We start from the raw sequence: 49,813 nt of genomic DNA, 5'->3' as shown, positions 1-49,813 counted from the left end.
GGGTGGGGGGCTGCCACAACCGGGGGGCGAGGTCGTCTTCGTACAGGGGTTTTTGACCCGAAGTCCCTGCTGGGAGCGCGTACATGGGCACCGCTCGGCAGTGCTGTCCCCGGTTCGCGGGCGGCGACGACCGGGTCGGACGTTTCGAGCGGCCTTCAAGGTGGCCACAACGAGGGCCTTAGCGGGCGTCGAGCCCGGTCGTTCACGGCCGGGCAGACGCCTGCGGCGCCGCCACCGGCTTGTTCTGCCAGGGACGGCACAGGACGAGGAGCGCGGTGATCGCGGCCAGTGCGCTGCCCGTCTGCACCGCGGCCATGGGCACCGCCGTGCCCTTGCCGGCGATGCCGACGACCAGGGTGGCGATCGCCCCCATGGCGAAGCACGACGTGCCGATCAGCGCGGAGGCCGAACCCGCCGCGTGCGGAGTACGCATCAGGGCGAGGGCGTTGGTGTTGGGCACGACCAGGCCCATCGCGGAGATCATGACGAACAGGCAGCACCCGACAGGAAGGGTGCCCACGTGGCCGAACGCCCCGGCCGCCACCAGCAGCAGCACCGTCCCGGCGACGGCGATCGCGCCGAGCCCCACCCCCAGTGCCTTGTCCAGGCGGACCCGGCCGACGAGGATCTTGCCGTTGATCTGGCCGACGATCATCAGGCCGAGCGAGTTGAGGCCGAAGAGCAGGGAGAAGGTCTGCGGGGACGCCCCGTAGATCTCCTGGATGACGAACGGCGATGCGGCGATGTACGAGAACAGCGCACCGTAGGCGAAGCCGTTGGCCAGCGCGTATCCGCCGAAGACCCGGTCGGCGACCAGGCCGCGCATGACGAACAGCGCCCCGAGCACGCCGCCGCCCCGGCGCTGCTCGACGGGCAGGGTCTCGGGCAGCCGGCGCCAGACGAGCACGGTGAGCCCCACGCCGATCGCGGCGAGGACGAGGAAGACGCCCCGCCAGGCGGTGAACCTCAGCATCTGTCCGCCGAGTATCGGCGCGATGATCGGCGCGAGGCTGGATATCAGCAGCAGCGTCGAGAAGAACCGGGCCATCTCCAGGCCGTCGTAGAGATCGCGTACGACGGCGCGGGCGATGACGATGCCGGCCGCACCCGCGAGGCCCTGCAGCAGCCTGGAGCCGATCAGCAGCTCGATGTTGGGCGCGACGGCGCAGCTCACGGAGGCGAAGACATAGACGACAAGGCCGATCAGGAGCGGCCTGCGCCGCCCCCAGCGGTCACTGGTCGGGCCGACCACGAGCTGTCCAAGGGCCATGCCGGTGAGGCATGCGGTGAGGGTCAACTGGCCCATCGTGGCGGACGAGCCCATGGCGTGGGTGACGTCCGGCAGGGCCGGGAGGTACATGTCCATCGACAGCGGGGGCACCGCCGACAGGGCGCCGAGCATGAAGATGACCAGGAACCCGGTGCGGCGCAGACCGCTCAGGTCGTCGTCGGAAGCGCCGCTGCCCCGCGCCGATGGCTTGGGGAACCGCTTACTTGCGACGGTGGCTTCCTCGGCGCGAGACATTCGCCCTCCGTGTGCAGTCGTATGGGTCTGATCCAGATGGTGGCAGCAGGCCGCTACAGAACGAGTGGTGTACGACTGGCGCGATCCGCACGGTGAACTCCGGTGCACGCGGCCACAGTTGGCGTGACCTACGTCACCTGGGCGCGCTCTTGGTGTCAAGGCGCGGACCGTGTCACTATTCCGGCACGCCTAGCCTGCCCAAAAACTGGTCCATGGCAGTGGATTGAGCGTCACGCTCCCCGCCTGTACCGGCAAGGCCGAACTCCGTGTCAGGCCATGTGGCTTTCGCCCGCCCAGATTCGGGGTCACCCCGGACCGCGGGCCCGGCTCTTCACCCCCCCTGTCGGCCCGTCCCGCCGATCGGCGGCCCTCGGGCTATCCGGCTCCGGACACCGGCCACAAGTTCGCCATCAGGAGCCTCCATGGAGCACCTCGTCCAGCATGCCGTCACCACGATTCGCGAACGCTTCTGGGAACCGCTGAGCCTCGATGAGCTGGCACGCAGCTCGATGGTCAGCAAGTACCACTTCCTGCGAGTCTTCACGCGGGTCACCGGTGTCACTCCGGGACGGTTCCTGTGCGCGGTGCGGCTCCATGAGGCCAAGCGTCTGCTGCTGAACACCTCGATCAATGTCGCCGACATCTCGGCGCAGGTCGGATACAGCAGCACGGGCAGTTTCACCCGCCGGTTCACCGAGCTGGTGGGAATGTCGCCCACCCAATACCGCAAGTCGTCCGGGGCCGCCGCGGCCGCCCCGGCGTCGCAGGCCCCGTGCACCGGCTCGGTGACCGGGATGCTGCACACCGCGGGGTCCCTGCTCCCGCCCGTCTACGTCGGCGTCTTCGACAGCGCCATGCTCCAGGGCACTCCCGTCTCCTGGAGCAACGCGTCCGCGTCGGGACGCTTCACGCTGGCCCGCATCCCCGCAGGTGTCTGGTACATCCACGCGGTGGCCCAGGGCAGCCATCCCGACCGCGCCGTCGACGCGGAACTCACCCCGCTGACGGCCACCGTGGGCCCGGTGCGCGTCAAGGACGACATGGCGCACCGCCTCGACATCACCCTGACCCCGCCGGACTGGACCTCACCACCGATCCTGTCCGCCCTGATGGACCTCGACCCACAGCCGATGGCGGCGTGATCCCGACCTGACGCTGTGCACACAACACGTACCCCAGGCAGACTCTAGAGAAAGTGGATCCAGATATGCCCAGGCTATGCAAGCCAGCGGTACAGGCTCCGGAAAACGTCATCACGATGGAAGAGACCCTGGATTTCGCCGCCAAGGTCCACGCGGGAAAGCCTCAGCTGCCGCTGGCGCTCCGTCTGATCCGCAACACCGGAGTGCAGAAACGGCATATCGTCCAGCCCATCGAGCAGACGCTCAAGCACCCGGGCCTGACGGAACGCAACCGCATCTACGAGGCCGAGTCGAAGAGGTTCACTCCCCCGGTCATCGAAGAGGCCCTGAAGAACGCCGACGTGGCGGCCCGTGACATCGACGCCATCATCTACGTGTCGTGCACCGGGTTCCTGATGCCCTCGCTGACCGCGTGGCTCATCAACAAGATGGGCTTCCGCCCGGACACCCGGCAGATACCCATCGCGCAGCTCGGCTGCGCGGCGGGCGGCGCGGCGATCAACCGCGCCCACGACTTCTGCACGGCCCACCCCGGCAGCAACGTCCTGATCGTCGCGGCCGAGTTCTGCTCGCTGTGCTACCAGCCCGACATGGACGACATCGGTTCGCTGCTGTCCGACGGCCTGTTCGGCGACGCGGTCGCCGCGGCCGTGGTGCGCGGCAACGGCGGCGTCGGCATCCAGCTGGAGCGCAACGCCTCCTACCTCATCCCGCACACCGAGGACTGGATCTCCTACGAGGTGCGCGACACCGGCTTCCACTTCCAGCTCGACCGCCGGGTGCCCGGCACGATGGAGCCGCTGGCCCCGGTCCTCCGGGAGTTCGCCAAGGACCACAGCTGGGACGCCGGGAAGCTCGACTTCTACATCGTGCACGCCGGCGGTCCGCGCATCCTCGACGACCTCGCCAAGTTCCTCGACGTCGACCGCAGCGTCTTCCGGCACAGCTGGTCGACCCTGAACGAGTACGGGAACATCGCGAGCGCCGTCGTACTCGAAGCCGCCCGCAGGCTGTTCGAGGAGGACACCCCGGCGGCCGGCGCGTCCGGCCTGATCGCGGGATTCGGCCCCGGCATCACCGCCGAGATGGCCCTGGGCACCTGGACCGACGCCGCCCCGCAGACCATCGACTGAACCGGCGTCCGGACAAAGGAAACAAGCGTATGACTGACCTCATCCTCCCGGCGGGAGCGGGGCGGAAGCTGATCACTCCGGCGCAGCAGGTGACCTTCAAGGCCACGCAGGCCATGGGATCCTCCGTATCGATCTTCGAGGTGATCGTTCCGCCCGGCTTCGACGTCGGGGCGCATGTGCACGACCATGCCCAGGAGTTCTTCTACGTCCTCGAGGGCGAGCTTGACCTGCTGTGCTTCGAGCCGACCGAGCGCACGTCGGACAGCTGGCACAACTGGCAGTCCCCCAAGGGCGACCGGGTCATCCGCGCGGCCGAGGGCGGCTGCATGTTCGTGCCCTCCGGCATCCCGCACGCGTTCCGCAACGCCACGGACAAGCCGGTGAAGATGCTCTTCCAGAGCCTGCCGTCGCCCGAGCACGAGGACTACTTCGAGGAGATCGCGGAGATCTGGTCGCGCGGTACCGCGGTGGACCCCGAGGCCGTGGAGGCCATGCGCAAGCGCTACGACGTCAACCAGATCACGCCGCTGCGCTTCGAACCCACCACCGGTGTTCCCGGCAAGACGGCGACCGAGCGCGGAGCGTGACACAGATGAGCACGAAGGATTCCATACCCCTGGTGTACGCCAGCCTGGGCGAGCGGGAACTGGCCGCCGTAGCCGAGGTGTTCGCCTCCGGCTGGCCGGCAGGGCAGGGCCCCAAGGGCAAGGCGCTCGAGGCCCAGCTGGCCGAGAAGTACGGCGTCGGCGACGCGGTCGCGGTGAGCAACTGCGGCGCCGCGCTGCACCTGGCCATGCTCGCCTTCGGGGTCAAGCCGGGTGACGAGGTCATCGTCGCCGACTACGGCTTCCCGGCGCCCGCACAGGCCGCGCTCTATGTCGGAGCGACCCCGGTCTTCGCCGACGTACGCCCCGACACCTACACCGTCGACCCGCAGGTGGTGGCCGATCTGGTCACCCCGCGCACCGTCGGCATCATCGCGGTGGACACCGTCGGCCTGCCCGCCGACTACACGGAACTGCAGGCGATCGCCGACCGGCACGGACTGTTCCTCATCGAGGACGCCGCCTGCGCGGTCGGCGCCACCTACCAGGGCCGGCAGGCCGGTGCGCTCGCCGAGGTGGGCTGCCTGTCCTTCCACGGACGCAAGGGCGCGAGCAGCGGTGAGGGCGGCGCCCTGCTCGCCACCGACCCGAAGATCGGGAAGGACGCGCGGCTGCGCTCCTCCTTCGGCATCGGCAGCATCTTCGACATGGGCGAGGTCGTCGGCCTGCCCATCCCGACGTTCACGGAGATCGGCTACAACTTCAAGCTCTCCGACATCGCCGCGGCGATCCTCCAGTTGCAGCTCGGCCGCATCGACGAACTGCTCGAGCGCCGCAGCGCGGTCGCCGCGCAGTACGCCGAACTGCTCGGCGGCGACGAGCTGTTGACGCTGCCGTTCGTCCCCGGCGACCGCACCCACGCCTGGCAGACCTACATGGTCACGCTGGACGCGGGCGTGGACCGGGGCGCGGTCGCCACCGAGCTGCGCGGCCAGGGCATCGGCTGCGGCCACGGCACGTTCGCCGGCCACATCCAGCCGGTGTTCGACGCGCAGCAGAAGTGCCCGGTCTCGGCGGATCTCGCCGCGCGCCAGCTCTCCATTCCCATGCACGCCGAGCTGACCGAGGACCAGGTCGTGCGGGTCGCGCAGGCCCTGCGCGGCGCCGTGCGCACCCACGCGGGCACCGGCCGGCCCACCAAGTAGCCCAACCCTGCGGCCGCACCGGCCGTGGCGCCCGCACGGCGCGTCGCTCACCCTGCAGCGTGCACCGAAGGAGACAACTCCCCATGAAGGGCTCAACAGCCTACGCATCAATACAGAAACGCGGCCTGCACATCGGTCTCCTGCCGGAGATGGCCGCGGCCGTCAACCCGTCGACGCCGATCGTCCTGGACCACGATCTGGGCGTCCTGCCCGAGGCGGGCCGGCGTCTGACGGTCGCCAAGTACGCCGAGTACGTGGACGACCTGGCCGCCCGTCTGTCGGCGGCCGGTGTCGTGCCCGACGAGCGGGTCGTGATCTACAAGACGGCCAACGCCGACCACTGGATGCTGGCCGCCGCGGTGTCCCGCGTCGGCGCGGTCGTCGTGAACCTGTCGCCGGCCCTGGACGCGGCGACCGTGGGCGTCCTGATCGAGCGGGTCGACCGGCCGACCCTGCTCACCGACGGGGACAAGCTCGACCTCCTCGCCGATGTGCCGCTCGCGGACCTCACCCGGCGGGTGATCACCTCGGCCGGTGACCGGCCCGACGCGATCTCGCTCGCCTCGCTCGCCGGTTCGCCGCGGGTCAAGCCGGTGGTCAGGCCGATCGACGAGGCCGCCGTCATCACCCACACCTCCGGCACCACCGGCATCCCCAAGCTCGTGGTGCACACGCCCCGCACCCAGGGCCTGCGCCTCGTGCCGCAGTGGCGGCTGCTGTCCCTGATGCGCAAGAAGGAGACCGTGGCCATCCACGTGCCCTTCGTGCACTCGCGGATGGTCGCGGCGATGTCCCTCGCGCTGCTGAAGGAGTACCCGGTCCTGCTGCTTCGCGAGCCCGACCCCGCGGTCGTCGCCGAGCACTTCCTCGAGCACCGCCCGGCCTTCATCGAGGCGCTGCCCAACTCGCTGATGGAGTGGGAGGGCCTGGCCGACGACCCGCGGATGCCCTTCGCGTCGGTGAAGGTGTTCAGCAGCACCTTCGACGCGATCCACCCGGGCACGATGAGCAAGCTGCTCAAGTCCTCCGCCCGGCGCGGGGCGCTGTTCTTCCAGATCTACGGCCAGAGCGAGGTCGGCCCCGCCGTCGGGCGCGCCTACTTCCGCCACTCCGCCCACAAGGCGAACGGCCGCTGCGTGGGCTGGGCCATGCCGATGGGCGCGGCGCGGGTACGCGTCGTCAGCCGCGACGGCCGGCGCCCGACGGAACAGAACCCCGGCCGCATCGAGGTCGCCTGGCCCGGCATCGCCAAGACGTACTACGGCGAGCAGGAGCGCTACGACAGCAACCGCAAGGGCGAGTGGTGGGGGACCGGCGACGTCGGCTACTTCACCAAGTTCGGCTGTCTGCACATGCTCGACCGGGAGGTCGACATGATCCCCGGGGTGCGCAGCTCCCTGGAGATCGAGGACGTGGTCCTGAGCAAGCTGAGCGAGCTCAGCGAGCTGGTCGTCGTACAGGGCCCGAACTCCGAGCCGGTCCCGGTGATCTGCACCAGCGACGACAAGCCGCTGGACCTCGAGCGCTGGCGCGCCGCGGTCGCCGACTTCCCGCAGCTCGCCGACCCCGTCCAGATCCCGCAGGCCGAACTGCCCAGGACGGCCACGTTGAAGGTGCAGCGGCTCGAACTGGCCCGCCGGTTCGAGAAGCAGCTTCAGGAGCGGGCGTGACCCGCGAAATCCCCGGCGCCACGGCGCTGGATCCACACGACTCGAAAGGGGCCACTGCCATGACACCCGAGGCCACGCTCGCCCGATTCCGTGAGTACATGGTCGGACCTTCGCGGTTCATGAGCCTGGTGTCGAGTTTCGAACTCGGCATCATCGACCAGCTGCGGGACACCCCGGACCTGACCCCGAGTCAGCTCGGCGAGGCCGTCGGCGTCAAGCCGGACGCCGTGGAGCAGCTGCTGTTCCTGCTGGTCAAGGAGGGCTTCGTCGCCCACGACGAGGCCGCGGACAGCTACCGCCTCGACGCGCTCGCGCACGTTCCCGTCGGCGACCTCAACCGGGCGCTCGCCTACATGAACCTGATCAAGGTCACGGCGCTGCGTCAGCTGTACTACCTCACCGAGAGCGCCAGGACCGGCACGATCGTGGGTCTGAAGGAGCTGTACAACGCCGAGGGCACTCTGTACGACGCGGTGGCCGACCACCAGGACCTGAACGACGCCTGGCTGAAGCTGATGAACAACGTCACGGCCAACATCGACCCCTGGTTCTTCGACAACGTCGACATCCCGGCCGGCTCCCAGGTGCTCGACGTCGCCGGCAACACCGGCCTCGGCGCGATCCACACCTACCGCCACAAGGCCTCACCCGGGCTGAAGGTCACCACCTTCGACCTGCCGGACAAGGAGACCGAGGCGCTGGCCAACTTCAAGGCCGAGGGCCTCGAGGAGCACCTGTCGTTCATCGGCGGCAACGTCTTCGACGAGATTCCCCAGGGCTACGACGTCGCGCTGATCAAGCACTTCCTTGACATGTTCGACAAGAGCGACGTGGTCAAGATCCTCTCGGGCGTCAACAAGTCGCTGAACGTCGGCGGCACGGTCCACATCCTGGTGCCGGTCTACCCCGAGAACGTCAAGGACACCGACAACTACAACGTCGACTTCTTCCCGGCCTTCTTCATCGGCTGCGCCATGGGCCAGGGCGGTCCGCAGAAGCTGTCGACCTATGTGCGCTGGCTCGAGGAGTGCGGCTTCGAGGTGACGAAGGCGATCACCAAGAACGCCGCGGAGATCCCGCCGGACGTCATTCCCGTCCAGGCTCTGCTGACCGCGACGAAGGTCGCGTGACCGGGGCAGCCCGTACTTCCTGCGCACCCCGTTTGTGATCACCGCCGTATGAGGCAGTGCCTTGTGGCAGGCAAAGCACTGCCTCGGAGCTGGAGAAACCCATGAAGATATCCGTGTCCGGGACTTACTCCTCGGGCAAGACCTCGACGGTGATGGCACTGTCGCACTACACCGGTGTCCCGCGCTCGCTCGCCCGGACCATCCGGGAGATCATGCCGGAGGCCCTGCCGGGCGTGAAGCTCGCGGATGTGACGCCGGCTCAGTTCCTCCAGCTCACCATGCGCCGCCACACCGGCCGCGCGGTGCAGGAGGCGCTGCTCGGGGACAACCTGATCTCCGACGGGTCCTCCCTGCAGGAGTGGCTGTACGGGGAGGCCCGGCTGAGGCACGGCATGAACCCCAACTCCACCGCCGTGGGCGGGAACGGTCTGGAGACCACGTCACCGGAGGAGATGGTCTTCTTCGGCAAGGTCGTCGAGCAGTACGGGAGCGCCTTCAAACAGCACGTCAAGGCCACCTTCGACGCCTACGTCCACCTGCGGCACGAACTGCCGATCGCGTCGGACGGACACCGGCCGATGAACAACGAGTTCCGAGCGACCATCGACTCGATGCTGCTCGCCACGCTGGACGAACTCGAGATCCCTTATCACGTGGTCGGCGGCTCCATGGCGGAGCGCCTCGAGACCATCGCCGGGATCTTCGAGTGGAAGCCGGTCATGAGCGCGGATGAGGCCATCGAGCTGGCCCGCGAGGAGTACGGCAGCCAGGACTTCCGCATGGAGCACGAGCGGGTCCCGGCGCACACGTGAGTTGCCCTTACATTCCGAGGAGAACAACCGATGGAAAAGCCGCCCACCATCGCCATTGCCCACCACTCCGGCAGGGGCCACACCGACGTGCTCGCGCAGTCCGTCCGAGCCGGTGCCTTGGCCGCGGGCGCCGAGGTGACCATGGTGGCCGTCGAGACGATGGATGACGCCAAGTGGGAGGCGCTCGACAACGCCGACGCGATCATCTTCGGGGCGCCCACCTACATGGGATCGGCGTCGGGGAAGTTCCACATGTTCGCCGAGACGACCAACAAGCGCTGGGGGCGCCAGGCCTGGAAGGACAAGCTCGGGTCGGGGTTCACCATCGGCGCCTGCAAGGCGGGCGACAAGGACTCCACTCTGGGCTACTTCGCGACCCTGGGCGCCCAGCACGGGATGATCTGGGTCAGCCTCGGCCTGCTCCCCGGCTGGCACCTCAGCCATGAGAGCGAGAACGACCTCAACCGGCTCGGGTACTTCAACGGCGCCGCCGGCACCCTGGCCGGCGACCTGCCCGCCGAAGAGGTCCACAAGGCGGACATCGCCACGGCCGAGCACCTCGGTGAGCGCGTCGCCCAGATGACGGCGATCCACCTCGCGGGGCGTGCCGCCCTGGTAGCCAAGTAGCGGACGACGGGAGAGAGCTGACATGACGACCGCGCAGCAGCGGACCACCGGGGCGACCGTGGACTCGTTCTTCGAGAGGTTCGCGTCCGGCGATCTGCCCGGCCTGCTCGGGCTGTTCGCCGACCAGGTGGACTTCCGGGTGGCGGGAAGCGCCGACGTGCCCTGGACGGGCACCCGTTCCACCAAGGACGAGATCGCGGAGTTCTTCGCGATCTTCCCGAAGGTGCTGACGGCCCCGCAGGGCTTCAACCTGGGCACCCGCCTCGTCGACGGGCAGCACGCGGTGGTCACGGCCGAGTCCGTCTTCGGCGTCCTGGCCACCGGAAAGACCTTCACCAACGCCTACGCCCTGCACTTCTCCGTCGTCGACGGAGAGATCACTCGCTACCACATGTACGAAGACAGCCACGCCATCGCCGAAGCCTTCACCGCATGACGCGGTGAGCGTGCTGGAAAGGAGCGATTGTGCCTTCCCTGGAACTCGCGTCCATCGACGATTTCCTCGGCCCGCGTGACAGCCGATTCCTCGGCGAGGGATTCAAACGGGTCGAACACTCGCTGACCGATCTCACGATATCGCCGGGAGCCGACGGCTCCGGGGGCATCGAGGCCACGGCCCATCTCGCCATCCCCGGCCTCTGGTCCCGCAAGGGCGAGAACCAACAGAAACCCCATCTCAGCTCCATCGACGTGATGCTCTTCGCCGCCCGGCTCACCGGCCTGTACGCGGCCCACACCTTCGGGCTCGACCCGGACGCGCCCTTCGAGGTGCGGTCGATCGACATGAAGGCCGGCTCGAGTCCGGACGAGGAGAGCCTGGAGAAGTTCCCGGTCAGCGGCCGGCTCGTCGCCGCCGAGACCACGGGCGACCAGTGGTCGACCACCCTGGACTGCCGTGTCGGCTCGCTGTCGGCCCGGCTGCACGCGGCGCACGGCGCGGGCCGTCGCCAAAGCGGCGACTCCCAGGCGTACTACGTGGCCGAGGAGTTACCAGGACCCTGGAACGACCGGCCCTACGGCGTCCCGCACGATGCGCGGCAGCAGCTGCTCACCGGGGTGCACGTCACGGGCGACGGCGGCGAGGAAGGTCTGCGGGCGTCGGCTCAGGCCATGCTGGTCCCGGACGGTGCGGAGGCCGCCCGGGACAAGGCTCAGGCCACCATGATCGACGCCTTTGTCGCCGCCATGCAGCTCGGCCAGGTGCTGCTCTACACGCTGGACGGCATCGACCGGGCCGGCAGCAACAACCTCTGGATGCGGCGCACCCGCATCACGGCCGCCGCCGGCGCACCGGACCCGGGCGACGACGAGTTGACGGCGCGGCTCGGCCAGGCCCGGCTGCTGCCCTCCCCGTCCGGCACCTGGCGGTCGGCCGAGCTGAGCGGCGCCCTGCACGGCGTACAGGCCCGGGCGTCCGTCGTGCATCTGCTCAACCCATCGTCAGAGAACGACAGTCGGGGAGGTGAGGGCCGATGAGCGCGCCCGCCGCCGTACTCGCGGGGCTCGGCTCCTATGTGCCGCCTCGCACGGTGACCAACGACGAGCTGTCCCAGCACCTCGACACCAACGACGAATGGATCGTGCAGCGCACCGGCATCCGGCAGCGGCACTGGTCCGATCCCGGCGTGGCCACCAGCGACCTTGCGGTCGAGGCGGGCCACCGGGCGCTGAAGTCGGCGGGGGCCCAGGCGCCGGGTGACATCGGCATGGTGATCGTGGCCACTACGACGCCCGACCAGCAGTGCCCCACCACCTCGCCGGACGTCGCCGCACGGCTCGGTCTCGGCAATGTCGCCGCGCTGGACCTGGCGGCCGGCTGCTCGGGCTTCATCTACGCGCTCGCCACCGCGTCCGCGACCCTGATGGCCGGGTACGCCGAGCGCGTTCTGGTCATCGGCGCCGAGACCTTCCGTCCGTTCCTCAACCCCACCGACCGCGGCACGTCGGTGATCTTCGGCGACGGTGCCGGTGCGGTGGTGCTGCGCCGCGGCACCATCGACGAGCCCGGCGCGGTCCTGACGGTGGACCTGGGCTCGGACGGCAGCCTCAGGGAACTGGTCGGCATCCCGGGCAACGGCTCGCGGCACCGGTCCACCGACCGTCCGCCGCACCCGGACGACCAGTACCTCTACATGAACGGCAAGGAGATCTTCCCGCACGCGGTCCGCCGGATGGCACAGTCCTCGTCGGCCGCGCTCGAGAACGTCGGCTGGAACGTCGACGACGTCGACCATGTGGTGGGCCATCAGGCGAATCTGCGCATCCTGCAGGCCCTGGCGCAGCTCCTGGGCGTGGACAAGCAGCGCGTGGTCACCCATCTCGATCAGGTGGGCAACACCTCGGCCGCCTCCATCCCGCTGGCACTGGCCGACGCCGCGGCCAAGGGCCGTTTCCAGCGCCATGACCGGCTGCTGCTCACCGCCTTCGGGGCCGGCCTGACGTGGGGTTCGGCCGCCCTCACCTGGCCGGGGGTCACCCTCGCCTGAAAACCTTCGTTCGTTTGGAGAGAAAGCGCTATGACGAGCCGAATATCCCTTGAGCCCGAGGCCGTGCTCGACGTTCTCAAGACCCACTTCGACGTCCCCGCCGACACGGCCGTCGACACCGAATTCCAGCTCCTCGACCTGGATTCCCTGGTCCTGATCGAGCTGGGCGTCATCTTGTCGAAGCAGTACGGCGTCGACGTGACCGGCGACGAACTGGCCTCCGCGGGAACCGCCGTCCAGGCCGCCGAGCTGGTCTCCGAGAAGGCCGCGAACAGCTGATCATCACCGCGTATTCGACCGCTCTCACCCGCAATAAAAGGAGAACACGGTGACCACCCTGATGCTACTTCCGGACGGAATGCGCCGCTGGTCCAAGGCGCACGAGGTATCCCTCGACGAGGGATACACGGCGATGGCGGACAAGCTGATCGAGTTCATGGGCTGGGCCAAGGAGGCGGGCGTCAAGACGCTCTACGTCACGTCCTCCTCGGCCGCCAACCACAGCCGCCCCGAGGCCGCGGTGACCACGTTCATGAACGCGTTCACGGACGTGGTGCGGCGCATCCACGACACGTACAACTTCGATTTCTCCGGGTCGCTCGACCTGGTCGCCGACCCCTACGTCTCCGAACTGGAGTCGCTGCGGGACAAGTCGGCCAAGGACGCGGACTTCACGCTGCACTACATCCTCGGCATGTCTCTCCAGCACGAGGTCCTCGGCATCTTCAACAAGCTCAACGGGAAGATCCCGGAGCTGACCCCGGAGATCCTCGCCGAGAACGCGTACATCCCGACGCAGGTCGATTACCTCATCCGCACCGGCGGTGCGATACGGATGTCGTCCTTCTTCCCGCTGATGTCGCCGTACGCGGAGCTTTATTTCTCTCCGATCCTGTTCCCCGACATGACGCGAGCCGAATTCGACGCCGCTCTGCAGGACCTTCAGGGCCGGGACCGGCGCTTCGGCGGCTATCCCGCGTGAGCCACCTCTGAACCGCACCACGCACACAAGCGTCAAGGCAGAAACTGGGAGGATGCATGTCGAGGACCGCCGAAGTGGAACGGGTGTATTCGGCGATCGAGGAAGCGGCTGGACTGTTGAGCGCGGTCTGCTCACGTGACAATGTCTGGCCGGTTCTGGACGCGTTCGGGGACGAACTCGCGGAGGCCATGATTGTTTTCGGCGGGCAGGCCGGCGATCGCCACGCGGGAGAGCTCGACTACAGCTTCACCGTCCCTTCGTCGATCGGAAATCCGTATCCCCACGCGCTGTCGCGTGGGCTTGTCACCGAGACGGACCATCCCGTCGGCTCCGTGCTCTCGGACATCCAGGGGCGATGGCCCATCAAGGAGCACTTTGTCGACGCCGGAGTCGTCGGCGGATTCAAGAAGCTCTACGCGCACTTCCCCGACAACATGCAGAAGGTGTCGGACATCGCCGACATCCCGTCGATGCCGCGTGCCGTGGCCGAGAACGCGGCGCTCTTCGCCCGCTACGGCCTGGACCAGGTGGCGATGATCGGGGTCGACTACCGGCACAAGACGGTCAGTGTGTACTTCCACTTCGGGCCGGACGGCCGCCCCGAGCCGAGCACCATCCGTGCGCTGCTCAGCGACCTCGGGATGCCGGAGCCGGACGAGCCGACGCTGGAGTTCGCCCACAAGTCGCTGCGGGTCAATATCACGCTCGGCTGGGAAACCGGGGACGTCATCCGGGTCGCCTTCGCCCCGCCGCCGGTCCGCGGTCTGGATCCGTCGGCGCTTCCCGGCCAATTGACGCCGCGCATGGAGGAGTTCGCACGCGTCTCTCCGCGCGCGTACGCCGGTGGCCGCGTGAACATGTACGCCGTCAAGTGGATGCGCGGCGAGGAATTCCACGAGGTCTGTACGTACTACCAGCTCACGCCCTGGTACGAGAAGATCCTGACGGACGCTCCCAAGGAACAACAGGGGTAACGCGAGCAAGACCGTTCTCAACCGTGCCGCACTCGACTAGTCCTCTGGTCGAGTGCGGCACCTTGAACAAGCGCTGCACCCAAAACCCCCTGGAGCACACATGTCCGGAGCAACCGAGACGGCGAACGCAGGAGCGGAGAATCTGGCCGCGTACGCGAACGCCCGCTTCCAGGAGGCCATCGCCGGGCCGCGCGAGCAACTCGGCGAGCGCCTCTTCCGTATGTCCCTGACGGCCTGGGAGAACCCTGAGCTGAGGCCGACGCTCCTCGAGAAGATCCGGTCCGCGGCCACCAGCGACGCCGGCGCGGCTCAGTTGCGCGACCACTTCTCCTCCATGCTCGTCGACCGGGTGGGAGAGGTGGTCGACGCGCCGCGGCTGAACCTCAACGCGGTGGTGACGCAGGTCGTGGGCGTCATCATGCTGCGCTACGTGATGCGGATGGAGCCGCTCGCGTCGGCATCGGTGGATGAGCTCGTCGACACCTTCGCTCCCACGATCCAGCGCTATCTGGACGCGTAGCCCGAGTTCACCGCCCTTCAAGAACAGAGCCCAGAATGATGTATGGAGGACGAATGTCCGGGACCGCCGTAGAAAAGCTCTACTCGGCCATCGAGGAAACAGCCGGCCTGCTGGACGTGACGTGTTCGCGTGACAAGGTCTGGCCTGTGCTGGCCTCGTTCGAGGACGCGATCCCGCAGGCCGCGATTCTTTTCCGGGTGGCGACCGACAAGCGCCATGCCGGAGAGCTCAACCTGCACTTCATGATGCTTCCCGGCGACGTTGATCCCTATGCCCTCGCCCTGTCGAACGACCTCATGGCGAAGACGGAGCACCCCGTCGGCAGCCTGCTCTCGGACATCGCGGAACGCTTCCCGGTCGAAAGCTACGGCATCGACTTCGGAGTGGTGAAGGGCTTCCAGAAGACCTGGTCGTGCTTCCCCGGCAACAGCATGCAGAGCCTGTCGAAGCTCGCCGAAGTCCCGTCCGTGCCGAGCAGCCTGGCCGGAAACCTCGACTTCTTCTCCCGGTACGGCCTGGACGAGAATGTGACCCTCGTCGGGATCGACTTCGAGCACCGGACGATGAACGTGTACTTCGGCGAGGTGGCCGAACTCCTCGAGCCGGATGCCGTCAAGTCGATGCTCCGCGATCTCGAAATGCCGGAGCCGAGCGAGCAGTTGCTCAACTTCGCCAAGCAGTCGTTCGGCTTCTACGCCACTTTGAGCTGGGACTCGCCGCGGATCGAGCGTTTCTGCTATGCCGCGATCGCTCCGGATCCGATGGCACTCCTCGACCAGGTCGAGCCGAAGATCGAGCACTTCCTGAAGACCGTTCCGTACGGCGTCGACGACCCCAAGGCCGTCTATGCGGCGACGTCTCCGAACGACGGGGAGTTCTACAAGATCCAGTCGTACTACCAGTGGCGGCCGCGACTGGTGAACCACATGCACACGAGCGTGTCCGACTCCGGCGAGTAGTGTTCGCGGATTTCTCACGAGCCACTGCGAAGTGGGGCCATTGACCGGGTGACGGCGGCAGGGACCCCGCCGTATCCCTGCCGGCCAGAAGACCACTGTTTCGGATATTTACCCGCTGAGGAGTCGCTATGGGCCTTCTTGAGGAGATTCACCGTCCAGAAGACGTGCGGAGCCTGGGCTCTTCGCAGTTGCCGGAACTCGCAGCCGATATACGTGAATTCCTGGTGGCCGCGGTATCCAAGACGGGAGGGCACATCGGCCCGAACCTCGGAGTCGTCGAGCTGACGCTCGCTCTGCACCGGGTGTTTGAATCTCCACGGGACCTGCTGCTCTTCGACACCGGCCACCAGGCCTACGTACACAAGCTGCTGACCGGGCGCCGTGCGGGATTCGACCGGCTGCGCCAGCGTGGCGGCACCTCCGGCTATCCGAGTCAGGCCGAATCCGAGCACGACGTCATCGAGAACTCCCATGCCTCGACCGCGCTCTCCTACGCCGACGGGCTCGCGAAGGCCAGGCAACTGCTCGGCGACGACGGCCGAGTCGTCGCCGTCGTCGGGGACGGCGCGATGACCGGCGGCATGTCCTGGGAGGCCCTGAACAACATCGCCGCGGGCGAGGACCGCCCGGTGGTGATCGTGCTCAACGACAACGGCCGGTCCTACTCGCCGACCATCGGCGGCTTCGCCAGCCATCTGGCCGCGCTGCGGCCCGGCGCCGACGCCGGCGAGACAGCGGCGACGGCCCCGCAGACGCTGTTCGAGAACCTCGGACTCGCGTACATCGGACCGGTGGACGGACACGACCTGACCGCCCTCGAGGAGACCCTGAAAACGGCGCGCTCCCTCGAACGCCCGGTGGTCGTGCACTGCGTCACGAAGAAGGGCCAGGGCTTCGCTCCGGCGGAGAACCACGCGGAGGACTGCTTCCACGGCCCCGGCGCCTTCGACCCGGTGACCGGCGAGTCGAAGGCCTCCGCCACCTCCTGGACCGAGGTGTTCGGGTCCGAGCTGGTGAAGATCGGCGCCGAGCGCTCCGATGTCGTGGCCCTCACGGCGGCCATGCTGCACCCGACCGGCCTCGCCGAATTCGCCGAGGCCCACCCCGACCGCGTCTTCGACGTCGGCATCGCCGAGCAGCACGCGGTCACGTCCGCGGCGGGCCTCGCGCTCGGCGGCCTCCACCCGGTGGTGGCGGTGTACGCCACCTTCCTCAACCGCGCCTTCGACCAGGTCCTGATGGACGTCGCGCTGCACCGTCTTCCGGTCACCTTCGCCCTGGACCGCTCCGGCGTCACCGGCAGCGACGGGCCCAGCCACAACGGCATGTGGGACCTGTCGATGCTCCAGCTGGTGCCCGGCCTGCGCATCGCCGCCCCGCGCGACGGGGCCCGGCTGCGCGAACTGCTGCGCGAAGCGGTGGACGTGTCCGACGCGCCCACGGCCATCCGGTACCCCAAGGGCCCGGTGGCCGCGGACCTCGACGCCGTCGGCAAGTGCGGCGCCATGGACGTACTGTCCCGTCACCGCGGCCTGGGGAACACCGGTTATGACGCCGAGGACGTCCTGCTGATCGGCGTCGGCTCCATGGCCGGTGTGTGCGTGGAAGCCGGGCGCCTGATCGCAGCTCAGGGCCTGGGCGTCACGGTCGTCGACCCCCGGTGGGTCAAACCCCTGGACTCCGCCATCGCCGACCTGGCCCGTCAGCACCGCCTGGTGGTCGTGGTCGAGGACAACGGCCGGGTGGGCGCCGTCGGCGACGCGGTCGTCAGGCTGCTGCGCGATGCCGACATCGACATGCCCGTACGCACCTTCGGCGTCCCCCAGGAGTTCCTCGAGCACGCCAGCCGGTCCGAGATCCTCGCCGACATCGGGCTCAACGCCCAGAGCCTCGCCCGCACCATCACCCCCCTCGTACAGCGGAGTTCCGCTGCTGACCGTGACGACGACCGGTCCATGCCCTTGCACGTATGACAGGAGACTCGCTCGTGCCGAACGTCGATCTAGGCATCCCGCAGTTCCCGCAACAGCCGATCCTCAAGCGACGGCACTCCCGTTCGTTCTCGGTGGGGGCCGTCGGAGTGGGCGGGGACCATCCCATTTCGGTGCAGTCGATGACCACCACGCTGACGTCCGACGTCAACGCGACCTTGCAGCAGATCGCCCAGCTCACCGCTGCCGGATGCCAGATCGTCCGCGTCGCCGTGCCCTCGCAGGACGACGCCGACGCCCTGCCCGAGATAGCCCGCAAGTCGATGATCCCGGTCATCGCCGACATCCACTTCCAGCCCAAGTACGTCTTCGCGGCGATCGACGCCGGCTGTGCGGCCGTGCGGGTCAACCCGGGCAACATCAAGAAGTTCGACGACCGGGTCAAGGACATCGCCCAGGCCGCGTCCGCCGCCGACGTTCCCATCCGGATCGGTGTCAACGCCGGCTCTCTCGACAAGCGCCTGCTCGAGAAGTACGGCAAGGCCACCCCGGAGGCGCTGGTCGAGTCCGCGCTGTGGGAGGCGTCCCTCTTCGAGGAGCACGACTTCCACGACGTCAAGATCTCGGTCAAGCACAACGACCCGGTCGTGATGATCGAGGCCTACCGGCAGCTGGCCGCCCGGTGCGACTATCCCCTGCACCTCGGCGTCACCGAGGCCGGGCCCGCCTTCCAGGGCACCATCAAGTCCGCCGTGGCCTTCGGCGCGCTGCTCAGCGAGGGCATCGGCGACACCCTGCGGGTCTCCCTCTCCGCCGATCCGGTGGAAGAGGTCAAGGTCGGCCTGAAGATCCTGGAGTCGCTCGGCCTGCGTGAGCGAGGGCTCGAGATTGTCTCCTGCCCCTCGTGCGGGCGCGCCCAGGTGGATGTGTACAAGCTGGCCGACGAGGTCAACGCCGCCCTGGAGGGCTTCCCCGCTCCCCTGCGGGTGGCGGTCATGGGCTGTGTGGTCAACGGCCCCGGCGAGGCCCGCGAGGCCGACCTGGGCGTGGCCTCCGGCAACGGGAAGGGCCAGATCTTCGTCAAGGGAGAGGTCGTCAAGACCGTGCCCGAGTCGCAGATCGTCGAGACGCTCATCGAGGAGGCCATGCGCCTCGCCGAGGAGATGGGCATCGATCCGCTCGGCGAAGAGACCGCCCGGTGAAGAGCAAACGAGTTGGTCGGTTTAGTGGCCGCTTCTGGCGGCTCAACTAGACCTCCAGCCTCTCGAGACTTTACACAGGATCACCCTTGATCCCCTCGAACTGCGCTTGAAATCAAGGGTTGTTGCTGGTGAGAGGCCCCATGGAACCCTTGCTCCGGGCAGGATGTACACGGGCGTGCGGTTTTCTATTGACAGACCGGTTGCGCGGTTTTTAGCGTGGGCGCCGCTGGATACGGGGTCGGGGCCGCGTGAGGTCACTTCAGATGTGCAGCCCCGCTAAAAATAAGGACACTTCACATGGCGACGTCCGAACATTCTTCTGTCTCAGGTTTCTCACCGAAGCGCAGATCGCTGCTGATCGGCACGGCCTCAACTGCCGTGCTGACCACCCTGGGTGGCATCGGAACGGCCTCCGCCAAGGAGTCCCGCGCGGCGGCGGCCGATTTCGACTTCGACAAGGGCAACTTCCACCGGGACCTGCTCAGCACCCCGGTCGCCCCGCTCAAGGAGCCCATCGGCCCCATGGACGCCACCGTCCTCGTCTATCTCACCCACCTCACGATGACGGCGTGGTTCGACGCGCTGGCGCCCTACCACCCGACCGCGGTCGGCGTGCACTCCCGGATCAAGCGCCGCCCCTCCAGCGAGGCCGCCACCAACAAGAACAAGAACATCGCCGCGCTGTACGCCGGGTACCAGGTGATGAAGGCCACGTTCACCGACCAGGTGCCGGGCTACGTGAAGCTCTTCACCTCGCTGGGCCTGGACCCCGAGGACACGTCGGAGGACCCGACCACCGCCGTCGGCATCGGCAACATAGCCGGCAAGGCCGTCGTCAAGGCCCGCAAGCGCGATGGCATGAACTTCGCGGGCGACGAGGGCCGCAAGTACAACGGCCAGCCCTACGAGGACTACACCGGCTATGTCCCGGTGAACACCGCCTACAAGGTGGTCAACCCCTCGAAGTGGCAGCCGGTTCCCGGACCGCACCGCCGCCGTGTCGGCGGTGGCCCCGGCGACAAGGGCATCTTCACCGACCAGCGGTTCGTCACCCCGCAGATGGGCCGGGTCAAGGCCCACACCTTCAAGGACCCGAGCAAGTTCAAGCTCGCCCCGGCCAACCACACCGACCACACCGACCCGCGCAGGTACAAGCGCTCGGTGGACGAGATCCTGGCGGCGTCGGCCGGACTCACCGACGAGCAGAAGTCGAAGGCGGAGTTCTTCGACAACAAGTTCCTGGGCATCGGCCAGTCGACGAAGTACGCGGCCCTGGCCCACGACCTGGACCTCGACGACTGGATCCACCTGCACTTCACGAGCTCCACGGCGCAGTGCGACGACCTGATCGCCGCCTGGTACCAGAAGCGCGAGAAGGAAGCCGTCCGGCCGTACACCGCGGTCCGCCACGCGTACGCCGGCCGCAAGGTGAGCGCCTGGGGCGGGCCCGGCAAGGGCACGGTCCACGACATGCCCGCCGAAGAGTGGACCAGCTACCTGCCGGTGGGCGACCACCCCGACTACCCGTCGGGCTCGACCACGCTCTGTGCCGCGGAGGCGCAGGCGGCGCGCCGCTTCCTCGGCGACGACATCCTCGATCTGACGTGGGACATCCCCGCGGGATCCTCGCTGACGGAGCCCGGGATCACGCCCGCCAAGGACCTGAAGGTGCACTACGCCACCTGGAGCGAGTTCGAGAAGGACTGCGCCATGAGCCGGGTGTGGGCGGGTGTGCACTTCAAGGCGACGGTCGAGAGGTCCCTCGTCTTCGGCAAGCAGTTCGGTGACCTGGCCTACGAGCACGTGCAGCGACTCATCAAGGGTGACGTCAAGGACTGACCCCTCCCTCAACTGCGGTGGCGGGCCCTCCCCCGAGCCCGCCACCGTGGTCAGCCTCATCCCCCTGGACAAGCAGAGAACAAGGGCCGCTGTTCTCAAGGCACCGGGAACAACAACCCAGGCGAAGAGCGGCCGCCATAGATCGCCCGTTACGCATCCGTCTCGGAGACAAGGAACGCAACCATGGCGTCAAGCCGCTCTTCCCTCCCCGACTTCTCGCCCCGCCGCAGATCGCTGCTGCTCGGCACGGCCTCGGCCGCGACGCTGGCCACCCTGGGGGCCACCGGCAGGGCCGCCGCCGCCGACGCGGCGCCCCAGCCCCAACTCGACCTCGACACCGGCAACTTCCTCGACTGGTTCCAGCCCCAGGACGACGGCGCCGGCGTGTCACCCTCGTCGGAGATTTTCGGCCCGATGGACGTGACCGTCTTCCTCTGGATCAACGTCTTGACGGGGCTCGCGTGGTACGACGCGGTGGCGCCCTACACCGAGACCGCGGTCGGTGTGCACTCCCGGATCAAGCGCCGCCCCTCCAGCGAGTCCGCCACCAACCGGAACATGAACACCGCCGCCATCCATGCGCAGTACCGGTTGTACAAGGGCACGCTGCCGTCAAGGCTGGAGCCCATGCGGAAGCTGATGACCTCGCTGGGCCTGAACCCCGACGACGATTCGACGGACCCGACCAGTCCGGTCGGCATCGGCAACATCGCCGGCAAGGCCGTCTTCGAGGCCCGCAAGGAAGACGGCATGAACTACCTCGGCTACGAGGGCGGCCGCCGGTACAACCCCATGCCCTGGGCGGACTACACCGGCTACAAGCCCGTGAACACCGCCTTCGAACTCGTCGACCCCACACGCTGGCAGCCGCTGCTCCACCCCCACAACGGCCGCCGCGTCGGCGGAGGCCCGGGCGACCTTGGCATCTACGTCACCCAGCATTTCGTCACTCCGCAGATAGCGCGGGTCAAGCCCCACCTCTTCCCGGGCCCGGACAAGTTCTCGATCGCCCCGCCGGACTTCAGCAACGACGCCGGCAGCCGCAAGTACAGGCGTGCGGTGGACGAGATCCTGGAGGCCTCGGCCGGGCTCACCGATGAGCAGAAGGCCATCACGGAGGTCATGGACAACAAGATCTGGGGCATCGGCCACTCGGCGCTTGTCATGGCCCGCAGCCACGACAAGAACGGCGAAATGGGCGTAGAGGGCTGGGCCAAGTTCATCCTCACGCACCTCCTTGCGACGTTCGAGCCGCTGATCGTCACCTGGCACCACAAGCGCAAGTACGACGCCGTACGGCCGGTCAGCGCGGTCCGGCACCTGTACCGCCGCGACGAGGTGACCTCCTGGGGCGGCCCCGGCAAGGGCACGGTCAAGGACATGCCCGGCCGCGAGTGGTCCCCCTACCTGCCCACAGGGGACCACCCGGAGTACCCGTCGGGCTCCACGACGATCTGCTCCTCGTCGGCGCAGGCGGCCAGGCGCTACTTCGGCACCGACGCCCTGGACTGGAAGTTCACCTTCCGTACCGGCACGTCGCGGACGGAACCGGGCTTCGCCCCCGCCCACGACGTCCCGTTGCACTTCGCCACCTGGACCGACTTCGCCAAGAACTGTGCGGTCAGCCGGGTGTGGGGCGGAGTGCACTTCAAGAAGACGGTCGAGAGGTCCCTGGTGTTCGGCGAACAGTTCGGCGACCTGGCCCACGAATTCGTGGAGCGGCACTCCAGCGGCGAGGCCAAGGACTGACCCAACGCCGGTGAGGGCGGGGCCCGGCACGGCCCGCCCTCACCGGTTCGGTCTCGGTCGTCTCCTCCCGAGGCCCGGTGACCGTGTCACAGGTCAGCTGGTGTGTCTCGTCTTAAAGGTGACGCCTTAAGACCGTTGGTTGAACAAGGAGATGATCATGGCAACACCGAATGCAGCCGCTGCGGCCGAGCCCGCTTCGGGGCCGGTTGCGGACCCGAAGCGATGGCTGGTCCTCGCTGTCGTCTGTACCGCCTACCTCATGGTGGGCCTCGATCTGACCGTGATGAACCTGGCGCTGCCCTCCGCGCAGGAAGACCTGGGCTTCACGGACGCCGACAGGCAGTGGATCGTGACCGCGTACGCGCTGCCTTTCGGAAGCCTGCTGCTGTTCTGCGGACGCCTGTCCGACCTGATCGGCCGTAAGGAGAGCTTCCTCATCGGAGTGGGCGGCTTCTCCGCCGCCTCCGCTGTCGGCGGCGCCGCGAACAGCTTCGAGATGCTGGTGACGGCCCGTGCCTTCCAGGGGGCCTTCGCCGCGATGCTGGCACCGACCGTCCTGGCCGTGGTGGCCACGCAGTTCATCGATCAGAAGGAGAAGAACAAGGCCTTCGGCATCTTCAGCGCGGTCGCGTCCAGCGGCGCGGCCCTGGGCCTGATCATCGGCGGCGCACTGACCACCTCCCTGGACTGGCGGTGGTGCATGTACGTCAACCTGGTCTTCGGCGTCACCGCGCTCATCGGGGGCCAGCTGCTGATGCAGAAGCAGCCCAGGCCGGGTGCCAAGATGGACGTTCCGGGTGTGCTGGTGGCGTCCGCCGGTATGTTCTGCGTGGTCTACGGCTTCTCCAACGCCGCGGAGAACAGCTGGAGCACGCCCTCGACGTGGGGCGTCCTCGCGGCCGGTGGCGTACTGCTGGTCATTTTCGCGGCGTGGCAGACGCGCGCCGCGAATCCGCTGCTGCCGCCCCGGATCGTTCTCGACCGCAACCGCGGCGCCGCGTACCTCACGGTGCTGCTCGTCGGCATCGGCATGTTCGGCGTCATGCTGTTCCTCATCTACTTCATGCAGAACAACCTGGGTTACTCGGCCATCACCTCGGGTTCCGCGCTCCTGCCGATGATCGTGTTCACCACCGTGGCCGCCGGCATCGGTGCCATCAGGCTGCTGCCGCTGTTCGGCCCCAAGCCGCTGATCAGCACCGGCATGGTGATGAGCGCGGCGGGCATGGCCTGGCTGACCAGGATCGACGCGGACGCGTCGTACGTGGTGGACCTGCTCGGACCGCTGGTCGTCATCGGTGCCGGTATGGGCCTCATCTACTCCGCGTCGTCGCGCACCGGCACCTCCGGTGTGGCACCCCAGGAAGCGGGGATCGCCTCGGCGTGCATCAACACCGGCCAGCAGCTCGGCGGCGCCGTCGGCACCGCACTGCTCAACACGATCGCCGCCACCGCCGCCACCGGCTGGCTGGACAGCAACGTGCAGGGCAAGCCGTCGCCGGAGCAGCTCGGCATCGCCGCGATCGACGGCTACACCACGGTGTTCTGGTGGTGCACCGCCATCTTCACCTTCGGCGCCGTCATCGCCGCTGTGCTGCTGCGCGGCGGCCCCCTGCCCGTGCCCGCGGAAGCCGCTGCTCAGAAGCCCGAGCAGGCCGAAGCGGCGCAGTCCTGACGCGCGCCGACCCGGCGCGCGGCCGTCCCCCTCGCCCTGAACGGCAGCTGTAGACAGGGGTGTTCGGCCGCGCGCCGGGTCATGGCCGGGGCGGACGAGAGGGCCCGCCGAGAAGCAGCGGAACGTACCTGCAGACCTGTCTACAGCTGCCGTCTCTTCACAAGGACCACAAGGACCACAAGGACAAGGAACAGAACCATGACGACGTCCCGACCCTCTCCGGCCTCCGGCAACGCACCCGGGCGCAGGTCTGTGCTGATCGGCACGGCATCGGCCGCGGCGGCGACCACCGTGGGCGGCACCGGCGCGGCGGCGGCCGCCGACAAGCCCGCCGGATCAGCTGCGGCGGAGCCGCCCAAGTTCGACCTCGACAAGGGCAACTTCTACACGGACCTGATCGGCAAGTCGGGCGACACGACCGGGCAGCACCAGGCCCTCGACCCGCAGAACGTGTCCGTCATCATCTGGATCCAGGACATGCTGCAGGCCGCGTGGTTCGACGCCCTGGCGCCCTACCACCCCACCGCGGTCGGTGTGTTCTCCCGGATCGAGCGCCGCCCCGCCGAGGAGGGCGCCACCAACCGGAACAAGAACATCGCGGCGCTGCACGCCTCGTATCAGGTGATCAAGCCCGTCTACCCGGACCGGGCGGACGTCATGCGGCAGTTGCTGACCATGGTCGGCCTGGACCCCGACGACGATTCGACGGACCCGACCACCGCCGTCGGCATCGGCAACATAGCCGGCAAGGCCGCCCTGCGGGCCCGCAGGCGTGACGGGATGAACTTCCTCGGCGACGAGGGCGGCGCGTACCACGGCCAGCCCTACGACGACTACACCGGCTACGAGCCGGTGAACACCTCCTACAAGCTGGTCAACCCCTCGAAGTGGCAGCCGCTGGCGAGCCCGCACCGCCGCCGCGTCGGCGGGGGCCCCGGCGACAAGGGCATCTTCATCGACCAGCGGTTCTCCACCCCGCAGCTGCGGCTGGTCAAGGCGCACAGCTACAAGGACCCGGCCGAGTTCGAGCTCGCCAGGCCCGAGCACCTCGACCACACCAACGTGAACAAGTACAAGAGCGCGGTGGACGAGGTCCTGGCGGCGTCGGCCAAGCTCACCGACGAGCAGAAGGTGAAGACGGAGTTCTTCGACAACACCTACCTGGGCATCCTCCAGTCGACGAAGGCCGCGGGCCTGGCCCACGACCTGGACCTGGACGGCTGGATCCACCTGCTCTTCACCAGCTCGGTGGCGCAGCTCGACAGCCTGATCGCCGCCTGGCACCACAAGCACGAGGACAACGCCGTGCGGCCCGCCAGCGCGATCCGGCACGTCTACGGCGACCGCAAGGTGAGCGCCTGGGGCGGCCCCGGCAAGGGCACCGTCGACGACATCCCCGCCGACCAGTGGGGCAGCTACCTGCCCGCGGGAGACCGCCCCGAGTACCCGTGCGGCACCACGACGCTCGTGGCCGCCCAGGCGCAGGCGGTACGGCGCCTCCTCGGCGACGACGTGCTGGAGTGGAAGCAGCCCTTCCCCGCAGGATCGACGCAGACGGAGCCGGGCGTCACCCCCGCCAAGGACATCGAGCTGCACTACGCCACCTGGAGCGCGTTCGAGAAGGACTGCGCCGCGAGCCGCGTGTGGGCCGGTGTGCACTTCAAGAAGACGGCCGAGACGTCCCTCGAGTTCGGCAGGCAGTTCGGCGACCGCGCCTACGAGTTCGTGCAGCGGCACATCAAGGGCGACGTCAAGAAGTGACCCCCGCGCCTTGACGTACGTACGGAGAATCAGCGCCGGCGACCGTGCCCGGCGCTGATTCTCCCCCCCATGTCACACCCGGCCGGGCTGTCTCGTCTCAGGTATCGAAGGTCGTCGGTCCCCAAGTCGCGGCGAACGCCGCCGCCCTGGCTGCAGAGCAGAAGGTGAAGAACGTGGTCAACACCGTCGACGGCGAACCGGCCCGGGCAGCCGAGCGGGCCGCCCCCTTCGCGAACCTGAGCGGGGGCGAATCGGCGGGAGGAACTGGCGTGAGGCGGACCGAGGAGTTCGAGGAGCTGCGGTCACTGCTGTTCTCGATCGCCTACCGGATCCTGGGCAGCGTGAGCGAGGCCGAGGACGCGGTCCAGGAGACCTGGCTGCGCTTCGACGCCTCCCCCGCCCGGCCCAGGTCGACCAAGGCGTTCCTGTCGGCCACGGTGACCCGGATCTCGATCGACGTGCTGCGCTCGGCCCGTGTCCGGCGCGAGGAGTACGTCGGGCAGTGGCTCCCTGAGCCGCTGCTCACCGACCCCTACGAGGATCCCGCCCGGTCGGCGGAGCTTGCCGACTCGTTGTCGATGGCGGCCCTGCTCCTCATGGAGCGGCTCTCTCCGCTCGAGCGCGCGGTCTTCGTGCTCCGGGAGGTGTTCACCTTCGGGTTCCCGGAGATCGCATCGGCGGTGGGACGCTCGGAGTCGGCGTGCCGTCAGCTCGCGGTGCGGGCGCGGCGGCACATGAACGAGGGCCGGCCCCGGTTCGAGGCCGACCGTCAGGAGCGGCAGGAACTCGCCGAGCGGTTCTTCGGTGCCCTGCGGGAGGGGGACGTCGACGGGCTGCGGGACCTGCTCACCGCGGACGTGCAGTTGATCGGGGACAGCGGCGGGAAGGCTCCGCAGCTGTCCAGGACCGTCACCGGCGCCGACGACGTGGCCAAGCTGCTCGCCTGGTTCTTCCCCATGCTCATGCGGGTCGACGTGACGCTGGAGCCGCAGCAGGTGAACGGCCAGCCCGGCGGGATCTTCCGCGACCGGGACGGCAAGGTGCTCAACACCTGGACGCTCGACGTCACCGAAGGACAGATCCAGACGATCCGCTCGGTGAGCAACCCCGACAAGCTCGGGCACCTGGGCCCGGTGGCGGACGCCTGGGCGGTCAACCGTGAGGCGGCCCGGGTCTTGACCACGTCCACCACGTCCAGGATCCGTGCCAGTACGGGGAAGGGGCCACCGACACCGAGAGCCCGACGAACACGGTGAACGTGGCGCCGATCCCCGGCGGAAGGGCACCGCGGTGGAGCCTGTCGCGGTGCCCACGCTCACCAGGACGTCAGCTGTCGGCGCCGGCCGGAGACGTGACGTCCGCGACGAGGTCGTCGAAGGTGAGGCTGAACAGGGCGTGGTCGCCGGTGAGTCCGGAGACCAGCTTGACGAAGTCCACCTTGGGCTCGTTCTTCTTGTCGGGGTCGGTGATCTCCTGGGCCATGTTGAAGTAGAAGCCCTTGGTCTTCGAACGGTCGTAGAAGGCCTCCACGAACGTACGGATGTCGTTGAAGAAGTCCTGGTACGCGGAGGCGTACCGGTCCAGCGCCTTCTCCTCGATCTCCGGGTGCTCGATGACCTGGTCGACGACCCTCGAGAGCGCGCTGCCGGCCATGGTCGCGAGCGCGACGCCGGTCGAGAACAGCGGGTCCACGAAGGCGGCCGCGTCGCCGACCAGCACCCAGCCGTCTCCGTGGAAACGCTGGTTGGTGTAGGACCAGTCGCGTGCGGAGCGGAATCCCGTGGTCTGGTGCGCGTCCTTGAGGAGCGCCTTGAGCTTGGTGGTCTGCGCCATCTCGGAGTGGAAGAGATCCTCGAGGGACACATCGGCGGCGCTCGCGGTGGCCGAACGCGTCACGTAACCGACGCTGAAGACACCCTTGTCGATCGGGATGCCCCAGAACCAGCCGTCCTTGATGCCCTCGATGAGGATGTTGGTCCACTCGTCGCCGGGAAGCCGGTGGCAGCCGTCGAAGTACGTCCACACCGCGACGTTCTGCAGCTGGTCGTGCCAGTTGAGCTCGGAGTACTTCCGGCCTATCACCCGGGCCTGCCCGGAGGCGTCGATGACCAGGGAGGCCCTGGTCTCCTGGACCGCGGGGAGCCCGCGCACGGCGTACTTGACGCCGACGACGCGGCCGTCCTCCTCGATGGTGTCCTTCACCGTCGCCTCTTCCACGACGGTGGCACCCAGTTCGCGCGCGCGGTCCAGGATCATCGTGTCCAGGTCGGCGCGGCGCGTGTGGTACGAGTACGGGATTTTCCCGCCGGTGCTGAACGAGAAGTTCCACGGAACCTCGTTGTTGCCCCAGACCAGCGTGCCGCCGTACTTGCGCTCAAATCCCTTGGCCTCCATGCGCTCGGTCAGGCCGAGTTCCTCCATGGGCAGCATGAATCCGGGAATGAGCGATTCCCCGATGTGATACCGCGGGAATCGCTCACGGTCGAGGACGAGAACGCGGCGACCGCGCTGAGCGAGAAGCCCCGCGGTGGTGGCACCGGCGGGACCGCCGCCGATGATGATGACGTCGAAATCGTCAGCGATTCCAAGCAGTTTGGACGACATGCGAGACCTTCCCCAGATCCGACATTCGCGCATTGCGTGAAGGCTTCTCCCGCTCCCGCAGAGCGCATTCACCAACCAGCGTGCAGGGGAAGATCAGTTGGTGTCATCGCCCAGATTGCTCAGCCGGACACCGACCGGACATATGCCGGACATAGCCCGTACGCCGGGACCACAAAATGCGACATACGCGTATCTGCTTGAGCGGCTCGAATCAGACGCTGCTCGCTCTCAACCGCCTGGGGCGACGATGCCGTTCGGTTCCTCCTGGGGCCGCGGGGACAGCGCCTCACCGAGATGGATGGCATGGATACGCATCAGACCACGGCACTTCTTGTCGGCCTCGCCGTCATGGTGTTCCTGGCCCGCATGCTCGGCGTGCTGGCCCGGCGGCTCGGCCAGCCGGCCGTGATCGGTGAGGTCCTCGCCGGTATCGCGCTGGGCCCGACCCTCTTCCACGGCGCGATAACCGACGCCCTCTTCCCGGACGACATACGGCCCCTGCTCAGTGCGCTGGCCGCCGTCGGCATCGCGGTCTTCATGTTCATCGTCGGCCTGGAGTGGGACGCGGCCATGATCCGGGGCAGCGGCAGCCTGGCCGCCTCCGTGTCGTTCAGCTCCATCCTGATGCCGTTCGGCCTCGGCGCGCTCCTGGCGCTGTATCTGATGGACGACTACGGCACCGACGACAAGACGTCGTTCATGCTCTTCATGGGCATCGCCATGTCCATCACGGCGTTCCCGGTCCTGGCCCGGATCCTCACCGACCGGAACATGACCCGCACCCCGATGGGCGTGATAGCCCTGGCCTGCGCCTCCATCGACGACGTCCTGGCGTGGTCCCTGCTGGCCGCCGTGGTCGCCCTGAGCGGCTCGGCGGGACCCGACCAGTGGCGCATCCTGCTCGCCGTCCCCTATCTGCTGGGCATGTTCTTCGTCGTACGCCCCCTGCTGCACCGCCTGGTGGCCCGCCGGCCCGATCTGCGGCTCACCCCGACGGTGCTCGCGTGCGTCCTGACGGGCCTGCTGCTGTCCGCCGCGGCCACCGAGTGGGTCGGCCTGCACTACATCTTCGGCGCCTTCCTCTTCGGCCTGATCCTGCCGCGCACCGGCAGCGAGCAGCTGCGCGCCGAAGTCCAGGACCGTCTGGGGCAGATGAACGGCACGCTGCTGCTGCCGGTGTTCTTCCTGGTCGCCGGTCTGAACGTCGACCTCTCGAACCTGGACGCGGCCGGTCTCGGTGCCCTGGCGCTGATCCTTCTGGTGGCCGTCGGCGGCAAGTTCACCGGAGCGTTCGCCGCCGCCCGCCTCAACGGGATGCCGGTCAGGCAGTCCGCCACGCTCGCCACCCTGATGAACACCCGCGGCCTGACCGAACTCATCGTCCTGAACGTGGGCCTGCAACTGGGCTTCCTCAAACAGGACCTCTACTCGCTCATGGTGGTGATGGCCGTGGTCACGACCGCGATGGCGGGCCCCCTGCTGACCTGGCTCAACGGCCGCCCTGCGGACGGCGACCACACCAAGTCCCACGACACTCCCGACAGCGTGCCGGGGACAGCGGACACGGCCGCCCGGTAGACCTGAGCCCCATGGGGAGCGGCAGGTCGAGCATCACGGTACGGGTGCCGGCCAAGGTCAATGTCCAGCTCGCGGTGGGTGCAGCGCGCCCGGACGGGTTCCACGACCTCGCGAACGTGTTCCTCGCCAAGGACATCCCGGTGGCCGGCGGCATGGCGGGGGGCAGCGCGGACGGCGCGGGCGCGCTGCTTGCCTGCGACGCGCTGTGGAACACCGGTGCCTCCCGCGCCGAACTCCTCGCGATCTGCGCCGAGTTGGGCAGCGATGTCCCGTTCAGCCTGGTGGGCGGCGCGGCGCTGGGTACCGGGCGCGGCGAGCGGCTGACCCCCTTGCGGGTCGGCGGCGGCTTCCACTGGGTGTTCGCGATGGCGGAGCGTGGCCTGTCCACCCCGGCGGTCTTCCGCGAGTTCGACCGCCTTGCCGATGGCCGCTCCATCCCGGAGCCGGTCGCGTCGGCGGATCTCCTCGAGGCGCTCGCGACGGGCGACGCGGACGCGCTTGCCGCGGCCGTCTCCAACGATCCGCAGCCCGCGGCGCTTTCCCTCTTCCCGGAACTCGCCCGCACGCTGGAAGCGGGCCGCACGGCGGGCGCGCTCACCGCGCTGGTCTCCGGTTCCGGCCCGACGGCCGCCTTCCTCGCGCGCGACGCACAGGCGGCTCAGCAGGTCGCCCAGGAGCTGCGCTCCTCGGGTACCTGCCGGTCGGTGCGCACGGCGGCGGGGCCGGTCCCGGGCGCGACGACACTCACCGAGGCGCACGACACGGACGTACCCGTCGGGGCATGAGCCTTCGGCGTCCTCAGGCCGCCTTGTCCTTCTCCGGCGGCAGGATCAGGGTGGGTTCGAGGACGACGCGCACGGTCGGAGCGGGCTCTTCGCGCACCCACGTCACCGCGTGCCGGGTGCCCCGATGCCGGCTCGAGTGGGCCTGCGCGATCACCACGGCGACGTACGGAATGACGACCGCGCCGATGAGGGCGGCGACCGCGAGCACGGGCCAGCGGCTCCAGGTGGCGGCCATCACGACCACACAGGCGGTGCGCACCAGCATCGCGATGAGATAGCGGCGCTGGCGCCCGCGCAGATCGCGCGTCAGGCCGGTGCGCGCCCGGGTGATGGACTCGGCCGGGGGTGCGCCCCGGCGCCATGGGGTTCTGCTCATCGGGGCCTCCGTGAACATGGCGGTGGAAAAGACGACGGCGGCGCGGGTGACCTTGCCTTGATCACCCGCGCCGCCGTTCTTGGCCCGGACCTGCGTTGCGTGCTTGCGTCAGTGCGCTTCCTGGTCAGCGCACTTCCAGATCAGTGCACTTCCTGGTCGTCGGGCTCCCGCTTCTCGAGGGAGTGCTGCTTCGCGCCGTTCTCCAGTTCGCCGTGGGAACCGTGCTCGAAGTGCTCCAGGGCCTGCCGCATCTCCTGCGCGGTCGGCTTCTCGAGCTGTCCGCCGTACAGCCAGCGGCTGAGCTTGTAGCGCAGCACTTCCTTGCGGGCCTTGGGATTGGGCACGCCGTCGCCGTCCACGGCGGCCGGCTCCGGCAGCGGCTTGTAGGACGCCCTGGCCAGCAGCGCGTACTCCTTCCCGCGCTCGAGGCGCTCGTGCACCTCGACGAACTCGCCGTGCGGCAGCCGCACGATCTTCCCGGTCTCGCGGCCGTGCAGGATCTTGTCGTGATCCCGCCGCAGCAGGCCCAGGCAGATCCGCCTGGTGATGATGTACGTCAGCGCCGGGACGAGGAAGAATCCGATCCGCATCGTCCAGGTGATCGTGTTCACGGACAGATGGAAGCGCTCGGCCAGGATGTCGTTGGCGCCGCCGAAGAACAGCAGCAGGTAGAGCGCGACGAACGCGATGCCGAACGCGGTCCGCGTGGGGTGGTCGCGCGGCCGGTCCAGGAGGTGGTGCTCGCGTTTGTCCCCGGTGACCCAGGCCTCCAGGAACGGCCAGAGAGCGATCACGGCCATCATCACCGTGGGCAGGATGACGGCGGGGATCACGATCCCCATGTTGACGGTGTAGCCGCCCGGCAGGACGAACTCCCAGGCGGGCATGGCCCGTAGGGCGCCTTCGAGGAAGCCCATGTACCAGTCCGGCTGGGATCCCTGGGAGATCTGGTCGGCGCGATAGGGACCGTACTTCCACACCGGGTTGATCTGCGCGACGGCCGCCATCAGCGTCAGCACACCGAAGACCAGGAAGAAGAAGCCACCGGCCTTGGCCGTGTAGTTCGGGAACAGCGGCTCGCCGACGACGTTGTTCTCGGTGCGGCCAGGGCCCCGGAACTGGGTGTGCTTGTGGTAGAAGACCAGGATCAGGTGGACGAGAAGCAGGATGGCCACCAGCCCTGGGATCAGCAGGATGTGCACGGGATAGATCCGCGAGACTATGTCCTCACCCGGGAACTCGCTGCCGAACAGCAGCATGTGCGCATACGTGCCGACCACCGGGATGGCGAGCGTGATGCCCGAGGTGATGCGCAGACCGGTGCCGGAGAGCAGGTCGTCGGGGAGCCCGTACCCGAAGAAGCCCTCGAGGGTCACCAGCACCAGCATCGTGAAGCCGATCAGCCAGTTGGCCTCGCGCGGCTTGCGGAACGAACCGGTGAGGAAATGCCGCAGCGTGTGGCAGCACAGCGCGGCGATCATGGTCAGGGCTGCCCAGTGGTGCAGCTGGCGGATCAGCAGGCCACCGCGGATCTCGAGGCTGATTTCCGTCGTCGAGGCGAAGGCCTTCGACATCTGGACGCCCTTTAGCGGTGTGTACGGCCCGTTGTAGATGGTCTCGGCCATGCTCGGCTCGAAGAAGAACGTGAGCCAGGTCCCCGTAAGGAGCAGCACGACGAAGCTGTAGAGCGCAATCTCGCCGAACATGAAGGACCAGTGCTCGGGAAAGACCTTCCGGATCATGAACCGGAAGTTGTAGATCCCGAGGCGCCCGTCCGCCCAGTCGGCTATCCGCTCGCCCTTAGGTACCTCGGTGCGGGCACCCGGCGGCGCCGTTTCGGTCGTGCTCATACCCGCGCACCCTCCCCTCGCCGCTTGACAGTCACCGGCACATCCGATTCAGCCGACATGGTGTCGGTGGTCGGTGTGGCCTGCCGCGGCGCAAGCAGGCCCGTGCCTTCGAGCAGCTGGAACGCTATCGACGCGCGATGCGGCTCCACAACCGGCTTTGAGCCTAAATCCAGGCCCAACTCAAGCGATTCTTGAGCGGCTTTCAAGCGACGAGGTCGGGGCTTTATCTTGTTCTGTCTCAACTGGGCTGGTTTTGCGGACTCGTTGCGTGTGCGATTGAGAAACACGCTGGGCAAGTCGACGCCCGCAGACTCCAGTTGATCTGCTTTTGTCATGTGTGCAGCGTAGGCCCGAGCACTCTTTGCCGCACGGCCGGGTAGGCCTTGTCGCATATGGCTTGCCGCGTGTTTCGGGAGCGTGGTGTTTCAGGGCCGCTGCCGGTCGCCGACGGGGGCCGCGGCCGGCCACTGGGCGGAGGAGCCGTCGGTGGGCCGCCAGCGGGCGGATCCGGTGGCGACCCCGATGGCGGGACGGTCCGGGGCGACGGAGCGGCGGCGGCGCGCGGCGGGGCCGTGGGTGGTGCTGGGCGGGGCCTCGGAGACCGGGCCGCGCGGGCCGCGCAGCGCGGCGCGCAGCACCGCGGGACGCAGCGCCGCGGCGGGCGCGGCCGTCGCGTGCAGCATGTCGAGGAGCAGTGCCGCCGCGGACGGGTCGGTGGTCGCGGCGGCCGCGATCCGGGCCGCGTAGCGCCCGCTGAGCCGGGCGCGCAGGCCGGCCCGCGGGTCCCGGCAGCCCTGCGCGGCGAGCAGTGCGAGGGAGCTGGTCTGCCAGAGGGGGGCCAGGCGGTGGGCGATGGCCCGGCGTAACCGGTAGCCGAGGCCGACCGCCGTGCCGTGGCTGACCATCAGGTGCTCGAGGACCAGTGCGCAGCTCACCGCGGCGGACATGCCCTGGCCGTGGAGCGGGTCGAAGGCGACGTAGGCGTCGCCGACGACGAGGAACTGGTCGGGCCAGCGGCGCAGCTTCTCGTAGTGGCGCCAGCGGTTCTGGGCGGGCGGGCCGGTGTAGACGGGGCCGAGCGGAGTGGCGGCCTTGAGGACGTCGTGCAGCAGCGGGTTGCGCAGAGTGTCGGCGGCGGCCAGCAGGCCCGCGTGGTCGGCGGGCGGGCGGCTGCCGTCGCCGGTGCGGATCGACACCGACCAGCGGCCGCCCTCGACGGGGTGGAGCATGCCCTGCGCCGGGTGGCCGGGCGCGGGCATCAGCAACAGGCTCTTCCAGTCGGCCACATGGCCGATGGGCGGCGCGTACAGAGCGGTGGCGACGGCGGTGCCGGGCTCGGACACCGTCTCCTTCGGCGGCGCGTAGCCGAGTTCGGCGAGCCACTGGGGCGCGCGCGAGCCGCGTCCGGTGGCGTCCACCACGAAGTCGGCCGATATCAGCCGCCGCTCGCTCCAGCCGCCCTGCGCCTTGCGGTCCCTGCCGCGGACCCAGACGCCGGTGACGGTGTCGTTGCGGCCGGGCTCCAGCGCGATCGCCTCGTGCTCGGGCAGGAAGGACACCCGGGGGTCGGCGCGCAGCCGGTCGCGTATCACCGAGTCGATCAGATCGCGGCCCGCGCTCAGCATCGACAGGTCCGAGCCGGTCCGGGGGAGCCAGCCGCCGGGCCCGAGCAGCAGCATGTCCTGGGGCATCCGTACGCGGACCGCGCCGTCTCCGACCAGGTCCTGGCCTATGCCGGGGAACAGCTCCTCAAGTCCCTGCAGGGCGGCGGTCGTCAGGGTGTGGGTGTGCCGCGCCTGGGGCACGCCCCGGCGCCGCCCGGCGCCGCGGGGCACCCAGTCGCGCTCGACGACGGTGACCCGGTCCATGAAGTTGGCCAGGGCCCGTGCCGCGGTGAGCCCGGCGAAACTCGAGCCGATGACCACGGCATGGCCGTGCCCGCCGCCGACCTGCGCGTCCAGAGTCAAACCCCCCACCCTCTCTGTCCGTTGAGCTTGAATCATGCGCAAAGAGGCGGTGCCTCGCGCAGGAGTTCGGCCAAACGGAAAGGCGACTTCAAGAGGCGCTCGAGCAGGCCCCGAGGAGTTCTCGAGAACCGGCGCGCGGGCCCGCAGCGGCACCCGTCGTGGCACGTGCCGCGGTGGGTGCCGCGACGGGTGCCGCGACGGGTGCGCGCCGCGTCGTCACGGCTCCACCGGACGCGCCCTGTCCGGTGTGCCGATGGCCCGGTCGACCAGGGGGCCCGCGAGCCCGGTGTAGCCGTCCGGGTCGAGCAGGGCGGCCGCCTCGCCACGGGTCAACACCCCTGCCAGTTCCGGGAGTTCGGCCAGTACGAGCTCCAGTGGACGCCCCGTCGTGGTGGCAAGCAGCGAGGCCTGGGTCAGCAGCTCCTTGGCGGCCGTCTTGCCGATGCGCGGCGCGAGGACGGCCGAGACCCGCTCGGACACCAGCTGCCCGCCGGTCGCCCCGAGGTTGGCCCGCATCCGCTCCGGGTGCACGGTGAGCCCCCGCGCGAGCTCGACGGCCGTGTGCGCGGCGCCGCCGGCGAGCCGCAGGGCCTCGCGCAGCGGCTGCCACTCGGCGTGCCAGACCCCGGCCGAGCGCTCGTCCTCGGTGGGCAGACACTGCAGCAGTACCGCGGCCAGAGCGGGCACTTGCAGGGCAGCGGAGCGGATCAGGGTGGCGAGCACGGGGTTGCGCTTGTGCGGCATCGCCGAGGATGCGCCCCGCCCGGCGACCGAGGGCTCGGCCACTTCGCCGATCTCGGTACGGGTGAGCACCAGCACGTCCGCGGCCATCTTGCCGAGGGCGCCGGTCGTATGGGCCAGGGCGGCGCCCAGGTCGGCGACCGGGGTGCGCAGCGCGTGCCAGGGCAGCACGGGCACGGCCAGGCCCGTCTCGGCGGCGAAGGCGGCGCCCAGTTCGTCGAGCACGGCCGCCGGTTCGGCGCCCTCCCCCGCGTACTGCAGATAGCCGGCCAGGGTGCCCGCCGCACCGCCGAGCGCGACGGGGAGCCCGCCGTCGGCGATCCGCTCGAGGCGCTCGGCCGCGTCCAGGACGAGACGGCGCCAGCCGGCGGCCTTGAGCCCGAAGGTCGTGGGGACGGCGTGCAGGGCCAGGGTGCGGCCCGCCATCACGGTGTCCCGGTGCGTGGCCGCGAGCTCGCCCAGGTCGTCGGCGACGGACCGCAGGTCCGCGACGATCAGGCGCAGCGCGCGGGCGGCCACCAGCATGGCGCCGGTGTCGAAGACGTCCTGGCTGGTGGAGCCGCGGTGCACATACTCGGCGGCCTCGGGAGAACGCTCCGCGACCACCGCCGTCAGGGCCTTGACCAGGCCGACGACCGGGTTTGCGGTCTCACGTGCGGCCAGCGCCAGTTCGCGTAGATCCAGCAGGTCCGCGTGGGCGGCGGCCGTGATGGCCGCGGCCGCTTGTGCGGGCACCGTGCCACAGCGGGCCTGGGCGCGGGCCAGGGCGGCCTCCGCATCGAGCATCGCCTGCAGCCAGGCGTTGTCGCCTACGGCTGCCTCGGCGGGGGTGCCCGCCCGGACCGGTGACAGGAGACCGGCGTCCAGATGGGCGGGAAGGGTTGTTGTCTGCGGGGATTCGTGTAAAGAGGTCATGGGCCTGGGCCCTTCGCTTTCGTGACCGCGACCGCGGTGGAGGCCGTGCGGTCCATGGGGATGGCTTCCAATGGGTCCGAGGACGCCGGCAGTTCGGGCAGGGAGAGGGCCGCCGCCGCGACGGCGTCGGAGTCCTCGAGGGTGACCGAGCCGACGCCGGGCCTGATGCCCGCGGCGGTCACCCAGTGCACGGACTCGGTGGGCACCCCGTAGGCGAAGCGCCGCGGATGCGGTGAGCCCTTCGCGTCGAGCAGGTGATACGGCCGATCTGACACGGCGAGACCTCCGGTCTCGTAGTCCGCTTCGCCCGCGCCGTCCCCGCCGGGAATGCGGTACGGACGGCACTGTCCGGTGCGCAGCAGTTGGTTCATCAGCGGGTCGGCGGTGCGCCGCAGGTCGATCTCGGGCAGCCGGGCCTCGATGAGGGCCGTGGCCCGGATGCGTACGTCGGGTATCGCGCCGGATGTGCCGGTGAAGCAGGGGCCGTCCGGGCCGTGGGTGCTGGTGCCGACGCGCAGGTCGGGTCCGGTGACGTCGAGGATGCCGGCGTCGATGAGCGCGGTCATCTCCTCGATGCGGGAGGCGGGCGGGCCGATGGACAGGTAGGCGTTGAGCGGTGTGTACCAGCGGTCGAGGTCGTCGCGGTGGGATGCGGCGGTCAGGCCGGCGTGGTCGACGGCGAGCCGCAGCTCGTTGCGCAGGTCCCGCAGGACGTCGAGCGCGGCCTTGACCGGTCCGCTGACGTTGCCCTCGCGGGCCAGCCGGACGTCGTCGTCCAGATGGCCGCGCAGCCAGCCGCGGAAGGCGGCCAGGTCGTCGAAGACCCGGCTGCCGTAGGGGCGGGCGACCCGTTCCCAGTCCCAGCGCACTGCCGTCTCGATCCCGGCCTCGTCGAGCAGCCGGTCCTCGGCGGGGCCGGGCTCCCAGTGCAGATACCGATCGCCGAACTCCTGTGTGACCGGGGCGGGTTCGCCGCGCTCGGTGAGCAGGGCCGTGTAGTAGACGGCGCACACCTCCTTGGAGATGAGCGGCCACAGGTCGGCGGCGAAGTCGATGGCTCCGCCGCGCAGGTCGCGGGCGCGCAGCGACGCGATGTACTCGGCGGTCAGCAGCCGCGGGAAGTAGCGTCCGTGGGCGCCCTTCTCGTTCTCGCCGCGCGCCTGGTACGGCACGCCGCGCCGCGATCCGGCGTACAGGCGCGGCTCGCGGCCCGAAGGCCGGTAGACCAGGCGGCCGTCGACGCGGGTGAAGACGCCGCCCCGGCCGTGGGTGAACAGCGCCATGTAGTCGAAGAAGTTGAGCCCGAGCCCGCGCAGCAGCACGTTCTGGCCCGGCCGTACGGACGACAGGTCCACGTCCGCCGGGTTGGCGGGCGGGATGTACGTCAGCCCGTGCCGGGCGGCGAAGGGGGTCAGCTGCCGCTCGGTGTCGGAGGGCCGGGCCGGGACGTGGCCCTGGGCGAGGACGACCGCGGAGAGGCCGGTCAGCCGGGTGCCGTCCTCGAGGGTGACGCACTGCGCCCCCGCGGGTCCGGCGGCGGCGTCGGCGTTCTCGAGCGCGACGGCCCGCACCGCGTGGGTGCGCACCGTCACATGCGCGGCGGCGTTCGCGACGACCCGCTGGAACGCCCAGGTCAGATAGGAGCCGTAGAGAGCGCGGGTGGGATAGGTGTCGGGGCCCAGGGCGTGCGCCTCGGCGAGGACCTCGTCGCCGTAGCCGTCCTCGATGCCGGTCTCCAGGGCGCCCGACTCCAGGGCCTTGGCCCACTCGTACAGGCTCGGCCCCTCCTCCAGCGGGCCGTCGATGCGGACGCTGGCGTCGGTGTACACCGTCACCTGGGAGGCGACGGTGTTCATCAGCAGGTGCCTCGACTGGGTTGGGCGCCACACCCGTCCCGAACCCGGCGGGTCCGGGTCGACGACATGCACGGTGAGGGTGTCCCAGCGAGGCGACTTCCGTTCCTGCGCGCAGAGCCGTTCGAGTACGGAAAGCCCCCGGGGTCCGGCGCCGACGAGACACACCTCCAGGTGCGCCCCGGTGCCGTTCCCCGCCGATGCGACGGATGCGCGGGTGCCTGGGTCTCCGGGGGGAAAGGCCTCACCCGGGGGAAACTGAGCGGCCGTCAACACGACCGGCCGTGCGGGGAGTCTGACGCTTGCTGCGCGTTCCCCTCCGTGCGTACCGTTCACAGTTCCTCCTTCCTCCGGCCACCGTCGGTGCAGGCGCTCAATCAGGGCTCGGTTCCCGGTGGAAGCGGCCTGGAACAGCGGCGCGGGACTGTTCCGGCACCAGGCCCCCGAACGAGGCTGTATCGGGACTCGAGCCGCTCGTCGGGTAATGGGACTGTTCGCCCGGGGTCGGCGAGCAACCTCATTGGACCGGAGCACCGAGCAACTGCCGCAACCGGCACGGGATACCCAAGTGATGTACAGCGGGCGCGGGGCCGAGACGCCTCGTGAAGGAGCATCGATGAAGTCTCAGCCATGCCCTAGGAACCACGTCCAGGAAAGCCGCGCCGCCGCCGGGTCCGTCCTCTGCATTCCCTGCGTCAGGAGAGTGGAACGCAACCTGCGCGCACTCCCGGGACTCCACCAGGAATGCCTGCACCAGGTGTCACCGACGGGCCGGCGAACGAACCCGACCAAAGTGTCGGGAAGCCGCACCAGGGACCACCTGGATATCTCGGTGCTCGACGCCCGCCACAACGTTCTCACCATTCTCGAGTCCTGGTCGGGAATGGTCGTGGAAAAGCTCGGAACCACCGCCCCGCCGCGTACAGTGCCTTCCTTGGCGCGATTTCTCACGCTGCACCTGGAGTGGCTCACAGGACAGCATCCGGCGGTCGAGCTCGCGGACGAACTCGAGGTTCTCGTCGCCGAACTGCGCCAGACCATAGACCCCGAGCCCGATCAGCTCCGCACGCACATCGGACAGTGCATCGTGGACAACTGCCCGGGGACGATCAGCGTCCCCGCCCCGCGCGGCGCGGGCGCCGGACGCAGCAGCATCACCTGCTCGTCGGGACATTCATGGGAGGTGTGCGAGTGGCTGAGTCTCCGGAAGCTCATGGAGCGGCAGCGAAAGGGTGTACACGCATGATCAAGCCACCGAGCCACCGGCTCGTCCCCACCAACGTGGCCGCACTCGCCGTGGGGGTGTCCGAAGCGACGATCCGCAAGTGGGTGAGCCGCGGGAAGATCACGCGCTACGGGGCGCCGCACCGCCGCTCGCAGTTCGACATCGAGGAGCTCACGGAGATCGCCCTGCAGCGCCGTCACTGACCGGCGCCCGAAGTACCCGTACCGCCCGCTGCGGCTGCCGTCGGCAGCCGCAGCCGCGCCGGTTTATGCCCCAATTCGAGGCCGCGTCCCCACGCTTGCCCGCGCTCCTCTCGGAATGCAATCAGCATCTGCTCGAATTCCACTGGGGTCCCACTCGAATTTGCCTTCCAGCGCATTGCTTGATCCCCTGTGCGCAAAGTGAGCCACGTCACTTCGGTGCAGTGTTGGCGTCGGATCGAACCCGTGTCACTATCTACCCACGTCTAGCCTGCCCAAAAATTGCCGCATGGCCGTGGATCGCGTATCGCGCCCGCCTCTCTGCGCAGGGCAGACGATTTCCTGAAGCACGGATGCCTTCGCCGGAGCGAGGCGTACCCACAGCCGCGTCCGAACGTCCTGCCATTCGGCCATGGGATCTCCATGCAAAAAAGACATAGGGAGCTGAGTGCGTTGACTCTACGGACCTCAGCGGAGGGGGAATCAGAAATCGACCGGTCCCGCTCTGTCGGCATCGGCCGTGCGCATGCGAAGGCCATCCTCCTGGGGGAGCACGCGGTCGTCTACGGGGCTCCGGCGCTCGCTCTGCCGATTCCGCAGCTCACGGTCACGGCCAGCGCCGGATGGTCCCCGCACCCCTCCGACAGCCAGGGCAACCTGTCGTACACGATGACCGGTTCCCCCTCGCGGGCGCTGGTCACCCAGGCCTCCGACGGTCTGCACCGGCTGACCGAGGAGTTCAAGGCGCGGATGGGCGTGACCGGGAACCCGCACCTCGACGTGATCCTCGACGGTGCGATCCCGCACGGCCGGGGCCTCGGCTCCAGTGCGGCCAGCTCGCGCGCGATCGCCTTCGCCTTCGCCGACCTCTACGGCCGCGAACTGACCGAGGACGCCGCGTTCGACCTGGTGCAGACGTCCGAGAACATGGCGCACGGCAAGGCAAGCGGCGTCGACGCCATGGCCGTCGGCGCCTTGCGCCCGCTGCTGTTCCAGGCGGGCCGGGCCCAGGAACTCAAGCTCGGCTGCGACGGGTTGTTCATCGTCGCCGACAGCGGCGAGCTGGGCAGCACCAAGGAGGCCGTCGGGCTGCTGCGGGACGGCTTCGGCCGGCACCCCGGAGCGCAGGAGAGATTCGTGGACCGGGCGGCGGAGCTGACCGAGGGGGGCCGCCAGGCCCTCGCCGACGGCAAACCGGAAGAACTCGGCACGCTGATGACGGAGTATCACGCGCTGCTGCGCGCGGCCCGTCTGAGCACCGACCGCATCGACGCGCTGGTCGACGCCGCACTCCAGGCCGGCGGCACCGGCGCCAAGATCACCGGCGGTGGTCTCGGCGGCTGCATGATCGCCCTGGCCCCGCCGGAGCGGGCCCGGGAAGTCACCCGGCGACTGCACGAGGCAGGCGCCGTACAGACCTGGGTCGTACCGCTGAAGGGGCTCGACAACCATGCGCCGTGACCAACCGACCACCGTGCTGCGGCCGTTGGAGCAGGACACCGCCACCGCGGTCGCGCACCCGAACATCGCCCTGGTCAAGTACTGGGGCAAGCGCGACGAACGCCTGATCGTGCCCTGGACCGACAGCCTGTCCATGACCCTGGACGTCTTCCCGACGACCACCCGGGTCCGGATCGACCCCGACGCCGGGCACGACGAGGTGACGCTCAACGGCGAGGTCGCCACCGGCGAGGCGGGCCGCCGCATCACCGCCTTCCTTGACCTGGTGCGGGAGTTGTCCGGGCTGCCGCTCCGGGCCGTCGTCGACACCCGCAACACGGTGCCCACCGGGGCGGGCCTCGCCTCCTCCGCCAGCGGGTTCGCCGCACTCGCCGTCGCCGCGGCGGCCGCGTACGGACTCGACCTCGACGCCACCGCGCTGTCCCGCCTCGCGCGGCGCGGCTCCGGGTCGGCCTCGCGGTCCGTCTTCGGCGGCTTCGCCACCTGGTACGCGGGCCCCGCGGACGCCACGGACGCGGAGGCGGACCTCGCCTCCCACGCCGAGCCGGTGCCCACGGCGGACATCGACCCGGCACTGGTCATCGCCGTGGTCAACGCCGGGCCCAAGGACGTCTCCAGCCGGGAGGCCATGCGCCGCACCGTCGACACCTCGCCGCTGTACCGGCCTTGGGCCGCCTCCAGCAAGGACGACCTGACGGACATGCGGGCGGCGCTCGGCCGCGGCGACCTCGAGGCGGTCGGCGAGATCGCCGAGCGCAACGCGCTCGGCATGCACGCGACGATGCTGGCGGCGCGGCCCGCCGTGCGCTACCTGTCGCCGGCCTCGGTCACCGTGCTCGACCGCGTCCTCCAGCTCAGGAAGGACGCGGTCCCGGCCTACGCCACGATGGACGCCGGTCCCAACGTGAAGGTGCTGTGCCGCCGCGCGGACGCCGAGCGGGTGGCCGATGCCGTCCGCGACGCGGTCCCCGACGGCACGGTGCTCGTCGCGGGTCCGGGGCCCGGGGCCCGGCTGCTCGACGAGGGCGGACGAGACGAGGGCGGACGATGAGGCCGCCGCCGCAACGCACGGTGGTGCGCCGCGCGGCGGGCAAGCTGTTCGTCGCGGGTGAGTACGCGGTGGTGGATCCGGGCAACCCGGCGATCCTGGTGGCCGTCGACCGCTACATCACCGTCACGGTGTCCGGCATCGACACCGACGCCGGCTCCGACGGTGCCGCCGTGATGATCTCCACCGACCTCGGCCCGCAGGACGTGCCCTGGCGCTGGCACGAGGGCCGGCTCGTCCTGTGCGGCGCGGACGAGGAGGGGCGGGTGCGCGGCGCCCTTGCCCATGTGGTGTCGGCGATCGAGACCGTGGGCGGGCTGCTCACCGAACGCGGACTGCCCCTGCCCGCGCTGGGCGTCTCGGTCAGCAGCGGGCTCCACGACAACGGCAGGAAGTACGGTCTCGGCTCCAGCGGCGCGGTGACCGTGGCGGCCGTCGACGCCGTGGCCGCCTTCGGCGGACTCGAGCTCTCGGCCGACGAACGCTACCGCCTCGCCCTGCTCGCCACGGCGCGGATCGACCCCAAGGGCTCCGGCGGCGACCTCGCCGCGAGCACCTGGGGCGGCTGGATCGCCTACCAGGCGCCCGACCGGGCCTTCGTGCTCGACCTGGCCCGGCGCGTCGGCGTCGACCGGACGATCGGCGCACCCTGGCCGGGGCACGAGGTACGCAGGCTGCCCGCGCCCGACGGCCTGTCCCTGGAGGTCGGCTGGACCGGAGAACCCGCGTCCACCGCGTCCCTCGTGTCCGACCTGCACCGCAAGACCTGGCGGGGCAGCGCATCGCACCAGAAGTTCGTCGAGACCAGCAACGGCCTGGTACGCGCCGCGGTCACCGCCTTCGAAGCCGGCGACCGGCAGGGGCTGCTCGACCAGATCCGCGCGGCCCGCCACGAGTTGGCCCGCCTGGACGACGAGGTCGGGCTCGGCATCTTCACCACCAAACTGACGCGGCTCTGCGCTGCCGCCGAGGCCGTCGGCGGCGCGGCCAAGCCCTCCGGGGCAGGGGGCGGTGACTGCGGTATCGCCCTGCTGGACGCCAAGGCGTCCGGCGACATCTCTCACGTACGGCAACGGTGGGCCACGGCCGGGGTGTTACCCCTGCCCATTCGTCCCGCCCTGGAAGGGATCGAGGAATGAGCGCTTCACGCAAGGACGACCATGTCCGGCTCGCCATCGAGCAGCAGGACACACTCCGCGGGATCAACCAGTTCGAAGAGGTGTCGTTCGTCCACCACGCCCTGGCCGGCATCGACCGCCCGGACGTGTCCCTGGCCACGGCCTTCGCCGGTATCTCCTGGCCGGTGCCGCTCTACATCAACGCGATGACGGGCGGCAGCGTCAAGACCGGTGTCATCAACCGGGACCTGGCCATCGCCGCCCGGGAGACCGGGGTGCCGATCGCCTCGGGATCCATGAACGCCTACTTCAAGGACCCCTCGTGCGCCGGCACGTTCAGCGTGCTGCGCGAGCAGAACCCGGACGGGTTCGTCATCGGCAACGTCAACGCGAACGCGACGGTCGACAACGTATGGCGCGCCATCGACCTCATCCAGGCCAACGCCCTGCAGATCCACATCAACACCGCGCAGGAGACGGCGATGCCGGAGGGCGACCGGTCGTTCGCCTCCTGGCCCGGCCAGATCGAGAAGATCGCGGCGGCCGTCGACATCCCCGTGATCGTCAAGGAGGTCGGCAACGGCCTCAGCCGGCAGACCGTCCTGGCGCTGAAGGACCTCGGGGTGGCCGTGGCCGACGTCAGCGGCCGCGGCGGCACGGACTTCGCCCGGATCGAGAACGGCCGCCGGGAGCTGGGCGAGTACGACTTCCTGCACGGCTGGGGCCAGTCCGCCCCCGCCTGTCTGCTGGACGCGCAGGGCGTCGACCTGCCCCTGCTCGCCTCCGGCGGCGTCCGCTCCCCGCTCGACGTCGCCCGCGCCCTGGCGCTCGGTGCCCGCGGCGTCGGCGCGTCCGGCGGATTCCTGCGCACCCTGCTCGACGGCGGCGTGGACGCGCTGGTCGCCCAGCTCACCACCTGGCTCGACCAGTTGGCGGCGCTGCAGACGATGCTCGGCGCCCGCACCCCCGCCGACCTGCGCAACTGCGATCTGCTGATCCACGGCTCGCTGCGGACCTTCTGCGCCGACCGGGGCATCGAGACGGGCCCGCTCGCCCGGCGTTCCAGCTCCACCGAGACCTTCCGCGAGACGACGGGAAGCACACGATGACCGACACGCACGCCATAGCCGGGGTCCCGATGCGCTGGGTGGGACCCCTTCGCATTTCCGGGAACGTAGCCGAGACCGAGATCCACGTGCCGCTGGCCACCTACGAGTCGCCGCTGTGGCCGTCGGTGGGCCGGGGCGCGAAGGTCTCCATGCTGGCCGAGAAGGGCATCGTCGCCACCCTCGTGGATGAGCGCATGACGCGTTCGGTGCTTGTCGAGGCGACCGACGCGCAGACCGCGTACACGGCCGCGCAGGACATCCACGCGCGCATCGACGAGCTGCGCGAAGTGGTGCGCGGCTGCAGCAGGTTCGCCCAGCTGATCAACATCCGGCACGAGATCAACGCCCACCTGCTGTTCATCCGCTTCGAGTTCTCCACCGGCGACGCCTCCGGCCACAACATGGCCACCCTCGCCTCGGACGCGCTCCTGGGGCACCTGCTGAAGACAATCCCGGGCATCTCCTACGGCTCGATCTCCGGCAACTACTGCACGGACAAGAAGGCCACCGCGATCAACGGCATCCTCGGCCGCGGCAAGAACGTCGTCACCGAGCTGCTCATACCGCGCGACGTGGTCGAGAACGTCCTGCACACGACGGCCGCCAAGGTCGTCGAGCTGAACATCCGCAAGAACATGCTCGGCACCCTGCTCGCCGGCGGCATCCGCTCGGCCAACGCCCACTTCGCGAACATGCTGCTCGGGTTCTATCTGGCGACCGGCCAGGACGCGGCCAACATCGTCGAGGGCTCCCAGGGCGTCGTGCTGGCCGAGGACCGCGACGGCGACCTGTACTTCGCCTGCACCCTGCCGAACCTGATCGTGGGCACGGTCGGCAACGGCAAGGGCCTCGGCTTCGTGGAGACGAACCTGACCCGGCTCGGCTGCCGGGACGACCGGGAGCCCGGGGAGAACGCCCGCCGGCTCGCCGTCATCGCCGCGTCGACCGTGCTGTGCGGTGAACTCTCCCTGCTCGCGGCGCAGACGAACCCCGGCGAACTCATGCGTGCGCACGTCCAGCTGGAACGCGACAACAACTCCGCAAAGGTTGGTGCATAGGGCATGTCCATTTCCATAGGAATCCACGATCTGTCGTTCGCGACAACTGAGTTCGTTCTGCCGCACACCGCGCTCGCCGAGTACAACGGCACCGAGATCGGCAAGTACCACGCGGGCATCGGCCAGGAGTCGATGAGCGTGCCCGCCGCCGACGAGGACATCGTCACCCTGGGTGCCGCGGCGGCCGCGCCGATCATCGCCCGGCACGGCACCGACCGGATCCGTACGGTCGTCTTCGCGACCGAGTCGTCGATCGACCAGGCCAAGGCGGGCGGTATCTACGTCCATTCGCTGATCGGGCTCTCGTCGGCCACCCGGGTCGTCGAGCTGAAGCAGGCCTGCTACGGCGCGACCGCGGCCCTGCAGTTCGCCATCGGCCTGGTCCAGCGCGACCCCGCGCAGCAGGTCCTGGTGATCGCCAGCGACGTGTCGAAGTACGAACTGGACAGCCCGGGCGAGGCCACGCAGGGTGCTGCGGCGGTGGCCATGCTGGTCAGCGTGAACCCCGCGCTGGTGCGCATCGAGGACCCGTCCGGCCTGTTCACCGCCGACGTCATGGACTTCTGGCGGCCGAACTACCGGGACGAGGCGCTGGTCGACGGGCAGGAGTCCATCAACGCCTACCTGCAGGCCGTCGAGGGCACGTGGAAGGACTACCAGGAGCAGGGCGGCCGCTCGATGGAGGAGTTCGCCGCGTTCTGCTACCACCAGCCGTTCACGAAGATGGCGTACAAGGCCCACCGGCACCTGCTGAACTTCAACGGCTACGACACCGACCAGAGCGCCATCGAGGCCGCCCTCGGGCAGACCACCGCGTACAACAGGGTGATCGGCAACAGCTACACCGCGTCGATCTACCTCGGCCTCGCCGCGCTGCTCGACCAGGCCGACGACCTCACCGGCCGGTCCATCGGCTTCCTCAGCTACGGCTCCGGGTCCGTCGCCGAGTTCTTCGCGGGGACCGTCGTAGCCGGGTACCAGAAGCACCTGCGCACCGAGGAGAACCACGAGGCGATCAACCGGCGCAAGCCCGTCGACTACGCCGACTACCGCTCCCTGCACCAGCACAAACTGCCGGCCGACGGCGGCGAGCACACCAACCCGGCGCAGACCACGGGCCCGTACCGGCTGGCCGGGATCGGCGGCCACAAGCGCGTCTACGAGAAGCGCTAGACGCGCACCGGCACGTCACGTCACGTCGAAGCGCCTTTCGGGCCCGTACGCGGGCGGCCTCTCCCAGCGGCCGCCCGCGTACGGGCCCCTCCAGGCCGCACCCGCGGTCGCACAGCCATTCACCGACCATGTGAGGGGAGGGCATCCGCATGGGTCACTCAGCGATCCTCGGTTCGGGTAGCCCCATACGAGACGTCAGGATCCTCGGTACGGGTGCCTATGTGCCGCAGCGCATCGTCTCGAACGACGAGGTCGGTGCGCCGGCCGGAGTCGACGACGCCTGGATCACCCGCAAGACCGCGATCCGCGAGCGTCGCTGGGCCGAGTTGGACGAGGCCACGTCGGACCTGGCCACGGCCGCGGCCCGGGAGGCGATGAAGGCGGCCGGCATCACCGCCGAGCAGCTTTCGGTGATCGCGGTCGCCACGTCCACGCCGGACCGGCCGCAGCCTCCGACGGCGGCCTATGTCCAGCAGAACCTCGGCGCGTCCGGCGCGGCGGCGTTCGATGTCAACGCGGTCTGTTCCGGCACGGTGTTCGCGCTCTCCGCGGTCGGCAGCGTCATCCTGCGCCGGGGCGGCTACGCCCTGGTCATCGGCGCGGACGTGTATTCGCGCATCCTGAACCCGGCCGACCGCAAGACGGTGATCCTGTTCGGCGACGGGGCCGGCGCGATGGTCCTCGGCCCGACCACCAGCGGCCCGGTCGTGCGGCATGTCGCCCTGCAGACCTTCGGCGAGCTCTCGGACCTGATCCAGGTGCCCGCGGGCGGCAGCCGGCAGCCCCTGGACCAGGCAGGCCTGGACGCCGGGCTGCAGTACTTCGCGATGGACGGGCGAGAGGTGCGCCGCTTCGTCGTGGAGCAACTGCCGCAGCTGGTCAAGGGATTCCTCCACGAGGCCGGCGTCGAGGCCACCGACATCGACCACTTCATCCCGCACCAGGCCAACGGCGTCATGCTCGACGAGCTCTTCACGGACCTGGGCCTGCCGCACGCCACCATGCACCGCACGGTGACGCAGTACGGCAACACGGGAGCCGCCTCCATCCCGATCACCCTGGACGCGGCCGTCCGCGCGGACGGCATCCGTCCGGGCGAGCTGATCCTCATGGCCGGCTTCGGCGGTGGCATGGCCGCGAGTTTCGCCCTGGTCGAGTGGTGACGGGGCGGCCTCGGGCCGCCGCGGAAACGACCGACCCCTCTGATCGAACCATCGAGTCATCGAACCAGTGAGTCATCGAGTCATCGAAAAGGTTGCGCCCCATGTCCCTCGCTCTTGACCCCGCGGCCCAGGACCTGCTGTTCCGCGAGGCCCGCACCCCGAACACCTTCACCGACGAGCCGGTGACCGACGAGCAGATCCAGGCCATCTACGACCTGGTGAAGTACGGCCCGACCGCCTTCAACCAGTCGCCGCTGCGCATCACCCTGGTCCGCTCCCCCGAGGCCCGCGAGCGCCTGGTCAAGCACATGGCCCCGCCCAACCAGGACAAGACCGCCGCCGCCCCGCTGACGGCGATCCTGTCCACGGACAACGAGTTCCACGAGGAGCTGCCCAGGCTGTTGCCGCACTTCCCGCAGGCCAAGGACGTGTTCTTCGCCGAGCGTCCGGTCCGCGAGCGGTCGGCGCAGCTCAGCGGCGTCCTGCAGGCCGCGTACTTCATCATCGGCGTCCGCGCGGCCGGCCTTGCCGCCGGGCCGATGAACGGCTTTGACTACCCGGGCGTGCAGGCGGAGTTCCTCGACGACGACCACACTCCGCTGCTGGTCGTCAACATCGGCAGGCCGGGCGCCGGTGCCTGGGGCGAGCGTGCCCCGCGCCTCGGCCTCGACGAGGTCGTCACGACCGTCTGACGCCGGTCCGGGCAGGTGCCGACCTCGGCCGGCACCTCATCCGCCGTCATCCGCCGTCATCCACTGTCATCCACTGTCATCCGCCGTCATCTGCCCGTCGGAGGGCCGGTGTTCGGCGTAGCACGCCGGCCACAGCTCGTGCAGGATCCGCAGCTCCTCGTCGGAGAGCGGTACGTCCTCGCGCAGGCGCTCGGGGTGGGCGGGCGCCGGTCCTCCGGGCTGCTGCCGCGGCGGCGCGTCGTCCCCCTCGTTCCCGTGGTTCCCGGCGTGGTGCACGAAGGGATCGTGCGCGGCGCCGAAGGCCACCAGGGACAGCCAGAGCCGTCGTACGAGATAGTCCGCCAGCACCCGCCGGCCGCCCTTCAGCAACCGTTTCATGGATGTCCCCTTTTGCCCCTTCGCTCGCGACGTCCTCCCTCGCGACGTCCTCCACAGACTCCCAAGGCCCGCTCGGGGCCCAGTGGAGAATGGCCGCCACCGAGCCGCCGGTCTGGTATCGCCGGTCTGGTATCGCCGGTCTGGTACGTCAGTCGATGCCGCGTACGAGGTGCGGTTCCCACTGTTCGTCCTCGTCGATTCCGGCGAGCCGCAGGGGCGGGGTGGAAGGGCAGGGGCCCTTCAGCTCGTCCGTTGGCCTGCTGTTCTCCTCCGTGATCTCGTACACCTGCTCCTCCTACTGGGTTCGGTCAGTAGCGGTAGTGGTCCGGCTTGTAGGGGCCTTCGACCTCGACGCCGATGTACGACGCCTGCTCGGGGCGGAGCGTCGTGAGCTTCACGCCCAGCGCGTCCAGGTGGAGACGCGCGACCTTCTCGTCCAGGTGCTTGGGAAGCACGTAGACATCGGTCGGGTACTCCTCCTGCTTCGTGAACAGCTCGATCTGGGCCAGGGTCTGGTCCGCGAAGGAGTTGGACATCACGAACGACGGGTGACCCGTCGCATTGCCCAGGTTCAGCAGACGCCCCTCGGACAGCACGATCAGGACCTTGCCGTCGGGGAACGTCCACGTGTGGACCTGCGGCTTGACCTCGT

The 49,813-nt window shown here is 69.3% G+C and carries 46 protein-coding genes; 35 read left to right on the top strand and 11 right to left on the bottom strand.

Annotation, left to right across the window (positions count from 1 at the left end):
- Positions 1-202 precede the first annotated feature (202 nt).
- The gene (locus tag E2651_RS09720; protein WP_135330640.1) at positions 203-1,525 is read right to left on the bottom strand and encodes a multidrug effflux MFS transporter; all 1,323 of its coding nucleotides are present in this window, start codon (positions 1,523-1,525) and stop codon (positions 203-205) included.
- Positions 1,526-1,947: 422 nt separating this feature from the next.
- Between E2651_RS09720 and E2651_RS09715 the strand changes: the two genes are divergently transcribed.
- From E2651_RS09715 to E2651_RS09605, 23 genes are all read left to right on the top strand, one after another.
- Entirely contained in the window at positions 1,948-2,667 is a 720-nt protein-coding gene (locus E2651_RS09715; RefSeq protein WP_135330639.1) for an AraC family transcriptional regulator, read from the top strand.
- A 116-nt stretch (positions 2,668-2,783) separates the two neighbouring features.
- Positions 2,784-3,800, top strand: a complete 1,017-nt coding sequence (locus E2651_RS09710) for a type III polyketide synthase (protein WP_135330638.1) — start codon at positions 2,784-2,786, stop codon at positions 3,798-3,800.
- A gap of 29 nt (positions 3,801-3,829) precedes the next feature.
- Positions 3,830-4,387 (top strand): cupin domain-containing protein, encoded by a 558-nt coding sequence (locus E2651_RS09705; protein WP_135330637.1) that lies wholly within the window; start codon positions 3,830-3,832, stop codon positions 4,385-4,387.
- Positions 4,388-4,392: 5 nt separating this feature from the next.
- Positions 4,393-5,550 (top strand): DegT/DnrJ/EryC1/StrS family aminotransferase, encoded by a 1,158-nt coding sequence (locus E2651_RS09700; RefSeq protein ID WP_135330636.1) that lies wholly within the window; start codon positions 4,393-4,395, stop codon positions 5,548-5,550.
- Between the two features lie 83 nt (positions 5,551-5,633).
- Positions 5,634-7,220, top strand: coding sequence for a class I adenylate-forming enzyme family protein (locus tag E2651_RS09695; RefSeq protein ID WP_135330635.1), 1,587 nt, complete (start codon positions 5,634-5,636; stop codon positions 7,218-7,220).
- Between the two features lie 59 nt (positions 7,221-7,279).
- A complete protein-coding gene (locus E2651_RS09690; protein ID WP_245238707.1) occupies positions 7,280-8,350 on the top strand; it encodes a methyltransferase in 1,071 nt (356 codons plus the stop codon).
- Positions 8,351-8,451: 101 nt separating this feature from the next.
- Positions 8,452-9,162, top strand: a complete 711-nt coding sequence (locus E2651_RS09685; RefSeq protein ID WP_135330634.1) for an AAA family ATPase — start codon at positions 8,452-8,454, stop codon at positions 9,160-9,162.
- A 30-nt stretch (positions 9,163-9,192) separates the two neighbouring features.
- Positions 9,193-9,789 carry a flavodoxin family protein gene (locus E2651_RS09680; RefSeq protein WP_167828748.1) on the top strand — a complete coding sequence of 199 codons (597 nt, stop codon included), beginning with the start codon at positions 9,193-9,195 and terminating at the stop codon, positions 9,787-9,789.
- A gap of 22 nt (positions 9,790-9,811) precedes the next feature.
- Positions 9,812-10,225, top strand: a complete 414-nt coding sequence (locus E2651_RS09675; RefSeq protein ID WP_135330633.1) for a nuclear transport factor 2 family protein — start codon at positions 9,812-9,814, stop codon at positions 10,223-10,225.
- A 29-nt stretch (positions 10,226-10,254) separates the two neighbouring features.
- Positions 10,255-11,265: an AvrD family protein gene (locus E2651_RS09670; RefSeq protein ID WP_135330632.1), complete on the top strand. Its 1,011-nt coding sequence runs from the start codon at positions 10,255-10,257 to the stop codon at positions 11,263-11,265.
- A complete protein-coding gene (locus tag E2651_RS09665) occupies positions 11,262-12,275 on the top strand; it encodes a beta-ketoacyl-ACP synthase III (RefSeq protein WP_135330631.1) in 1,014 nt (337 codons plus the stop codon). The genes E2651_RS09670 and E2651_RS09665 overlap by 4 nt, the downstream gene beginning before the upstream one ends.
- A 30-nt stretch (positions 12,276-12,305) precedes the next feature.
- Complete coding sequence (locus E2651_RS09660) at positions 12,306-12,554, top strand: acyl carrier protein (protein ID WP_135330630.1); 249 nt, start codon at positions 12,306-12,308, stop codon at positions 12,552-12,554.
- Between the two features lie 49 nt (positions 12,555-12,603).
- Positions 12,604-13,257 (top strand): undecaprenyl diphosphate synthase family protein, encoded by a 654-nt coding sequence (locus tag E2651_RS09655; protein ID WP_135330629.1) that lies wholly within the window; start codon positions 12,604-12,606, stop codon positions 13,255-13,257.
- Positions 13,258-13,313: 56 nt separating this feature from the next.
- Positions 13,314-14,231 (top strand): aromatic prenyltransferase, encoded by a 918-nt coding sequence (locus E2651_RS09650; RefSeq protein WP_135330628.1) that lies wholly within the window; start codon positions 13,314-13,316, stop codon positions 14,229-14,231.
- A 100-nt stretch (positions 14,232-14,331) separates the two neighbouring features.
- A complete protein-coding gene (locus E2651_RS09645; protein WP_135330627.1) occupies positions 14,332-14,751 on the top strand; it encodes a hypothetical protein in 420 nt (139 codons plus the stop codon).
- 53 nt (positions 14,752-14,804) lie between these two features.
- Positions 14,805-15,710, top strand: coding sequence for an aromatic prenyltransferase (locus E2651_RS09640; protein WP_135330626.1), 906 nt, complete (start codon positions 14,805-14,807; stop codon positions 15,708-15,710).
- Between the two features lie 128 nt (positions 15,711-15,838).
- Positions 15,839-17,683, top strand: coding sequence for a 1-deoxy-D-xylulose-5-phosphate synthase (locus tag E2651_RS09635; protein ID WP_135330625.1), 1,845 nt, complete (start codon positions 15,839-15,841; stop codon positions 17,681-17,683).
- A gap of 14 nt (positions 17,684-17,697) precedes the next feature.
- Positions 17,698-18,843 (top strand): flavodoxin-dependent (E)-4-hydroxy-3-methylbut-2-enyl-diphosphate synthase, encoded by a 1,146-nt coding sequence (ispG, locus tag E2651_RS09630; RefSeq protein ID WP_209446104.1) that lies wholly within the window; start codon positions 17,698-17,700, stop codon positions 18,841-18,843.
- Positions 18,844-19,140: 297 nt separating this feature from the next.
- On the top strand, positions 19,141-20,682 hold the full coding sequence (locus tag E2651_RS09625; RefSeq protein ID WP_245238705.1) for a DUF6851 domain-containing protein: 1,542 nt from the start codon (positions 19,141-19,143) through the stop codon (positions 20,680-20,682).
- Between the two features lie 183 nt (positions 20,683-20,865).
- Complete coding sequence (locus tag E2651_RS09620; protein WP_209446102.1) at positions 20,866-22,431, top strand: vanadium-dependent haloperoxidase; 1,566 nt, start codon at positions 20,866-20,868, stop codon at positions 22,429-22,431.
- A gap of 157 nt (positions 22,432-22,588) precedes the next feature.
- Positions 22,589-24,106, top strand: a complete 1,518-nt coding sequence (locus E2651_RS09615; RefSeq protein WP_135330623.1) for an MFS transporter — start codon at positions 22,589-22,591, stop codon at positions 24,104-24,106.
- A 198-nt stretch (positions 24,107-24,304) separates the two neighbouring features.
- Positions 24,305-25,867 (top strand): DUF6851 domain-containing protein, encoded by a 1,563-nt coding sequence (locus E2651_RS09610; protein ID WP_245238703.1) that lies wholly within the window; start codon positions 24,305-24,307, stop codon positions 25,865-25,867.
- A 269-nt stretch (positions 25,868-26,136) separates the two neighbouring features.
- Positions 26,137-27,123: an RNA polymerase sigma-70 factor gene (locus E2651_RS09605; protein WP_135330641.1), complete on the top strand. Its 987-nt coding sequence runs from the start codon at positions 26,137-26,139 to the stop codon at positions 27,121-27,123.
- 70 nt (positions 27,124-27,193) lie between these two features.
- Here E2651_RS09605 and E2651_RS09600 read toward each other — a convergent pair whose 3' ends face one another.
- Positions 27,194-28,471 carry an NAD(P)/FAD-dependent oxidoreductase gene (locus E2651_RS09600; RefSeq protein WP_135330622.1) on the bottom strand — a complete coding sequence of 426 codons (1,278 nt, stop codon included), beginning with the start codon at positions 28,469-28,471 and terminating at the stop codon, positions 27,194-27,196.
- Between the two features lie 303 nt (positions 28,472-28,774).
- Between E2651_RS09600 and E2651_RS09595 the strand changes: the two genes are divergently transcribed.
- Positions 28,775-30,049 carry a cation:proton antiporter gene (locus E2651_RS09595; protein WP_135330621.1) on the top strand — a complete coding sequence of 425 codons (1,275 nt, stop codon included), beginning with the start codon at positions 28,775-28,777 and terminating at the stop codon, positions 30,047-30,049.
- Between the two features lie 11 nt (positions 30,050-30,060).
- Positions 30,061-30,834, top strand: coding sequence for a 4-(cytidine 5'-diphospho)-2-C-methyl-D-erythritol kinase (locus tag E2651_RS09590; protein ID WP_135330620.1), 774 nt, complete (start codon positions 30,061-30,063; stop codon positions 30,832-30,834).
- 13 nt (positions 30,835-30,847) lie between these two features.
- Here E2651_RS09590 and E2651_RS09585 read toward each other — a convergent pair whose 3' ends face one another.
- From E2651_RS09585 to E2651_RS09560, 6 genes are all read right to left on the bottom strand, one after another.
- A complete protein-coding gene (locus E2651_RS09585; RefSeq protein WP_167828747.1) occupies positions 30,848-31,210 on the bottom strand; it encodes a DUF3099 domain-containing protein in 363 nt (120 codons plus the stop codon).
- Positions 31,211-31,350: 140 nt separating this feature from the next.
- Positions 31,351-33,060: a ubiquinol-cytochrome c reductase cytochrome b subunit gene (locus tag E2651_RS09580; RefSeq protein WP_135330618.1), complete on the bottom strand. Its 1,710-nt coding sequence runs from the start codon at positions 33,058-33,060 to the stop codon at positions 31,351-31,353.
- The gene (locus E2651_RS09575; RefSeq protein ID WP_135330617.1) at positions 33,057-33,395 is read right to left on the bottom strand and encodes a hypothetical protein; all 339 of its coding nucleotides are present in this window, start codon (positions 33,393-33,395) and stop codon (positions 33,057-33,059) included. Before E2651_RS09575 ends, E2651_RS09580 begins: the two co-directional genes overlap by 4 nt.
- A 90-nt stretch (positions 33,396-33,485) precedes the next feature.
- Positions 33,486-35,027, bottom strand: coding sequence for an NAD(P)-binding protein (locus tag E2651_RS09570; protein WP_135330616.1), 1,542 nt, complete (start codon positions 35,025-35,027; stop codon positions 33,486-33,488).
- A 216-nt stretch (positions 35,028-35,243) separates the two neighbouring features.
- Positions 35,244-36,683 (bottom strand): 3-carboxy-cis,cis-muconate cycloisomerase, encoded by a 1,440-nt coding sequence (pcaB, locus tag E2651_RS09565; RefSeq protein ID WP_135330615.1) that lies wholly within the window; start codon positions 36,681-36,683, stop codon positions 35,244-35,246.
- A complete protein-coding gene (locus E2651_RS09560) occupies positions 36,680-38,710 on the bottom strand; it encodes an FAD/NAD(P)-binding protein (RefSeq protein ID WP_245238709.1) in 2,031 nt (676 codons plus the stop codon). Before E2651_RS09560 ends, pcaB begins: the two co-directional genes overlap by 4 nt.
- A 760-nt stretch (positions 38,711-39,470) precedes the next feature.
- Here E2651_RS09560 and E2651_RS45170 point away from each other — a divergent pair.
- The 10 genes from E2651_RS45170 (at position 39,471) to E2651_RS09510 (ending at position 48,783) form a co-directional block, all read left to right on the top strand.
- On the top strand, positions 39,471-39,782 hold the full coding sequence (locus E2651_RS45170) for a hypothetical protein (RefSeq protein WP_245238701.1): 312 nt from the start codon (positions 39,471-39,473) through the stop codon (positions 39,780-39,782).
- Positions 39,779-39,964, top strand: coding sequence for a hypothetical protein (locus tag E2651_RS09550; protein WP_135330612.1), 186 nt, complete (start codon positions 39,779-39,781; stop codon positions 39,962-39,964). The genes E2651_RS45170 and E2651_RS09550 overlap by 4 nt, the downstream gene beginning before the upstream one ends.
- Positions 39,965-40,414: 450 nt before the next feature.
- Complete coding sequence (gene mvk, locus E2651_RS09545; protein ID WP_245238700.1) at positions 40,415-41,422, top strand: mevalonate kinase; 1,008 nt, start codon at positions 40,415-40,417, stop codon at positions 41,420-41,422.
- Entirely contained in the window at positions 41,412-42,473 is a 1,062-nt protein-coding gene (mvaD, locus tag E2651_RS09540) for a diphosphomevalonate decarboxylase (RefSeq protein ID WP_135330610.1), read from the top strand. The genes mvk and mvaD overlap by 11 nt, the downstream gene beginning before the upstream one ends.
- Complete coding sequence (locus E2651_RS09535; protein WP_135330609.1) at positions 42,470-43,609, top strand: phosphomevalonate kinase; 1,140 nt, start codon at positions 42,470-42,472, stop codon at positions 43,607-43,609. The genes mvaD and E2651_RS09535 overlap by 4 nt, the downstream gene beginning before the upstream one ends.
- Positions 43,606-44,697: a type 2 isopentenyl-diphosphate Delta-isomerase gene (gene fni, locus E2651_RS09530; RefSeq protein ID WP_135330608.1), complete on the top strand. Its 1,092-nt coding sequence runs from the start codon at positions 43,606-43,608 to the stop codon at positions 44,695-44,697. Before E2651_RS09535 ends, fni begins: the two co-directional genes overlap by 4 nt.
- Positions 44,694-45,755 (top strand): hydroxymethylglutaryl-CoA reductase, encoded by a 1,062-nt coding sequence (locus E2651_RS09525; protein WP_135330607.1) that lies wholly within the window; start codon positions 44,694-44,696, stop codon positions 45,753-45,755. Before fni ends, E2651_RS09525 begins: the two co-directional genes overlap by 4 nt.
- Positions 45,756-45,758: 3 nt before the next feature.
- Positions 45,759-46,928 (top strand): hydroxymethylglutaryl-CoA synthase, encoded by a 1,170-nt coding sequence (locus tag E2651_RS09520; RefSeq protein ID WP_135330606.1) that lies wholly within the window; start codon positions 45,759-45,761, stop codon positions 46,926-46,928.
- Between the two features lie 149 nt (positions 46,929-47,077).
- Positions 47,078-48,091: a ketoacyl-ACP synthase III gene (locus tag E2651_RS09515; RefSeq protein ID WP_135330605.1), complete on the top strand. Its 1,014-nt coding sequence runs from the start codon at positions 47,078-47,080 to the stop codon at positions 48,089-48,091.
- A gap of 101 nt (positions 48,092-48,192) precedes the next feature.
- Positions 48,193-48,783 (top strand): malonic semialdehyde reductase, encoded by a 591-nt coding sequence (locus tag E2651_RS09510; RefSeq protein WP_135330604.1) that lies wholly within the window; start codon positions 48,193-48,195, stop codon positions 48,781-48,783.
- Between the two features lie 66 nt (positions 48,784-48,849).
- Here the strand turns inward: E2651_RS09510 and E2651_RS09505 are convergent, their stop codons facing one another.
- The 3 genes from E2651_RS09505 to E2651_RS09500 all read right to left on the bottom strand — a co-directional run.
- Positions 48,850-49,161 carry a DUF6059 family protein gene (locus E2651_RS09505; RefSeq protein WP_135330603.1) on the bottom strand — a complete coding sequence of 104 codons (312 nt, stop codon included), beginning with the start codon at positions 49,159-49,161 and terminating at the stop codon, positions 48,850-48,852.
- Positions 49,162-49,309: 148 nt separating this feature from the next.
- Positions 49,310-49,447 (bottom strand): hypothetical protein, encoded by a 138-nt coding sequence (locus tag E2651_RS43870; RefSeq protein ID WP_167828746.1) that lies wholly within the window; start codon positions 49,445-49,447, stop codon positions 49,310-49,312.
- Between the two features lie 22 nt (positions 49,448-49,469).
- The coding region (locus E2651_RS09500) for an adenosylhomocysteinase (protein ID WP_167828745.1) at positions 49,470-49,813 on the bottom strand (344 nt) is incomplete at its 5' end.

This window comes from Streptomyces sp. MZ04 (assembly GCF_004684775.1).
GTDB lineage: Bacteria > Actinomycetota > Actinomycetes > Streptomycetales > Streptomycetaceae > Streptomyces.
Note: the sequence above shows the minus strand (reverse complement) of the source record. Positions and strands in the feature narration are given on the sequence as shown.

Bases quoted from the DNA above. Each gene is read 5' to 3' on its own strand.
- E2651_RS09615 (WP_135330623.1), top strand. From the start codon at position 22,589: ATGGCAACACCGAATGCAGCCGCTGCGGCCGAGCCCGCTTCGGGGCCG.
- E2651_RS09550 (WP_135330612.1), top strand. From the start codon at position 39,779: ATGATCAAGCCACCGAGCCACCGGCTCGTCCCCACCAACGTGGCCGCA.
- E2651_RS09610 (WP_245238703.1), top strand. From the start codon at position 24,305: ATGACGACGTCCCGACCCTCTCCGGCCTCCGGCAACGCACCCGGGCGC.
- E2651_RS09710 (WP_135330638.1), top strand. From the start codon at position 2,784: ATGGAAGAGACCCTGGATTTCGCCGCCAAGGTCCACGCGGGAAAGCCT.
- E2651_RS09715 (WP_135330639.1), top strand. From the start codon at position 1,948: ATGGAGCACCTCGTCCAGCATGCCGTCACCACGATTCGCGAACGCTTC.
- E2651_RS09665 (WP_135330631.1), top strand. From the start codon at position 11,262: ATGAGCGCGCCCGCCGCCGTACTCGCGGGGCTCGGCTCCTATGTGCCG.
- E2651_RS09595 (WP_135330621.1), top strand. From the start codon at position 28,775: ATGGATACGCATCAGACCACGGCACTTCTTGTCGGCCTCGCCGTCATG.
- E2651_RS09720 (WP_135330640.1), bottom strand. From the start codon at position 1,525: ATGTCTCGCGCCGAGGAAGCCACCGTCGCAAGTAAGCGGTTCCCCAAG.
- E2651_RS09690 (WP_245238707.1), top strand. From the start codon at position 7,280: ATGACACCCGAGGCCACGCTCGCCCGATTCCGTGAGTACATGGTCGGA.
- E2651_RS09700 (WP_135330636.1), top strand. From the start codon at position 4,393: ATGAGCACGAAGGATTCCATACCCCTGGTGTACGCCAGCCTGGGCGAG.
- E2651_RS09635 (WP_135330625.1), top strand. From the start codon at position 15,839: ATGGGCCTTCTTGAGGAGATTCACCGTCCAGAAGACGTGCGGAGCCTG.
- E2651_RS09600 (WP_135330622.1), bottom strand. From the start codon at position 28,471: ATGTCGTCCAAACTGCTTGGAATCGCTGACGATTTCGACGTCATCATC.
- E2651_RS09620 (WP_209446102.1), top strand. From the start codon at position 20,866: ATGGCGTCAAGCCGCTCTTCCCTCCCCGACTTCTCGCCCCGCCGCAGA.
- E2651_RS09645 (WP_135330627.1), top strand. From the start codon at position 14,332: ATGTCCGGAGCAACCGAGACGGCGAACGCAGGAGCGGAGAATCTGGCC.
- E2651_RS09705 (WP_135330637.1), top strand. From the start codon at position 3,830: ATGACTGACCTCATCCTCCCGGCGGGAGCGGGGCGGAAGCTGATCACT.
- E2651_RS09520 (WP_135330606.1), top strand. From the start codon at position 45,759: ATGTCCATTTCCATAGGAATCCACGATCTGTCGTTCGCGACAACTGAG.
- mvaD (WP_135330610.1), top strand. From the start codon at position 41,412: ATGCGCCGTGACCAACCGACCACCGTGCTGCGGCCGTTGGAGCAGGAC.
- E2651_RS09680 (WP_167828748.1), top strand. From the start codon at position 9,193: ATGGAAAAGCCGCCCACCATCGCCATTGCCCACCACTCCGGCAGGGGC.
- E2651_RS09575 (WP_135330617.1), bottom strand. From the start codon at position 33,395: ATGACAAAAGCAGATCAACTGGAGTCTGCGGGCGTCGACTTGCCCAGC.
- E2651_RS09580 (WP_135330618.1), bottom strand. From the start codon at position 33,060: ATGAGCACGACCGAAACGGCGCCGCCGGGTGCCCGCACCGAGGTACCT.
- E2651_RS09625 (WP_245238705.1), top strand. From the start codon at position 19,141: ATGGCGACGTCCGAACATTCTTCTGTCTCAGGTTTCTCACCGAAGCGC.
- E2651_RS09685 (WP_135330634.1), top strand. From the start codon at position 8,452: ATGAAGATATCCGTGTCCGGGACTTACTCCTCGGGCAAGACCTCGACG.
- E2651_RS09660 (WP_135330630.1), top strand. From the start codon at position 12,306: ATGACGAGCCGAATATCCCTTGAGCCCGAGGCCGTGCTCGACGTTCTC.
- pcaB (WP_135330615.1), bottom strand. From the start codon at position 36,683: ATGACCTCTTTACACGAATCCCCGCAGACAACAACCCTTCCCGCCCAT.
- E2651_RS09525 (WP_135330607.1), top strand. From the start codon at position 44,694: ATGACCGACACGCACGCCATAGCCGGGGTCCCGATGCGCTGGGTGGGA.
- fni (WP_135330608.1), top strand. From the start codon at position 43,606: ATGAGCGCTTCACGCAAGGACGACCATGTCCGGCTCGCCATCGAGCAG.
- E2651_RS09650 (WP_135330628.1), top strand. From the start codon at position 13,314: ATGTCGAGGACCGCCGAAGTGGAACGGGTGTATTCGGCGATCGAGGAA.
- E2651_RS09675 (WP_135330633.1), top strand. From the start codon at position 9,812: ATGACGACCGCGCAGCAGCGGACCACCGGGGCGACCGTGGACTCGTTC.
- E2651_RS09640 (WP_135330626.1), top strand. From the start codon at position 14,805: ATGTCCGGGACCGCCGTAGAAAAGCTCTACTCGGCCATCGAGGAAACA.
- E2651_RS09590 (WP_135330620.1), top strand. From the start codon at position 30,061: ATGGGGAGCGGCAGGTCGAGCATCACGGTACGGGTGCCGGCCAAGGTC.
- E2651_RS09515 (WP_135330605.1), top strand. From the start codon at position 47,078: ATGGGTCACTCAGCGATCCTCGGTTCGGGTAGCCCCATACGAGACGTC.
- E2651_RS09535 (WP_135330609.1), top strand. From the start codon at position 42,470: ATGAGGCCGCCGCCGCAACGCACGGTGGTGCGCCGCGCGGCGGGCAAG.
- E2651_RS09510 (WP_135330604.1), top strand. From the start codon at position 48,193: ATGTCCCTCGCTCTTGACCCCGCGGCCCAGGACCTGCTGTTCCGCGAG.
- E2651_RS09695 (WP_135330635.1), top strand. From the start codon at position 5,634: ATGAAGGGCTCAACAGCCTACGCATCAATACAGAAACGCGGCCTGCAC.
- E2651_RS09505 (WP_135330603.1), bottom strand. From the start codon at position 49,161: ATGAAACGGTTGCTGAAGGGCGGCCGGCGGGTGCTGGCGGACTATCTC.
- E2651_RS09585 (WP_167828747.1), bottom strand. From the start codon at position 31,210: ATGAGCAGAACCCCATGGCGCCGGGGCGCACCCCCGGCCGAGTCCATC.